Raw genomic sequence first — 57,671 nt, 5'->3', positions numbered from 1 at the left:
ATCGGTACAGGCGATTTTGATCCCGCCCAGCCACAACTCGGTAATTTATTCCCTCGCGGCAGGCGGAACGGTCTCTATCGCGACGCTGTTTATCGCGGGGGTGCTGCCAGGGCTGCTGCTCGGCGTAAGCCTGATGGCAATGTGTCTGGGCTTTGCCCGCAAACGTGGCTACCCGAAAGGGGAAAAAATTCCCTTTAAGCAGGCGCTGAAAATCACGCTGGACGCGCTGTGGGGGCTGATGACTGTAGTGATTATTCTCGGCGGGATACTGTCCGGGATATTTACCGCAACGGAATCCGCTGCTGTGGCCTGTCTGTGGGCGTTCTTTGTCACCATGTTTATCTACCGGGACTACAAGTGGAACGAGCTGCCGAAGCTGATGTGCAGGACGGTGAAAACCGTCACCATCGTGATGATACTGATTGGCTTTGCGGCGGCGTTTGGCGCGGTGATGACCTACATGCAGCTCCCGAGCCGTATCACCGAGTTCTTCACCTCGCTCTCCGATAACAAGTACGTGATCCTGATGTATCTCAACATCATGCTGCTGCTGATCGGCACGTTAATGGACATGGCACCGATCATCCTGATCCTGACGCCTGTGCTGTTGCCGGTGACCAATTCGCTGGGCATCGATCCGGTGCATTTTGGGATGATCATGATGGTGAACCTGGGGATCGGGCTGATTACGCCGCCGGTCGGTTCGGTGCTGTTTGTGGCGAGCGCGGTAAGTAAACAGAAAATCGAGCATGTGGTGCGCGCGATGCTGCCGTTTTACGGCATGCTGCTGGTGGTGCTGGCGATGGTGACGTACATCCCAGCCATCTCGCTGTGGCTGCCGCGCGTGTTAGGGATGCAGTAACGCCGTTTTCCGCCCTCTCCCGGTGGGAGAGGGCATCTTGTGTTATTGTCGACGTAATAAGCGGAGCGCGTTCGCCGTCACCAGTACCGTTGCGCCGGTATCCGCCAGCACCGCCAGCCACAGGCCGGTTATACCGAGCAGCGTGGTGACCAGGAAAATCCCCTTCAGGCCCAGCGCAATCCCGATGTTCTGACGGATATTGGCCCGCGTGGCGCGCGCCAGAGCAATCATCTGCGCCAGCCCGGTCAGGCGGTTGTGGGTGAGCGCCGCGTCGGCGGTTTCCAGCGCCACGTCGGTGCCGCTGCCCATTGCAATGCCAATGGTGGCGGCTTTCATCGCCGGGGCATCGTTGATGCCGTCACCCACCATTGCCAGCGGTGCATGGTTGCTCAGTTCCGTTACGGCGCGCACTTTATCCGCAGGCAATAACCCGGCTTTAAACGCCAGCCCCAGCTCACCGGCAATCGCTGCCGCGGCTCGCGGGTTATCCCCGGTGAGGATCACCCCCTGCACGCCCAGTTGATGCAGCGCGGCGACGGCGTCTTTTGCATCGTCACGCAGGGTGTCACGCAGTGCCAGCATCCCTATCGCCACGCCGTTTTGCACCACCATCACCACGGTTTGCCCGGCCTGTTCCAGCGCCTGGACTGGCTGGCTCAGCCCGGCCGCCGGAAACGTATTCGCGGCAACGATCAGGACGTTATTCCCTTCAACGTCGGCTTCAATCCCGGACCCGACCAGCGCCCGCTGTGCGGTGGCGGCAGGGATGTCCAGCCCACGCGACTGCGCTTCGCGGACTATTGCCTGTGCCAGCGGGTGGGTGGAGCCTTGTTCGACGGCAGCGGCCAGGGTGAGCAGCGTGTTTTCACTGACCTCCTGAGGATAAATGCCCGTGACCTGCGGTTTACCCACCGTCAGCGTACCGGTTTTATCGAAGGCGATATGTTGCACCTGGCTCAGCTGCTCCAGCGCCGCACCGCCTTTAATCAGCGCTCCACGACGCGCCGCGGCCGCCAGGCCGGAGGTAATGGCTGCCGGCGTGGAGATCACCAGCGCGCACGGGCAACCAATCAGCAGCAACGTCAGACCTTTATAAACCCAGCCTTCCCAGGCTGCGCCCAGGAACAGCGGTGGAATAATTGTCACCAGCAGGGCGACCAGCATGATGGCGGGGGTGTAGATCCGGCTGAAGCGATCGATAAAGCGCTCAACGGGTGCGCGACGCTCCTCGGCCTCTTCAATCAGCTTCAGGATACGGTCGATGGCGCTCTCACCCGGCCCGGAGAGGACCGTGAGTTGCACCAGACGATCGACGCTGGTGGCGCCTGCAGGCACTTTCTCGCCCGCTGAGCGTTCAACCGGAATCGACTCGCCGGTGAGGGCACTTTCATCGAAACTCGCCGTGGCGGTAAGCAGTTCACCGTCCGCAGGCAGACGCCCGCCGGCGGCGACCTCAATCACATCACCCGGGCGCAGCGTGTTAATAGCCACCGTCTGGCGTTCGCTGCCCGTCACCCGCGTTGCGGTTTCCGGTTTCAGCGCCATCAGCGCGCTGACCCCTTTCCGTGCCCGACTCGCCGCCCAGCCCTCAAGGCGCTCGCCAATTAAGAACAGCAGCAGCACCATGGCCGCTTCCGCCGTCGCGCCAATAAACAACGCGCCGATCGCCGCCACGCTCATCAGCGTTTCGATGGCGAACCAGCTTCCGCTTTTCATCAGCCGCACGGCCTGACGGGCAATCGGGAACAGTCCGACAAGCGTTGTGGCGATGAACGCCAGGTTACCGAACGGGTGGTTAAATTGCTCCAGACCCCAGCTCAGGGCCATCATGATGACAAGGGTGATAATGGGCAGGTTTTCTCGCAGGGCTGACGTCTTTTCGACAGGTGCGGTTTCGCTGCGCAGGCTGTAACCGGCCTTACTGACGGCGGCTTCAACCAGCGTGCTGATGTCATTATCGGCGCTGACCAGCAGCTTCTCGGTGGCGAAGAGCACCTGGACGTGGCTGACGCCGGGGACCTGTTTTACCGCGTTTTCGACTTTACGGGCGCAGGCCGCGCAGTCCATACCGTTGACCACCCAGCTGTAGCGGTTTGCGCTTTCCGGGAGCGGCAGCGTGTTTTGCGTTTCGCATGCGCCGTCGCAGCAGCAGTCGTCCTTCGCGGGAACGGGGCTGAGCTTAAGTGCCGAGAATTGTGGAACTTTTTTAGGTGTTTCTGGAGTCGACATGGCAGTCTCCGGTAATGATAATTTTCTCATTAACCGCAGCATACACTCTGGAGTCGACTCCAGAGTCAAGGCTTATTTAGATATACAGCGAACGCACAATCAGGAAGTGCCCGGCAAAGTAGCAGGCGGCGGCAATCGCGTTATCCGCACGGAAGCGGCGACGATAGTGGCTGCCCAGCCAGACGATATTCCCGAGTAACAGCAGCGTGGCACCAAAGAACGCGGACATTGCCGGTGCCGTCGGACGGAAGAACCACAGTTCACCCGCCAGCCATACCATCACCAGCGTCATGGCGATAAACGTGCAGACAGGCAAGCGCATCTCTTCCAGACGCGTCCAGATCACCGCGATCAGCAGCGCGCCAATGACCAGCAGCACCAGCGGCAGCGGCCAGAAGAAGGAGAGCGTCATCTGGCTGGCGAAGTAAATGGTATAAAGCAGATGCGACAGGAAAAATGCCCCAACGGCATACAGCAGGCGCTGTCGCGGCAGCAGGGTTAAGGCATCACCAATCAGGGACGCACACAGACCGGCAAGAACCAGATAGCTGACGGCGTTAAACATGGGCGCTTGCCAGGCAAGCAGCAGGAGTAACAACAGCGTGACGGGTTTAAACAACCATCGCTGCCAGGCAGGGCCGCGATAGGATGCATCGACGTAAAGCCATGCGGAAAAACAGACAGCGATAAATGACCAAAGCATATTAACTCCCTGTAACTGTTGAGTCTGAATAATCAGTTTCTTATTCAGTGTAGTGATGGGGGCAGGCGTTTGGCAATGCCGGGGAAGGCAAGGTATCCTGAATTCCGTATAATCTGATGGGATTTTTGAATGAGCAAGATGCCGCTTTTTTTCGTTATTGTGGTGGCGATTATCGTCATTGCCGCCTCCTTTCGTTTCGTGCAGCAGCGCCGTGAGAAGGCGGACAACGATGCCGCGCCGTTGATGCAAAAACGCGTGGTGGTAAGCAATAAACGCGAGAAAGCCCTCAATGACCGACGCTCGCGCCAGCAGCAGGTTACGCCGGCGGGAGCCACCATGCGCTATGAAGCGAGCTTTAAGCCGGAAACCGGCGGGCTGGAGATGACCTACCGTCTGGAGGCGCAGCAGTACCATCAACTGACGGTGGGAGAAAAAGGGATTCTGAGTTACAAAGGGTCGCGGTTTGAAGGGTTTACGCCAGATCGGTAATGTTCCCTCTCCCGCAGGGAGAGGGGTCAGCTGAGGCTTGAGGCGCCTTACTTCTTCGCCTGGGCCTTAAATTTCTTCATCCACACCAGCAGTTCAAATACGCCAAAAATAAACACGCGCAGCTGCTGCCAGCCGGTCATCTGCGGACCGTCTTTTGGCAGGCCGTTTTTCAGCATCACCATCTGCAGGGCGTGCATGAAGGTGGTAAAGATAAAGGCCACGTTCACAAAGATGTTCATCGGGCGCGGGAACGGGTGCACCAGATTGAGGAGCAGAAATGCCCAGACGCCCAGCATCAACAAACGTCCCACATTAATCAGTACTGGCATTGGATTCTCCTTGTGCCTGACGGTGATACAGACGATAAGCGACCTGACCTGCCACTTTTTCTCGGTGCAGATCCCAGTGTACCGGGACCGGCGGTAAACCATTTTCGACTTCGCTTTCGACGTAGATTAACGCGTCATCCGCCAGCCAGCCGTTGTTTTCCAGCAGGGATAACGTCTCCTCCAGCAGCCCCTTGCGGAACGGCGGGTCGACAAACACCACGTTGTGCGGCGTGCCCTTTTGCGCGAGGAAGCTCAGTGTGTTGGTATTCACTACTTTGGCGTTGGTCGCTTTCAGCGTTGCCAGATTTTGCTGCAACGTCTGCGCAACGCCGCGCTCCATTTCCAGCAGCGTGGCGCTGGCGGCATAGCGCGAAAGCGCCTCCAGACCCAGCGCGCCGCTGCCCGCGAAGCAGTCCAGGCAGTGGGCATCCACCATTGAGGGGGCCAGCCAGTTAAACAGCGTTTCGCGTACGCGGTCCGTGGTTGGGCGTAGTCCGGGGCTATCCGGCACCGGTAATTTCCGGCCTCGCCACTGGCCGCCGATAATACGAATTTGACCGGCTGGGGCGCGGTTGGTTTTCTTCATCTCTGGAAAGCTCTGTTAACAATTGGCCTGCGATTGCGGGCGGTGATGTCAATTAAGTAAAGTGTTAGACTATTTCATCATTTTTTTAGCTTCCATGTATATAGCGCCGCGAGGAGTGTAGTCGCAGATGGCAAAACAAAAAAAACGTGGCTTCTTTTCCTGGCTGGGCTTCGGTGAAAAAGAGCAAGAAACAGAGCAGAAAACCGAAGAACAACAAGCCGTTGAAGAGCAGTCTCAGCCTGAAACGCCGGTAGAAACTGCCGCCGTTGTCGACGCGGAAGAGCACGCGCACAGCAAAGAAGAGACCGAAGCCTTTGCTGAAGAGGTGGTGGAAGTTACCGAACAGGTTCAGGAAAGCGAGAAGCCAGAACCCGTTGTGGTAGAAGACGTTATCGATACGCCGCAGGCGATTATCGAGCATGAAACGTTGCCGCTGCCGGAAGAGGTGAAAGCCGAAGAGGTTTCAGCGCAGGAGTGGCAGGCCGAGGCAGAAACCGTCGAAATTGTTGAGGCGGTGGAAGAAGAAGCACAAGACGAGCCAGCGCTTACCGACGAAGAGCTGGAAGCCCAGGCGCTGGCGGCAGACGCGGCGGAAGAAGCGGTTATCGTCGTGCCGGTGGAAGCGCAACCAGAGCAGGGTGAAGAGGTTGCTCAGGAGCAGGAAAAACCCACCAAAGAAGGTTTCTTCGCCCGCCTGAAGCGTAGCCTGCTCAAAACCAAAGAAAACTTAGGTTCCGGATTTATCAGTCTGTTCCGCGGCAAGAAGATCGACGACGATCTCTTTGAAGAGCTGGAAGAGCAACTGCTGATCGCCGACGTTGGGGTGGAAACAACCCGTAAGATCATCGCCAGTCTGACCGAAGGGGCGAGCCGCAAGGCGCTGCGTGACGCCGAAGCGCTGTACGGTCTGCTGAAAGACGAGATGGGCGAAATCCTCGCAAAAGTTGACGAACCGCTTAATATTGAAGGCAAAACGCCATTTGTTATTCTGATGGTTGGCGTGAACGGTGTGGGGAAAACCACCACCATCGGCAAGCTGGCGCGACAGTTTGAGCAGCAGGGCAAATCGGTAATGCTGGCGGCAGGTGATACCTTCCGTGCGGCGGCGGTTGAGCAGCTGCAGGTCTGGGGCCAGCGTAACAACATCCCGGTGATTGCGCAGCATACCGGTGCGGATTCCGCCTCCGTTATCTTTGACGCTATTCAGGCGGCGAAGTCGCGTAACGTGGATGTGCTGATTGCCGATACCGCAGGGCGTTTGCAGAACAAAGCGCACCTGATGGAAGAGTTGAAGAAAATCGTCCGCGTCATGAAGAAGCTGGACGAAGAGGCACCGCATGAAATTATGCTGACCATTGATGCCAGCACCGGACAGAACGCCATCAGCCAGGCGAAGCTGTTCCATGAAGCGGTAGGGCTGACCGGGATCACGCTGACCAAACTGGACGGCACCGCGAAAGGCGGGGTGATCTTCTCCGTGGCCGATCAGTTCAATATTCCTATCCGTTACATCGGTGTGGGCGAGCGTATTGAGGATTTACGTCCGTTTAAAGCGGACGACTTTATTGAGGCACTATTTGCCCGAGAGGACTAACAATGATTCGCTTTGAACACGTCAGCAAGGCCTATCTCGGTGGGAGACAAGCGCTGCAGGGGGTGACATTCCACCTGCAGCCAGGCGAGATGGCATTCCTGACCGGCCATTCCGGCGCGGGGAAAAGTACCCTGCTCAAGCTTATCTGTGGGATCGAGCGGCCGAGCGCCGGGAAAATCTGGTTCAGCGGCCATGATATTAGCCGTCTGAAAAACCGTGAGGTGCCGTTCCTGCGTCGTCAGATTGGCATGATTTTCCAGGACCACCACCTGCTGATGGATCGCACCGTTTTCGATAACGTGGCCATTCCGCTGATTATTGCCGGTGCCAGCTATGATGATATCCGTCGTCGCGTCTCTGCGGCGCTGGATAAAGTCGGGCTGCTGGACAAAGCGAAGAACTTCCCGATCCAGCTGTCTGGCGGTGAACAGCAGCGTGTGGGGATTGCCCGTGCGGTGGTGAACAAACCTGCGGTACTGCTGGCGGATGAACCGACCGGTAACCTGGACGACGCCCTGTCAGAAGGGATTTTGCGTCTGTTTGAGGAATTTAACCGCGTTGGGGTGACGGTATTGATGGCGACGCACGACATCGGGCTGATTTCCCGTCGTTCGTACCGCATGCTGACCCTGAGCGACGGTCATTTGCACGGAGGCCTCGGTGAATAAGCGTGATGCAATAAACCAGATTCGGCAGTTCGGAAACCGGTTTGACCGCTTCCGTAAGCCGCAGGGCGGCGGTGACGGCAATCGTAATGCGCCAAAGCGTGCGAAAGCGGCGCCTAAGCCGAACTCCCGCAAAACCAACGTGTTCAACGAGCAGGTGCGTTATGCCTTCCACGGTGCGCTGCAGGACCTGAAAAGCAAACCGCTGGCGACGTTCCTGACGGTGATGGTGATTGCCATCTCCCTGACGCTGCCAAGCGTCTGCTACATGGTCTATAAAAACGTTAACCAGGCGGCGTCGCAGTACTATCCTTCTCCGCAGATCACGGTCTATCTGGATAAGGCGCTCGACGATAACGCGGCGGCGCAGGTTGTGGGGCAAATCCAGGCCGAACAGGGCGTAGAGAAAGTGAATTATCTCTCTCGTGAAGAAGCCCTGGGTGAGTTCCGTAACTGGTCAGGCTTTGGCGGTGCGCTGGACATGCTTGAAGAGAACCCCCTCCCGGCCGTGGCGGTGGTGATCCCGAAACTCGATTTCCAGGGGACCGATTCGCTCAACACCCTGCGTGACCGCATCACCCGTATCAACGGGATTGATGAAGTGCGCATGGATGACAGCTGGTTTGCGCGTCTTGCTGCGCTGACCGGGCTGGTAGGGCGCGTGGCGGCGATGATTGGTGTGCTGATGGTGGCGGCGGTCTTCCTCGTCATCGGTAACAGCGTGCGCCTGAGCATTTTCGCGCGTCGCGACACCATCAACGTGCAGAAACTGATTGGTGCGACGGATGGCTTCATCCTGCGTCCGTTCCTGTACGGCGGCGCATTGCTCGGTTTTTCCGGCGCATTTCTTTCACTGATATTGTCAGAAATTTTGGTGATGCGGCTGTCCTCTGCCGTAACCGAGGTGGCGCAGGTTTTCGGAACGAAGTTTGATATCAGCGGCTTAGGGTTCGATGAGTGCCTGTTACTGCTGCTGGTGTGCTCGATGATCGGCTGGGTGGCAGCATGGCTGGCAACCGTGCAACATTTACGTCACTTTACTCCCGACTAATAAAAGCGTGATATAATCTTTCCCTGCACCGAGATGTTCGCTCTGCAGGGAAAGCGTCCCTGTTGTCTCTTCCCCTGTTATCATCTCCATGTCACAATTTGTGCGTAATTTATTCACCGTTGCACCTGGAACTTGTGGATAAAATCACTGTCTGATAAAAGAGTGAATGCTAATCTCGTGGCTCAAACGCTTTGGCATGGTTGTTGCCTGATGGGGACAGCCTGGACCAGAAGAAACATTGAGAGGAATGAATGACCAAAGAAATGCAAACTTTAGCTTTAGCCCCTGTTGGTAACCTGGAATCTTATATCCGGGCTGCGAACACCTGGCCGATGTTAACGGCCGAGGAAGAAAAGGAGCTTGCTGAAAAGCTGCATTACCAGGGCGATCTGGAAGCAGCGAAAAAGCTGATCCTGTCTCACCTGCGCTTTGTTGTTCACATTGCTCGTAATTATGCGGGCTATGGCCTGCCGCAGGCGGACTTGATTCAGGAAGGTAACATCGGTCTGATGAAGGCTGTACGTCGCTTCAACCCGGAAGTGGGTGTGCGACTGGTCTCCTTCGCCGTGCACTGGATCAAAGCAGAAATTCATGAATACGTGCTGCGCAACTGGCGTATCGTGAAAGTCGCCACGACAAAAGCGCAACGTAAACTGTTCTTCAACCTGCGTAAAACCAAGCAGCGTCTGGGCTGGTTCAATCAGGATGAAGTTGAAATGGTGGCGCGCGAGCTGGGCGTATCCAGCAAAGACGTGCGTGAGATGGAATCCCGTATGGCCGCGCAGGACATGACCTTCGATATGTCCTCCGACGACGACGGCTCTGACAGCCAGCCAATGGCACCGGTTCTGTATCTGCAGGATAAAACCTCTAACTTTGCTGACGGCATTGAAGAGGATAACTGGGAAGATCAGGCCGCGAACAAGCTGACTTCAGCAATGGAAGGCCTCGACGAACGTAGCCAGGATATTATCCGCGCCCGCTGGCTGGACGAAGACAACAAGTCCACGCTGCAGGAGCTGGCCGACCGCTACGGCGTCTCCGCTGAACGTGTGCGTCAGCTTGAAAAGAACGCCATGAAAAAACTTCGCGCCGCTATCGAAGCGTAATTTCCGCGATGTCCCCGATAACCCTCGAATGCAAATTCGGGGGTTTTGTTTTTTTATCTCCCGCTCTGGCGAATTCCCTCCCCCTGGCAAACACTTACAGATGCGCTAAGCAGGTGACTTTCTCAGGGGGACAGGGTGAAAAACAGTGAACTGAATGACCGGCGTTTGCAGGCGACGCCGCGCGGTATCGGCGTGATGTGTAACTTCTACGCCGATAAAGCCGAAAATGCCACGGTGTGGGACGTCGAGGGTAACGAGTATATCGACTTCGCCGCCGGGATTGCGGTGCTGAATACCGGCCATCGGCATCCAAAAGTTATTGCCGCCATCGAAAAACAACTCCACGCATTTACCCATACGGCATATCAGATTGTCCCGTACGAAGGCTATGTGGCGCTTGCCGAGCGTATCAACCAACGTGTACCCGTTGATGGGCCTGCCAAAACGGCTTTCTTCTCTACGGGAGCAGAGGCGGTCGAAAACGCGGTAAAAATTGCCCGCGCGTATACCCGTCGTCCTGGCCTGATCGCCTTTGGCGGTGCCTTCCACGGCCGTACCTTTATGACGATGGCGTTGACGGGGAAAGTGGCGCCGTACAAACTCGGTTTCGGTCCGTTTCCAGGATCGGTTTATCACGCACACTATCCAAATGATCTGTACGGCGTCAGCACGGCAGAAGCGTTAAAAAGCCTCGAACGCATCTTCAAAGCCGACATTGCGCCGGACCAGGTGGCGGCCATTATCCTGGAACCGGTTCAGGGGGAGGGGGGATTCAACATTGCCCCCGCCGATTTTATGCAGGCCCTGCGCGAACTGTGCGATACGCACGGAATTTTGCTGATTGCTGACGAAGTGCAAAGTGGCTTTGCGCGAACCGGCAAGCTGTTCTCGATGGAACACCATTGCGTGAAGCCGGATTTGATCACCATGGCGAAAAGCCTGGCCGGCGGGATGCCGCTCTCGGCGGTCTCTGGCCGGGCGGAAGTGATGGATGCCCCCGCTCCTGGCGGGCTGGGCGGGACTTACGCCGGCAACCCGCTGGCGATTGCCGCAGCCCATGCCGTGCTGGATGTGATTGATGAAGAGGATCTCTGCACGCGCGCGGCGCATCTTGGCCATCATCTGGTGGAAGTGCTGAACAAAGCGAAGGGCGACTGTCCGTTTATCGCTGATATTCGTGCCCAGGGCTCAATGGTGGCGGTGGAGTTTAACGACCCGCAAACCGGGCTGCCGTCGCCGGAATTCACGCGTCAGGTCCAGGAGCGTGCGTTACAGGAAGGTCTATTGCTGCTGAGCTGCGGCGTGTACGGCAACGTTATCCGTTTCCTCTATCCGCTTACCATCCCCGAAGTTCAGTTCCGTAAAGCGCTGGATATTATCTCCGCGTCGCTGACACGTTAAAGCCCTGGCCCGGCGGTGATCCCTGCCGGGCTTATCATATATTCATTTCAAATTAGCTATTCCAAAATCATAAAAATGGGGTATGTTTTAGCAGAGTATGCTGAAAAAGCGCGACTGTCATACCTATAACTGAAATAAAGCGCTACACAACAACATCACGACAATCGTAATAACCATAATAATGGGGAATCTCAGGATGAATATGAAGGGTAAAGCGTTACTGGCAGGATGTATCGCGTTGGCATTCAGCACGATGGCACAGGCCGATATTAAAGTGGCTGTCGTGGGCGCGATGTCCGGTCCGGTAGCACAGTACGGCGACCAGGAATTTACCGGCGCAGAACAGGCGGTTGCAGACATTAATGCTAAGGGCGGCATCAAGGGCGAAAAACTGCAGATCGTAAAATATGATGATGCCTGTGACCCGAAACAAGCGGTTGCCGTGGCGAACAAAGTGGTGAACGACGGAATCAAATACGTTATCGGTCACCTGTGCTCCTCTTCCACGCAGCCCGCGTCTGATATCTACGAAGACGAAGGCATTCTGATGATCACCCCGGCTGCAACGGCGCCGGAGCTGACCGCACGTGGCTATAAGCTGACCCTGCGTACCACCGGTCTGGATTCAGACCAGGGCCCAACCGCGGCAAAATACATTCTGGACAACGTGAAGCCGAAGCGTATCGCGATTGTTCACGACAAACAGCAGTACGGTGAAGGTCTGGCGCGTGCCGTGCAGGATGGTCTGAAGAAAGGCAATGCCAATGTGGTCTTCTTCGACGGTATCACCGCCGGTGAGAAAGACTTCTCCACTCTGGTGGCGCGTCTGAAGAAAGAGAATATTGATTTCGTTTACTACGGTGGCTATCACCCTGAAATGGGCCAGATCCTGCGTCAGGCACGTGCGGCCGGTCTGAAAACCCAGTTTATGGGTCCGGAAGGGGTTGCGAACGTTTCCCTGTCTAACATCGCCGGTGAGTCTGCTGAAGGCCTGCTGGTGACCAAACCGAAGAACTACGACCAGGTGCCTGCGAACAAACCGATCGTAGATGCCATCAAGGCGAAGAAACAGGATCCAAGCGGCGCGTTCGTCTGGACCACCTACGCTGCGCTGCAGTCTCTGCAGGCGGGTCTGAACCAGTCAGCCGATCCGGCTGAGATTGCCACCTGGCTGAAAGCCAACTCTGTCGATACCGTGATGGGTCCGCTTTCCTGGGATGCGAAGGGCGATCTGAAAGGCTTCGAGTTCGGCGTGTTTGACTGGCATGCTAACGGAACGGCGACCGACGCCAAATAAAAGCAAACGGCAACCTTTCGGTTGCCGTTTTAGTATTTGCACCCTCTCCTGTGGGAGAGGGGCGGGGTGAGGGCATCAGGCGGCATTCAGCAAACCTGACGTTTCTCCCACCCGTTTTCCTGCGCCGTAAACCCTAACGCCTGCATAAACGCCGCCATCACGCCGCGGTCTTCCACGCCCACGTCGGCCATCCACCAGGAGGTGACGTTCGGGTTTTCACGGATTATCTCTTCAATTAAATACTGCCCCACACCGCGACGACGGGTCACGTCACGTACGCGCAGTGAGTCCAGCGCCCCTTCGGTGCCGCTCAGCGTCACGCGAACCGCGGCGAGCAGACGCTCGTTAAAGCGCGCGGCGTAGATGCGGTGTGTCTCATCGACACGGAGCGACGAAGGGGAATATTCCGGCCAGATCTTGCCCAGGTCGATATGATCCTGGTCGCTAAAGGTCACCAGACGCACGATAGTCAGTTTCATTAGCTGCTTGTCCAAATCAAATTGAGTAGGGGCAGTGTACTCAATTTGTTCCCTCAGCGGCTTCCTCTTTTTATCCCGGCTCACCAGGTGATTAGTTTTTTGGCAGCGCGAAGGGCAGTTTGAAAACACATGGATCGAAAAATAAGCAGAATTTTAACCTGAATGGCAGTGAATTATTCGGCGCTTTGTACCGTTATTTTATGCTGCAAACTGCAATTTTATTTGTTTATCTCTGCCTTGTTTCAGAATATTATCTTTGCTTAATCGCCTGAAAAATAGAGATTTTAGTCTGGTTTTTATGAAAAAACTGCGCTAAACCATTAAAGGCGCTGGTAAAAATAGCGTTGTGCATTAAAAGTACAGAATGCTTTTTAACCATAATAAAACAAAATATATACACGACATCACGAATGGGGATTCAGAGATGAAAAGGAACGCGAAGACGTTAATCGCGGGGATGGTTGCATTGGCGATTTCGCATGCAGCCATGGCGGAAGATATTAAGGTTGCTGTAGTGGGTGCGATGTCCGGTCCTGTTGCCCAGTGGGGGGACATGGAGTTCAACGGTGCTCGCCAGGCAATCAAAGACATCAACGCCAAAGGCGGCATCAAAGGCGACAAGCTGGTTGGCGTGGAATATGACGACGCCTGCGATCCCAAACAGGCCGTCGCGGTCGCTAACAAAATCGTGAACGATGGCATCCAGTACGTGATTGGCCACCTGTGCTCGTCGTCCACCCAGCCTGCGTCGGACATCTACGAAGACGAAGGCATTCTGATGATTACCCCGGGCGCAACCAACCCTGAACTGACTCAGCGCGGTTATCAGCACATCATGCGTACTGCCGGTCTGGACTCGTCTCAGGGACCAACCGCCGCCCGATACATCCTCGACACCGTCAAGCCGACGCGCATCGCCATTATTCATGACAAACAGCAGTACGGCGAAGGCCTGGCGCGCTCCGTTCAGGACGGGCTGAAAAAAGGCGGCGCGAATATCGTCTTCTTTGATGGCATCACCGCTGGCGAGAAAGATTTCTCCGCGCTGATCGCCCGTCTGCAAAAAGAGAATATCGATTTTGTTTACTACGGCGGCTACTACCCGGAAATGGGTCAGATGCTGCGTCAGGCGCGTTCGGTCGGGCTGAAAACCCAGTTTATGGGGCCAGAAGGCGTCGGTAACGCCTCCCTGTCGAACATCGCCGGGGACGCAGGCGAAGGCATGCTGGTGACGATGCCAAAACGCTATGACCAGGATCCTGCGAACAAGGCTATCGTAGACGCGCTCAAGGCGCAGAAGAAAGATCCAAGTGGTCCGTACGTCTGGATCACCTACGCGGCGGTGCAGTCTCTGGCAACCGCGCTGGATCGCACCGGCAGCAAAGAACCGCTGGATCTGGTGAAAGATTTAAAAGCACACGGGGCGAACACCGTGATTGGGCCGCTGAACTGGGATGAGAAAGGCGATCTGAAGGGATTTGAGTTTGGTGTCTTTAAGTGGCACGCCGACGGTTCGTCCTCGGTCGCCAAATAATTATCCCACCGCCCGGACCGCCGGGCGGGTATAAAAAGGTTTGCATATGTCCGAGCAGTTTCTCTATTTCCTGCAGCAGATGTTTAACGGCGTCACGCTGGGAAGCACCTACGCGCTGATCGCCATCGGCTACACGATGGTTTACGGCATTATCGGCATGATTAACTTCGCCCACGGCGAGGTCTACATGATCGGTAGCTATGTCTCCTTTATGATTATCGCCGCCCTGATGATGATGGGTATCGACAGCAGCTGGCTGCTGGTCGCCGCCGGGTTTGTCGGCGCGATTGTGATTGCCAGCGCCTATGGCTGGAGCATTGAACGCGTGGCGTACCGGCCGGTGCGTAGCTCCAAACGCCTGATTGCGCTGATCTCCGCCATCGGGATGTCGATCTTCCTGCAAAACTACGTCAGCCTGACGGAAGGCTCGCGCGACGTGGCGCTGCCAAGCCTGTTCAACGGTCAGTGGGTGGTCGGTGCCAGCGAGAACTTCTCTGCCTCTATCACCACCATGCAGCTGGTGATCTGGGTGGTGACCTTCGTTGCAATGCTCGCCCTGACGGTCTTTATCCGCTACTCGCGTATGGGACGCGCCTGCCGTGCCTGCGCAGAAGATCTGAAGATGGCGAGCCTGCTTGGCATCAACACCGACCGCGTTATCGCCCTGACCTTTGTGATTGGGGCAGCGATGGCGGCGGTCGCGGGTGTCCTGCTGGGGCAGTTCTACGGCGTTATCAACCCGTACATCGGCTTTATGGCCGGGATGAAAGCTTTCACCGCGGCGGTCCTGGGCGGTATCGGCAGTATTCCAGGCGCGATGATTGGCGGCCTGATCCTGGGCGTGGCCGAAGCGCTCTCCTCCGCGTATCTGAGTACGGAATATAAAGATGTGGTGTCATTTGCCCTGCTGATTCTGGTTCTGCTGGTAATGCCTACCGGTATTCTGGGTCGTCCGGAGGTAGAGAAAGTATGAAACCGATGCATTTCGCAATGGCGCTCCTCTCTGCCGCCATGTTCTTCGTGCTGGCAGGCGTCTTTATGGGCGTCCAGTTAGAGCTGGACGGCACAAAACTGGTGGTGGATACCGCCGCCGACATTCGCTGGCAGTGGATATTCATTGGCACCGCGGTCGTGTTTCTGTTCCAGATGCTGCGTCCTGTGTTCCAGAAGACGCTGAAAAGTGTCTCCGGTCCGAAATTCGTTCTGCCGGCTCTCGACGGCTCAACCGTTAAGCAGAAGCTGTTCTTCGTGGCGCTGCTGGTGGCTGCGGTGGCGTGGCCGTTTGTGGTCTCTCGCGGTACGGTCGATATCGCGACCCTGACCATGATCTACGTGATCCTCGGTCTGGGCCTGAACGTGGTGGTGGGGCTGTCTGGCCTGCTGGTGCTGGGCTACGGTGGTTTCTACGCCATCGGGGCCTATACCTTCGCGCTGCTGAACCACTATTACGGTCTCGGCTTCTGGACCTGTCTGCCGCTGGCGGGCCTGGTCTCCGCCGCGGCGGGCTTCCTGCTGGGCTTCCCGGTCTTACGCCTGCGCGGTGACTATCTGGCGATTGTGACCTTAGGCTTCGGCGAAATCGTGCGTATCCTGCTGCTCAATAACACCGAAGTGACTGGCGGCCCGAACGGGATCAGCCAGATCCCGAAACCGACCTTCTTTGGTCTGGAATTCAGCCGTACGGCTCGCGAAGGGGGCTGGGATACCTTCAGCAACTTCTTCGGCGTGAAGTACGATCCGTCCGACCGGGTGATTTGGCTCTACCTGGTGGCGCTGCTGCTGGTGGTGCTTACCCTGTTCGTGATTAACCGTCTGCTGCGTATGCCGCTGGGCCGTGCGTGGGAAGCGCTGCGTGAAGATGAAATCGCCTGCCGTTCACTGGGCCTCAACCCGACCCGCATCAAGCTGACCGCGTTTACCATCAGCGCCGCGTTTGCCGGTTTTGCCGGTACGCTGTTTGCCGCGCGTCAGGGCTTTGTCAGCCCCGAATCGTTTACCTTTGCTGAATCTGCCTTTGTACTGGCGATTGTGGTGCTCGGCGGTATGGGCTCGCAGTTTGCCGTTATCCTGGCGGCCATTCTGCTGGTGGTCTCCCGTGAGCTGATGCGCGACTTTAACGAATACAGCATGCTGATGCTGGGTGGTTTGATGGTGCTGATGATGATCTGGCGTCCGCAGGGCTTGCTGCCGATGACCCGTCCACAGCTGAAGCTGAAAAACGGGCAAGCGAAAGGAGAGCAGGCATGAGCCAGCCATTATTATCCGTTAACGGCCTGATGATGCGTTTTGGCGGCCTGCTGGCCGTCAACAACGTGAATCTGGATCTGCACAAGAAAGAGATTGTCTCCCTGATTGGCCCTAACGGCGCGGGGAAAACCACGGTCTTTAACTGCCTGACCGGTTTCTACAAGCCGACGGGTGGCACCATCAAGCTGCGCGATCAGCATCTGGAAGGGCTTCCGGGCCAGCAGATTGCCCGCATGGGGGTGGTGCGTACCTTCCAGCACGTGCGTCTGTTCCGCGAGATGACGGTGATAGAGAACCTGCTGGTGGCGCAACACCTGCAGCTCAAAACCGGTCTTTTCTCTGGCCTACTGAAAACCCCGGCCTTCCGCCGTGCTCAGGATGAAGCGCTCGACCGCGCCGCCACCTGGCTCGACCGTATCGGCCTGCTGCAGCATGCGAACCGTCAGGCCAGCAACCTGGCCTACGGTGACCAGCGTCGTCTGGAGATCGTGCGCTGCATGGTGACGCAGCCAGAAATCCTGATGCTCGATGAACCGGCGGCAGGGCTTAACCCGAAAGAGACCAAAGAGCTGGACGAGTTGATTGCCGAACTGCGCGATCATCACGACACCACCATCCTGCTGATTGAGCATGATATGAAGCTGGTGATGGGCATTTCTGACCGTATCTACGTGGTGAACCAGGGCACGCCGCTGGCAAACGGGACGCCGGAAGAGATCCGCAACAACCCGGACGTGATCCGTGCATACCTGGGTGAGGCATAAGATGGAAAAAGCGATGTTAACGTTCGACAAGGTTAATGCTCACTACGGCAAGATACAGGCGCTGCACGACGTCAGCCTGCATATCAATCAGGGCGAAATCGTCACCCTGATTGGCGCGAACGGTGCGGGTAAAACCACGCTGCTCGGCACCCTGTGCGGCGACCCGCGCGCCACCAGCGGGCGGATTGTCTTTGATGGCAAAGATATTACCGACTGGCAAACCGCCAGAATCATGCGTGAAGCGGTAGCGATTGTCCCGGAAGGGCGTCGCGTCTTCTCACGAATGACGGTGGAAGAGAACCTTGCGATGGGCGGCTTCTTTGCTGACCGCGACCAGTACCAGTCCCGCATCAAATGGGTCTATGAGCTGTTTCCACGTTTGTGGGAGCGCCGTATTCAGCGGGCCGGCACGATGTCTGGTGGTGAACAGCAGATGCTGGCGATTGGCCGCGCGCTGATGAGCCAGCCGCGTTTGCTGCTGCTGGATGAACCGTCGCTCGGTCTTGCGCCGATCATCATTCAGCAGATCTTCGACACCATCGAACAGCTGCGTAAAGAGGGGATGACCATCTTCCTCGTCGAGCAGAACGCCAACCAGGCGCTGAAGCTCGCCGACCGCGGCTACGTGCTGGAAAACGGCCACGTGGTGCTCTCCGATACTGGTGACGCGCTGCTGGCGAACGAAGCGGTGCGAAGCGCCTATCTCGGCGGCTAGATAAAAGCAAAAGTAAAAAGGCAACGTCAGTTGCCTTTTTTCATGCAGGGCACCAGACCGTACCGAACTTACCCCAACCGCCTTCACACAACCATCATCCGCCTGACGTTTTGTTGTCATCTCACTGTAAAGAAACAGTTATTTTTCTGTCATTCGAGCATGTCATGTTACCTCGCGAGCATAAAAACGCGTGATATCGCGCATTCGGCACAATAAGAGAGATGACAATGACATCGTTACGACACACAGCTTTGGGTCTGGCAATGGGGCTGACTTTTGCGGCGAACGCAATGGCTGTCACCACCATTCCGTTCTGGCATTCCATGGAAGGGGAGTTGGGTAAAGAAGTTGACTCCCTGGCGCAGCGTTTCAACGACACCCATCCGGATTACAAAATTGTGCCGGTGTACAAAGGTAACTACGAGCAGAGCCTGAGCGCGGGCATTGCCGCTTTCCGTACCGGTAATGCACCTGCGCTGCTTCAGGTTTACGAAGTCGGTACTGCGACCATGATGGCCTCTAAAGCCATTAAACCGGTCTACGAAGTGTTTAAAGACGCAGGTATCAACTTCGACGAATCGCAGTTCGTGCCGACCGTGGCGGGTTACTACACCGATTCCAAAACCGGTCATCTGCTGTCTCAGCCGTTTAACAGCTCCACGCCGGTGCTGTACTACAACAAAGACGCCTTCAAGAAAGCCGGTTTAGATCCGGAACAACCGCCAAAAACCTGGCAGGATCTGGCGGCGTACACCGCTAAGCTGAAAGCGGCGGGGATGAAGTGCGGCTACGCCAGCGGCTGGCAGGGCTGGATCCAGATTGAAAACTTCAGCGCCTGGCACGGCCTGCCGGTGGCCACCAAAAACAACGGCTTCGACGGCACCGACGCGGTACTGGAGTTCAACAAGCCAGAGCAGGTGAAGCACATCGCTCTGCTTGCCGATCTCAACAAGAAGGGCGATTTCAGCTACTTCGGGCGTAAAGACGAATCCACCGAGAAGTTCTACAACGGTGACTGCGCGATTACGACCGCCTCTTCCGGCTCTCTGGCGGATATCCGTCATTACGCAAAATTCAACTACGGCGTAGGCATGATGCCTTACGACGCTGACGTGAAAGGCGCACCGCAGAACGCCATCATCGGTGGGGCGAGCCTGTGGGTCATGCAGGGCAAAGACAAGGGCACCTACAAGGGCGTGGCCGAGTTCCTCGACTTCCTGGCGAAGCCAGAGAATGCCGCCGAATGGCATCAGAAAACCGGCTACCTGCCTATCACCACGGCCGCGTATGACCTGACCCGCGAGCAGGGCTTCTACAGCAAAAACCCGGGCGCGGATATCGCGACGCGTCAGATGCTCAACAAGCCGCCATTGCCGTTCACCAAAGGCCTGCGTCTGGGGAATATGCCGCAGATCCGTACCATCGTAGATGAAGAGCTGGAAAGCGTGTGGACCGGGAAGAAAACCCCACAGCAGGCCCTGGATACTGCGGTAGAGCGCGGTAATCAGCTGCTGCGCCGCTTTGAGCAATCAACAAAGTCTTAATCATTTTACCCTCATCCTGTCCCTCTCCCTGCGGGAAGGGCTGGGGTGAGGGCTACCTACGCTGAGCTAAACTATGTCCTCATCCCGTCCGGTGTTCCGTTCGCGCTGGCTGCCGTATTTGCTGGTCGCGCCGCAGCTGGTCATCACCGTTATCTTCTTTATCTGGCCTGCGGGCGAGGCGCTCTGGTACTCGGTACAAAGCGTCGATCCGTTTGGGCTTTCCAGCCAGTTTGTCGGGCTGGATAACTTTACCGCGCTGTTCCATGACAGCTATTACCTCGACGCCTTCTGGACGACCATGAAGTTCAGCGCGCTGGTCACTGTCAGCGGCCTTGTCGCATCGCTCTTTTTCGCGGCGCTGGTGGATTACGTGGTGCGCGGCAGCCGTCTGTATCAGACGCTGATGCTGCTACCTTACGCCGTGGCGCCTGCCGTCGCCGCCGTGCTGTGGATCTTCCTGTTTAACCCAGGGCGCGGGCTGATTACCCATTTTCTGGCGGAGTTCGGCTACGACTGGAACCACGCCCAGAACAGCGGTCAGGCGATGTTCCTGGTGGTCTTTGCGTCGGTGTGGAAACAGATCAGCTACAACTTCCTGTTCTTCTTTGCTGCGCTGCAGTCTATTCCGCGCTCGCTGGTTGAAGCCGCGGCAATTGATGGTGCAGGGCCGGTCCGTCGTTTCTTTAGGCTGTCGCTGCCGCTGATTGCCCCGGTGAGTTTCTTCCTGCTGGTGGTCAACCTGGTTTACGCCTTCTTCGACACCTTCCCGGTGATCGACGCCGCCACGGCCGGTGGCCCGGTGCAGGCCACGACGACGCTTATCTATAAGATCTATCGCGAAGGCTTTGCCGGTCTGGATCTCTCGGCATCCGCCGCCCAGTCGGTCGTGTTGATGTTCCTCGTCATCCTTCTCACGGTAGTGCAGTTCCGTTATGTCGAAAGTAAGGTGCGCTACCAATGATCGAGAACCGTCGCGGGCTGACGATGTTCAGCCACACCATGCTGATTTTGGGCATCATCGTCATTCTGTTCCCGCTGTACGTGGCCTTCGTTGCCGCCACGCTGGACACCAAAGCGGTGTTTGATACGCCGATGACGCTGATCCCAGGCGGGCATCTTTTCGAAAACATGAAAATCATCTGGACCCAGGGCGTGGGCGCTAACAGCGCGCCATTCTGGCTGATGATGCTGAACAGCTTCATCATGGCGTTCGGTATTACGGTGGGCAAAATCACGGTGTCGATGCTCTCGGCCTTCGCCATCGTCTGGTTCCGCTTTCCCCTGCGTAACCTGTTCTTCTGGATGATCTTCATCACCCTGATGCTGCCGGTAGAAGTGCGTATCTTCCCGACGGTGGAAGTGATCGCCAACCTGAAGATGCTGGACAGCTACGCAGGTTTAACCCTGCCGCTGATGGCCTCGGCCACCGCCACCTTCCTGTTCCGCCAGTTCTTTATGACCCTGCCGGACGAGCTGATTGAGGCCGCGCGTATTGACGGAGCCTCGCCGATGCGCTTCTTCCGTGACATCGTGCTGCCGCTGTCGAAAACCAACCTTGCGGCGCTGTTTGTCATCACCTTTATCTACGGCTGGAACCAGTATCTGTGGCCGCTGCTGATTATTCAGGACGTCAATCTTGGCACCGCCGTGGCGGGCATCAAAGGTATGATCGCCACCGGTGAAGGCACCACGCTCTGGAATCAGGTGATGGCGGCGATGCTGCTCACCCTTATCCCCCCGGTCGTTATCGTTTTAGCCATGCAGCGTGCGTTCGTGCGTGGTTTAGTGGACAGTGAGAAATAACATGGCAGGTTTAAAATTACAGGCAGTGACCAAAAGCTGGGACAACAAAACCCAGGTCATTCAGCCGTTAACGCTCGACGTGGCGGACGGGGAATTTATCGTGATGGTTGGCCCGTCAGGCTGCGGCAAATCAACGCTGCTGCGCATGGTTGCCGGGCTTGAACGTGTGACCAGCGGCGATATCTGGATCGATCGCCAGCGCGTGACCGAGATGGAGCCGAAGGACCGGGGCATCGCGATGGTGTTTCAGAACTACGCCCTTTACCCGCACATGAGCGTGGAAGAGAACATGGCATGGGGGCTGAAAATCCGCGGGATGGGCAAAAGCCATATCGATGAGCGCGTGAAAGAGGCGGCGCGTATTCTGGAACTGGATGGCCTGCTCAAGCGACGTCCGCGTGAACTGTCCGGCGGACAGCGCCAGCGCGTGGCGATGGGGCGCGCCATTGTGCGTGACCCTGCGGTGTTCCTGTTCGACGAGCCGCTCTCAAACCTTGATGCCAAGCTGCGCGTGCAGATGCGCCTTGAGCTGCAGCAGCTGCACCGTCGTCTGAAAACCACCTCCCTGTATGTGACGCACGATCAGGTGGAAGCGATGACCCTCGCCCAGCGCGTGATGGTGATGAACAAAGGCGTCGCCGAACAGATTGGCACCCCGGTGGAGGTATACGAGAAACCGGCCTCCCGCTTTGTGGCGAGCTTTATTGGCAGCCCGGCGATGAACCTGCTGGAAGGGCGGATCAGCAGTGCCGGTACGCACTTTGAGCTGGAAAGTGGGATGGCGCTGCCCGTAAACGGGTACTATCGTGGCTATGCCGGGCGTAAGATGACGCTCGGTATCCGCCCGGAACATATTGGGTTAACCTCACAGGCGGAAGGCGGCGTGCCGCTGGTCATGGACACGCTGGAGATGCTGGGGGCTGACAACCTGGCGCACGGACGTTGGGGTGAACAAAAAATGGTGGTGCGTCTGGCCCATCAGGAGCGCCCTAAAGCAGGCAGCACACTGTGGCTGCATCTGCCGGAAAATCACCTGCACGTATTCGACGGTGAAACAGGACAACGTATATGAGTAACTGGCCTTATCCCCACATCGTCGCCCACCGGGGCGGCGGTAAACTGGCGCCGGAAAACACGCTGGCGGCTATCGATATGGGCGCGCATTACGGTCACACGATGATCGAGTTCGACGCCAAGCTATCGAAAGACGGCGAGATTTTCCTTCTGCATGATGACAACCTCGAACGTACCAGCAATGGCTGGGGCGTGGCGGGAGACCTGCCGTGGCGCGATCTGCTGAACGTCGACGCCGGAAGCTGGTACAGCAGCGAGTTCAAAGGCGAGCCGCTGCCGCTGCTGGCGGAAGTGGCCGACCGCTGTCGCCTGCACGGCATGATGGCCAATATCGAAATCAAACCAACCACCGGCACCGGGCCGCTCACAGGTAAAGTCATTGCGCTGGCCGCGCGTGAGCTGTGGGAGGGCATGACGCCACCCCTGCTGTCGTCGTTTGACATTGATGCCCTGGAGGCGGCGCAGGCGTCCGTCCCGGCGTTGCCGCGCGGACTGTTGCTTGATACGTGGCGTGATGACTGGCGTGAGCTGACCAGCCGTTTAGGGTGTGTGTCGATTCACCTGAACCACGCGCTGCTGGATGAGGCGCGGGTAAAAATGTTGAAAGAGGCGGGGCTGCATATCCTGGTCTATACCGTCAACAAACCCCAGCGCGCGGCGGAGCTGCTGCGCTGGGGGGTGGACAGTATCTGTACCGATGCGATTGACGTGATCGGCCCGAACTTTAGTTCTGCGAAGAATTAAGCATCCCGCCATTCGACGGTGACTGGGACGGCAGCATATGCTGCTGTCCGCTGCCCGACGAGGTCATTCCGCCCAGCATCCCGCCGTTTGGGTTAGGCAGCGGCTGCTCACGCACCTGACCCTGCTGTATGCGCTGGGTGTTGGTGTTCATCTGGTTTTGCAGGCTTTGCTGCTGCATCTGGGTCTGCGTTTTCAACTGCTGGTTTAGCATCCCTTTCTGCTGTTGCTGCTGGCTCATCATCTCCGTTTGCATACGCTGCTGGCTTGGAATGACGTAGCCCTGCTGGTTCGGGTTGTTCATCGTATTGAGTGGCTGTGCGAGCGCGGCAAACGGAAGCAGCGCCGTAAGAATCAGTAAGCGTTTCATTGTCATCTCCCTTCTTTTGAGGCTTCTCTTAAGTTTACCCTGATTTCACCATGACGATGATTTTTTAGGAGTTGTGAACCAGGCTTAAGCGGGGAATATGGCCCTCTTCACCTGGAGAACAATAATGATGAAACCAACGTTTTTGCGCTGGATAGCGATCGCCGCGCTGATGGCAGGCGGCACATTTAGCGTGGCGGCCAACCCGCCAGCGGCTCCGCCAGTCTCGTACGGCGTGGAGGAAGATGTTTTTCATCCCGTGCGGGCAACGCAGGGTATGGTGGCGTCGGTGGATGCGCTGGCAACGAAAGTGGGCGTCGATATTCTCCGTCAGGGCGGTAATGCGGTGGATGCGGCAGTCGCGGTGGGCTATGCGCTGGCGGTGACGCATCCGCAGGCGGGGAACCTGGGCGGCGGCGGCTTTATGATGCTGCGGACCAAAGACGGCAAAACCACCGCCATCGACTTCCGTGAGATGGCCCCAGGACAGGCTTCCCGCGATATGTTCCTTGACGATCAAGGCAACCCGGACAGCAAAAAATCCCTGACCTCGCATCTCGCCTCCGGTACGCCGGGCACCGTCGCAGGCTTCTCCCTGGCGCTGGAAAAATATGGCACCCTGCCGCTCAACAAAGTGGTACAGCCTGCGATTAAGCTCGCCCGCGAAGGTTTTGTGGTGAATGACGCCCTGGCTGACGATCTTAAAACCTATGGCAGCGAAGTGATTCCGAATCACGAAAACAGCAAGGCTATCTTCTGGAAAGACGGCGAACCGCTGAAGAAGGGCGATAAGCTGGTGCAAAAGAACCTGGCGAAAAGTCTGGAGCTGATCGCGGAGCACGGCCCGGATGCGTTCTACAAAGGGGCGATTGCCGACCAGATTGCCGAAGAGATGCAAAAGAACGGTGGGCTTATCACCAAAGCGGATCTCGCGGAGTACAAGGCCGTCGAGCGTGAGCCGATTCACGGAAGCTATCGCGGCTATGACGTTTTCTCGATGCCGCCGCCGTCTTCCGGCGGCATTCACATCGTGCAGATCCTCAACATTCTTGAAAACTTCGATATGCACAAGTTCGGCTTCGGCAGTGCGGATGCCATGCAGGTGATGGCAGAGGCGGAAAAACGCGCCTACGCCGACCGTTCAGAATACCTGGGCGACCCGGACTTCGTGAAGGTGCCGTGGCAGGCGCTGACCAATAAAGCCTATGCTAAATCGATTGCTGATGAGATTGACATCAACAAGGCCAAACCGTCGAGCGAGATCCGCCCGGGCAAGCTGGCACCGTATGAGAGCAACCAGACCACCCACTTCTCGGTGGTGGATAAAGACGGTAACGCGGTGGCGGTGACCTATACCCTCAACACCACCTTTGGTACAGGCATCGTGGCAGGCAACAGCGGGATTCTGCTCAATAACGAGATGGATGACTTCTCGGCCAAACCGGGCGTGCCGAACGTCTACGGACTGGTAGGCGGGGATGCGAATGCGGTCGGGCCGAAGAAGCGTCCGCTGTCGTCCATGTCGCCTACCATCGTGGTCAAAGACGGTAAAACCTGGCTGGTGACAGGCAGCCCTGGCGGCAGCCGTATTATCACCACGGTGCTGCAGATGGTGGTGAACAGCATTGACTTTGGAATGAATGTCGCCGAAGCGACGAACGCACCGCGTTTCCACCATCAGTGGCTGCCGGACGAGCTGCGTGTTGAGAAGGGCTTTAGTCCGGATACCATCAAGCTGCTGGAGCAGCGCGGACAGAAGGTGGCGCTGAAAGAGGCAATGGGCAGCACCCAGAGCATTATGGTCGGCCCGGACGGCACGCTGTTTGGGGCCTCGGATCCGCGTTCGGTGGATGATTTGACGGCGGGGTTCTGATTTTATTGCCCGGTAAGCGTCGCGTTACCGGGCAATTTATCACTTCAGCCGCGCCATGTAATACGCGTCCACATAGTCGCCGTTACGCAGGGCGAAGTTCCTGCCGGTCCCTTCGATTTCAAACCCAAACTTCTTATACAGCGCCAGTGCCGCTGGGTTATCCGCAAAAACCGTGAGCTCAATGCGTTCAATGCGCAACCAGTTGTCGCAGAGATTGACCATTTCGCGCATGAGCGCACGACCCACACCGCGTCCCTGTACATCAGCGGCCACGCTAATGCCGAACGTTGCAACGTGGCTGCGGCGGGGATTTTCCATCACATCGAGTGCCATATGGCCAACCACTCGCTGGTCAAGACAGGCGACGAGATGCCGTCTTCCCGGTTTCGTCGCGACCCGGTCATGCCACATATCCATTGAGGGATGGGGAAGTTGTAGCGTGTCGTGATACACCCCAGGATGCGACATAATGTCACGTAACGCTTCTGCATCGCGGGCTTCGATATGGCGTATCACAATCTCACTCATTCCTTCATCCTCAGTCAGTTAAACGTCCATTCCAACATCAGTGAGATTAAAATTTGAGTCAACTGCTAATTTTTGCAAAAAAGATTGGACAAGTGCGAATGAGAATGATTATTATTGCTCTGCGTTCAGGAAGACCCCTACGGGAACCTGAAAGCACGACATTGCTCACATTGCTTCCAGTATTACTTTAGCCAGCTTTTCGCTGGCTTTTTTTTGTCTTTTTTCGCCCGCTCCCCGTGGAAGAGAGCTGGGGTGAGGGCAAAACTTGCGCTATGGTTGCACTCAGTAACCTTAAAAAGGACTGAGCCATGACATTACATTGCGCATTTATTGGATTTGGCAAAAGCACCACGCGTTACCACCTTCCGTATGTTCTCAACCGCAAAGACAGCTGGCACGTTGCCCATATCTACCGGCGTCGCGCGAAGCCGGAAGAGCAGTCTCCCCAGTACTCCCATATTCATTTCACCAGCGATCTTGATGAGGTCCTCAACGATCCGCAGGTCAAACTGGTGATTGTCTGTACCCACGCTGACAGCCATTTCGAGTACGCAAAACGCGCGCTGGAGGCGGGCAAAAACGTGCTGGTGGAAAAGCCGTTTACCCCGACAATGACAGAGGCGAAAACGTTGTTTGACCTGGCGAAGCGCAAAGGGCTGACCGTCACGCCGTACCAAAACCGCCGCTTTGACAGCTGCTTCCTGACGGCAAAAAAAGTGATTGAGAGCGGTAAACTGGGTGACATCGTCGAGATTGAAAGCCACTTTGATTACTACCGTCCGGTAGTGGAAACGCATCCCGGCCTGCCGCAGGACGGCTCGTTCTATGGTCTCGGCGTGCACACCATGGACCAGGTAATCTCCCTGTTTGGCCGACCGGACCACGTGGCGTATGACATTCGCAGCCTGCGGAATAAAGCCAACCCGGACGATACCTTCGAAGCCCAGCTGTTTTACGGCGACCTGAAAGCCATCGTCAAAACCAGCCATCTGGTGAAAATTGACTATCCGAAATTTATTGTGCATGGCACCAGAGGCTCGTTTATTAAGTACGGTATCGACCAGCAGGAGACCAGCCTGAAGGCGAACATTATGCCCGGCGACCTGGGGTTTGCGGCGGATGACTCCGTGGGCGTGCTGGAGTACGTCAACGCAGAGGGCATCACCGTTAAAGAGGACGTGAAACCCGAAGCGGGTGACTATGGCCGCGTTTACGATGCGCTGTATGAGACCCTGACTAACGGTGCGCCCAATTACGTCAAGGAATCTGAAGTTATGACCAATCTCGAACTCCTTGAACGGGCCTTCGAACAGGCCTCTCCTGCCACGATAACCCTCGCCAGATAAGAAATTATGACTCCTCTTTGCTTGTTCTAAATTTTTGAACAGAGGAGTCAATTTTCACCCTCTATGATCCCAGGCCGTTTGCGTCCACACTTACTCCATCGAAACGAACTGAGGGTGAAACAATGATCTACTTACGCAAAGCAAACGAACGTGGTCACGCGAATCATGGCTGGCTGGACTCATGGCATTCATTCTCGTTTGCTGACTACTACGACCCGAACTTTATGGGCTTCTCCGCACTGCGCGTCATTAACGATGACGTGATTGATGCAGGCCAGGGCTTCGGTACCCACCCGCACAAAGACATGGAAATCCTGACGTATGTGCTGGAAGGGGCGGTTGAGCACCAGGACAGCATGGGCAACAAAGAGCAGGTTCCGGCGGGCGAGTTCCAGATTATGAGTGCGGGTACCGGGGTGCGTCACTCTGAATACAACCCAAGCAAAACGGAAAAACTGCACCTGTATCAAATCTGGATCATTCCGGAAGAAACCGGCATCACCCCGCGCTACGAACAGCGCCGCTTTGATGCTAAACAGGGCAAACAGCTGGTGCTCTCTCCGGATGCGCGTGACGGTTCGCTGAAAGTGCACCAGGATATGGAACTGTACCGCTGGGCGCTGGCAAAAGACGAACAGTCTGTCCATCAGATTGCCGCTAACCGCCGCGTCTGGATCCAGGTGGTGAAAGGCGAGGTGTCTATTAACGGCACGAAAGCCACCACGGCGGATGGTCTGGCAATCTGGGATGAGCAGGCACTGTCCGTGCATGCCGACAGTGAAAGCGAAATTCTGCTGTTTGATCTGCCACCGGTGTAATAAATCATAAATAAATGCCCATCCTTCCCTTTGACAGGGGAAGGATGGGCTTTGTCCGTGATAAACTGAGCAAATCTATCACTTACGATTTCTCAGGACGATGAAAAAGAAACGCCCCGTACTTCAGGATGTAGCCGATCGCGTCGGTGTGACCAAAATGACGGTCAGCCGGTTTTTACGTAACCCGGAACAGGTTTCCGTGGCGTTGCGTGGCAAGATTGCCGCTGCCCTCGATGAACTGGGGTATATCCCTAACCGCGCCCCCGATATTCTTTCGAATGCGACCAGCCGCGCGGTTGGCGTCCTCCTGCCTTCCTTAACCAACCAGGTTTTTGCCGAAGTGTTGCGCGGCATTGAAAGCGTGACCGATGCCTTTGGCTATCAGACCATGCTCGCTCACTATGGGTACAAGCCGGAACTGGAAGAAGAACGTCTTGAGTCCATGCTCTCCTGGAACATCGACGGCCTGATTTTAACCGAACGTACTCACACCCCCCGTACGCTAAAAATGATTGAAGTGGCAGGCATTCCGGTGGTGGAGCTGATGGACAGCCAGTCGCCGTGTCTCGATATTGCGGTGGGCTTTGATAACTTCGAAGCGGCGCGCCAGATGACGGCGGCCATCATTGCCCGCGGCCATCGCCATATTGCCTACCTGGGTGCACGTCTGGATGAACGTACTATCATCAAACAGAAGGGATACGAGCAGGCAATGCTCGACGCCGGTTTAACACCGTACAGCGTGATGGTTGAGCAGTCTTCATCCTATACGTCGGGTATTGAGCTGATGCGTCAGGCACGACGCGAGTATCCGCAACTGGACGGTATTTTCTGTACCAACGATGACCTTGCGGTCGGTGCAGCGTTCGAATGCCAGCGTCTGGGGCTGAAGATCCCCGAAGATATGGCGATTGCCGGTTTCCACGGCCACGACATCGGCCAGGTGATGGAACCCCGTCTGGCGAGCGTCCTGACACCGCGTGAACGTATGGGCCGTATTGGCGCAGAACGCCTGCTGGCGCGCATACGTGGCGAGACGGTGACGCCGAAAATGTTAGATTTAGGTTTCACCTTGTCACCGGGTGGATCTATTTAAGCTGACAAATTTGAAGTGGGTCACACTTATTCACTTCGCGCACGTTTGGATATTGCTTCTCTTTTGCCCCAGCAGGACAATGTTACCGATAACTGTTACCCGTAACAATTGACTGAGGGACACCCTTTGAGCACGACTAATCATGATCACCACGTTTACGTCCTGATGGGCGTTTCCGGTAGCGGTAAATCTGCCGTGGCCAGCGAAGTGGCGCATCAACTTCATGCGGCGTTTCTTGATGGCGACTTCCTCCATCCGCGCAGCAATATCATGAAAATGGCCTCCGGCGAGCCGCTGAACGATGACGACCGCAAACCGTGGTTGCAGGCGCTGAATGACGCCGCGTTCGCGATGCAGCGTACCAACAAGGTCTCCCTGATCGTCTGCTCCGCGCTGAAAAAAACCTACCGCGACCTGCTGCGTGACGGCAACCCGAACCTCTCTTTCATCTACCTGAAAGGCGATTTCGAGGTGATTGAGAGCCGTCTGAAGGCGCGTAAAGGCCACTTCTTCAAAACCCAGATGCTGGTGACGCAGTTCGAAGCGTTGCAGGAGCCGGGCGACGATGAGAAAGACGTCTTAGTGGTTGATATCGATCAGTCACTGGAGGGTGTTGTTGCCAGCACCATCGAGGTCATTAATAAAAGGCAGTAAGTTTTGAGTACATTAACGCTAGTTTTAACAGCAGTTGGTTCCGTATTGCTGCTGCTGTTTTTAGTGATGAAAGCGCGTATGCATGCTTTCGTTGCCTTAATGGTGGTGTCTATTGGTGCAGGTCTCTTTTCCGGTATGCCGCTCGATAAGATCGCAGCGACGATGGAAAAAGGGATGGGAGGCACGCTGGGTTTCCTGGCCATTGTGGTCGCGCTGGGCGCGATGTTTGGCAAGATCCTGCATGAGACGGGCGCAGTCGACCAGATTGCCGTCAAAATGCTCAAATCCTTCGGACACAGCCGTGCGCACTACGCGATTGGCCTCGCCGGTCTGATTTGTGCGCTGCCGCTGTTCTTCGAAGTGGCCGTGGTGCTGCTGATTAGCGTGGCGTTCTCGATGGCTCGCCATACCGGCACTAACCTCGTGAAGCTGGTGATTCCGCTGTTTGCGGGCGTGGCGGCTGCGGCGGCGTTCCTGCTGCCTGGGCCTGCGCCGATGCTGCTGGCTTCTCAGATGCACGCCGATTTTGGCTGGATGATCCTGATTGGTCTGTGTGCAGCGATCCCGGGAATGATTATTGCCGGCCCGCTGTGGGGCAACTTCATCAGTCGTTACGTTGAGCTTCACATTCCGGATGACGTCACCGAGCCGCACCTTGGCGAAGGCAAAATGCCGTCCTTCGGCTTCAGCCTGGCGCTGATCCTGCTGCCGCTGGTGCTGGTGGGGCTGAAAACCATCGCCGCGCGTTTCGTGCCGGTGGGGTCTACTGCGTACGAATGGTTTGAGTTTATCGGCCACCCGTTCACCGCGATCCTGGTGGCGTGTCTGGTGGCGATGTACGGCCTGGCGATGCGTCAGGGCATGCCGAAAGACAAAGTGATGGAAATCTGCGGCCATGCGCTGCAGCCTGCGGGTATCATTCTGCTGGTGATCGGTGCCGGTGGCGTGTTCAAACAGGTGCTGGTGGATTCCGGCGTGGGTCCGGCGCTGGGCGAAGCCCTGACCGGCATGGGGCTGCCCATTGCGGTGACCTGTTTCGTACTGGCTGCGGCGGTGCGTATCATCCAGGGCTCTGCGACGGTGGCATGTTTAACCGCCGTGGGTCTGGTGATGCCGGTGATTGAACAGCTTAACTACTCCGGTGCCCAGATGGCCGCGCTCTCAATCTGCATTGCGGGCGGTTCGATTGTGGTGTCACACGTCAACGACGCCGGCTTCTGGCTGTTCGGTAAATTTACCGGTGCGACCGAAGCGCAAACCCTGAAAACCTGGACGCTGATGGAAACCATCCTCGGCACGACGGGTGCCATTGTCGGGATGATTGCGTTTACGCTGCTGAGTTAAACCCGGCTAAAAGCAAAAGGACAACGTGAGTTGTCCTTTTTTGTTTTTACCTAGCCCTTCATCCACGCGCGGATCCCGTCCAGGAACATCTGCGTCGCCATCATCACCAGAATCAACCCCATCAGGCGCTCCAGCGCGTTTACGCCTTTCTCACCCAGCAGGCGCAGGAACAACGACGACTGCAGCAGAATGATAAACGTCCCGCCCCAGGCAATCAGCAAGGCAATCACCAGATGGCTCATCTGATTGGGGTACTGATGCGACAGCAGCATCAGCGTTGCCAGAATCGTCGGTCCGGCGACAAGGGGAATCGCCAGCGGCACAATAAACGGCTCTTCCCCCGCGGGCAGGCCGCTGCTGCTGCCTTCAGCGCTCGGGAAAATCATCTTAATCGCTATCAGGAACAGGATAATCCCACCGGAAATCGAAACCGTTTCGGCACGCAGATTCAGGAAGGCGAGGATTTTCTCACCGGCAAACAGGAAGATGAACATCACCAGCAGCGCGATAAGCAGCTCGCGGATCATGATCGCCCGACGGCGTTTGGGTTCGGTGTGCTTCAGCACCGACATGAAGATAGGCAGGTTGCCCAGAGGATCCATTATCAGGATCAATAAAACCGCCGCGGATATGATTTCACTCATTAAAATTATCCCTGAAACTCTCTATGGTTATTATGATGATTAGCGCTATTTCTGATTGGCGGGCCATCATCGATTAATTTCGCTTGCGACTTTGGCAGCATTTTGTAATGTGAAGCATATCCCAGTTGAATACTGGTTTGCACAATCAGCACACACCCTCTGCAGGAAAAAAATGCTATGAAAAACGTTGGTTTTATCGGCTGGCGCGGTATGGTCGGCTCTGTTCTCATGCAACGCATGGTTGAAGAGCGCGATTTTGACGCCATCCGCCCGGTCTTCTTCTCCACTTCCCAGCTCGGCCAGGCTGCACCTTCTTTTGGCGGCAGCACCGGTACGTTGCAGGATGCTTTCGATCTGGAAGCGCTGAAGGCACTCGACATTATTGTCACTTGCCAGGGCGGCGATTATACCAACGAAATTTATCCAAAGCTGCGTGAAAGCGGCTGGCAGGGCTACTGGATTGATGCGGCGTCTTCACTGCGCATGAAAGACGATGCCATCATCATTCTCGACCCGGTCAACCAGGACGTCATCACCGACGGCCTGAACAACGGCGTAAAAACCTTTGTCGGCGGTAACTGCACCGTCAGCCTGATGCTGATGTCCCTCGGCGGCCTGTTCGCGCAGGACCTGGTGGAGTGGGTCTCCGTGGCGACTTACCAGGCCGCGTCCGGCGGCGGTGCGCGCCATATGCGCGAGCTGCTGACGCAGATGGGCCAGTTGCACCACAGCGTTGCGACCGAGCTGGCAAACCCGGCCTCCGCTATTCTCGATATCGAGCGTAAAGTCACCGAGCTGACCCGCAGCGGCGAGCTGCCGGTGGATAATTTTGGTGTACCGCTGGCCGGTGGTCTGATCCCGTGGATCGACAAACAGCTGGATAACGGCCAGACCCGCGAAGAGTGGAAAGGTCAGGCTGAGACCAACAAAATACTCAATACCGCGAACACCATTCCAGTTGACGGTCTGTGCGTACGTATCGGCGCGCTGCGCTGCCACAGCCAGGCCTTCACGATTAAACTGAAAAAAGATGTGTCGATTCCGACCGTGGAAGAGCTGCTGGCTGCACACAACCCGTGGGCGAAAGTGGTTCCAAACGATCGCGACATCACCATGCGTGAATTGACCCCGGCTGCCGTCACCGGCACGCTGACCACCCCGGTGGGTCGTCTGCGTAAGCTGAACATGGGGCCGGAGTTCCTTTCTGCATTCACCGTCGGCGACCAGCTTCTGTGGGGCGCAGCCGAGCCGCTGCGTCGCATGCTGCGCCAGCTGGCGTAATAATTTGTTAAACCCCGGGGGGTGATTTTCACCCCCTTTTCCGCGTACTACATGGAGTAAAACGCATATGTCTTATTTTTTATCAGGAGTCATTTAGAGCGTTGGCTATGCTTTAAGGAAGAGTTATTTCTTACCTGAGGTTAGGACGGGGCTGAGAGGATGCCCGTTCAGGTCACATTAAAGTCGTCCCAGGCGCTAAAAAAGGACGACATAAAAAACAGGATGAATACCATGTCCGATCGTGTGGATAGAGACGTGATTAATGCGCTTATTGCGGGTCATTTTGCCGACCCCTTTTCCGTACTGGGGATGCACCGTACCGAGGCCGGGCTGGAAGTCCGGGCACTGTTACCGGATGCCACAGAAGTGTGGGTTATCGAACCCAAAACCGGCCGCAAGGTCGGCAATCTGGAATGCCTCGATTCTCGTGGCTTCTTTTCGGGCGTAATGCCCCGTCGTAAAAACCCTTTTCGTTATCAGCTTGCCGTTATCTGGCATGGTCAGCAAAATCTCATCGATGATCCCTACAGTTTTGGGCCTCTTTTACAGGAGATGGACGCGTGGCTGCTGTCTGAAGGTACCCACCTGCGACCTTATGAAACGCTGGGTGCCCATGCCGATACGATGGATGGCATCACCGGCACGCGGTTTGCCGTGTGGGCGCCTAACGCCCAGCGAGTCTCCGTTGTCGGCCAGTTCAACTACTGGGATGGCCGTCGTCACCCGATGCGTCTGCGCCGTGAAAGCGGTATCTGGGAGCTGTTTATCCCCGGCGCGCACAACGGCCAGCTGTATAAATTCGAGATGATCGATGCGCACGGCAAGCTGCGTATTAAGTCCGACCCGTACGCCTTCGAAGCGCAAATGCGTCCGGAAACCGCGTCAATGATTTGCGGCCTGCCGGAAAAAGTTGTCCAGAGTGAAGAACGCAAGCAGGCCAACCGCTTTGATGCGCCAATTTCCGTCTACGAAGTGCATCTCGGTTCCTGGCGTCGCCATACCGATAATAACTTCTGGCTCAGCTACCGGGAGCTTGCCGACCAGCTGGTTCCGTACGCGAAATGGATGGGCTTTACCCATCTTGAGTTGCTGCCAATTAATGAACACCCGTTCGACGGAAGCTGGGGTTATCAGCCGACCGGGATGTATGCCCCGACGCGTCGCTTCGGCACGCGCGATGACTTCCGCTATTTTATCAATGCCGCGCACGCCGCCGGGTTAAACGTGATCCTCGACTGGGTGCCGGGCCATTTCCCGTCCGATGATTTTAGTCTTTCAGAGTTTGACGGCACTAAGCTGTACGAGCACAGCGACCCGCGCGAAGGCTATCACCAGGACTGGAACACGCTGATCTACAACTACGGTCGTCGTGAAGTGGCAAACTACCTCGTGGGCAATGCGCTGTACTGGATTGAGCGCTTTGGCATTGATGCCCTGCGCGTTGATGCCGTGGCGTCGATGATCTACCGCGACTACAGCCGCAAAGAAGGCGAGTGGATCCCGAACGAGTATGGCGGCCGTGAAAACCTGGAAGCGATTGAGTTTCTGCGCAACACCAACCGTATTATCGGCGAGCAGGTAGACGGTGCGGTGACGATGGCGGAAGAGTCCACCGACTTCCCTGGCGTCTCCCGTCCACCGTCAACCGGCGGACTGGGGTTCTGGTACAAATGGAACCTGGGGTGGATGCACGACACGCTCGACTACATGAAGCTGGATCCCGTCTACCGCCAGTATCACCATGACAAGCTCACCTTCGGGCTGCTCTACAACTACACCGAGAACTTCATGCTGCCGCTGTCGCATGACGAAGTGGTGCATGGCAAAAAATCCATTCTCGACCGCATGCCGGGCGATGCATGGCAGAAGTTCGCCAACCTGCGCGCCTACTACGGCTGGATGTTCGCCTTCCCGGGTAAAAAACTGCTGTTTATGGGCAATGAGTTCGCCCAGGGGCGCGAGTGGAACCACGACACCAGCCTCGACTGGCATCTGCTGGAAGGGGGCGACAACTGGCACCACGGCGTACAGCGTCTGGTGCGGGACCTTAACCTGACCTACCGTCACCACAAAGCCCTGCATGAGCTTGATTTTGACCCGTACGGTTTCGAGTGGCTGGTGGTGGATGACCATGAGCGCTCGGTGTTTGTCTTTGTGCGGCGGGATAAAGCCGGCAACGAAATTATCGTCGCCAGCAACTTTACCCCTGTACCGCGCCATCATTATCGCTTCGGGATTAACCAGGCCGGCAAGTGGCGTGAAATCCTGAATACCGATTCCACGCACTACCACGGCAGCAATGCCGGTAACGGTGGTCTGGTGCAAAGCGATGCCATTGAAAGCCACGGGCGACCGAATTCCCTGAGCCTTACGCTACCGCCGCTCAGTACCATCTGGCTGATCCGGGAGGGGGAATGACCCAGCTTACGGCAGGTAAACCCGAACCGCTCGGGGCACATTTTGATGGAAAGGGGGTGAATTTCACGCTCTTTTCTGCCCATGCGGAGCGGGTTGAACTGTGCGTATTTGACGGCGAGGGTAATGAACATCGTTACGACCTGCCGTCTCGCACAGGAGATACCTGGCACGGCTACCTGGCCGGGGGACGGCCAGGAATGCACTACGGCTATCGCGTACACGGCCCGTGGGCACCTGCGCAGGGGCACTGGTTTAACCCGGCGAAGCTGCTGATCGATCCGTGTGCGCACCGCGTGGATGGCGAGTTTAAAGACGACCCTATTTTCCATGTCGGCTACGGTGAACCCGACCACCGCGACAGCGCCCCCGTGGCGCCTAAAAGCGTGGTGGTGAACGATCTCTACGACTGGGAAGACGATGCCCCACCGCGCACGCCGTGGGGCAACACCGTTATCTACGAGGCGCATGTTAAAGGGCTGACGTATCTGCATCCGTCAATCCCGAAAGAGATGCGCGGCACCTACCAGGCGCTCGGTCATCCGACCATGATTGCCTACCTCAAGCACCTCGGGATCACGGCCCTGGAGCTGTTGCCCGTCGCGCATTTTGCCAGTGAACCTCGTCTGCAGCGGCTGGGGCTCAGTAACTACTGGGGCTACAACCCGCTGGCGATGTTTGCGCTCGAACCCCGCTATGCCACTCATCCGGACAAGGCGCGGGACGAGTTTCGTGATGCGGTAAAGGCGCTTCATGCGGCAGGCATTGAGGTCATTCTGGACGTGGTACTGAACCACAGTGCGGAAAGCGATCTCGATGGACCGACGCTCTCCATGCGCGGAATTGATAACCGTAGCTATTATTGGATCAGGGACGATGGCGATTACTTCAACTGGACCGGTTGCGGTAACACGCTCAATCTCAGCCACCCGGCGGTCATGCATTTCGCGTATGAATGCCTGAAGTACTGGGTGGACACGTTCCACGTCGACGGTTTTCGTTTTGATCTGGCACCTGTTATGGGGCGTACGCCGGCCTTCAGTCAGCAGGCGCCGCTGTTTGAAGCGATCAAAAATTGTCCGGTGCTGTCACAGGTGAAGCTCATTGCCGAGCCGTGGGACATCGGTGAAGGGGGTTATCAGGTCGGGAATTTCCCGCCCCTGTTTGCCGAGTGGAACGATCACTATCGCGATGCCGCGCGCCGCTTCTGGCTGGAACGGAATCTGTCGCTGGGGGAGTTCGCCGGACGCTTTGCCGGGTCCAGCGATCTTTTTAAGCGCGATGGCAAACGACCGTCTGCGACGATCAACCTGCTGACGGCGCACGACGGTTTTACGCTCCGGGACTGCGTTTGTTTCAATCAGAAACACAATGAAGCGAACGGCGAGGAGAATCGCGATGGCACTAACAATAACCATAGCTTCAATCATGGTATAGAAGGGTTAGGCGGAAGCCTTGATGTTATCGAGCGGCGACGCGCCAGCGTGCATGCGCTGCTGACAACGCTGTTATTGTCGCAGGGCACGCCGATGCTGCTGGCAGGCGATGAACATGGTCACAGTCAGCATGGTAACAACAATGCGTATTGCCAGGACAACACGTTGACCTGGCTCGACTGGGGTGAAGCGAACAGCGGGTTGATTCACTTTACCGCTGCGCTGATCCATCTTCGCCAGCAAATTCCCGCGCTCACCGCCGATCGCTGGTGGGAAGAGGGCGACGGTAATGTCCGCTGGCTGAATCAAGACGCGCAACCCTTAAGCGCGCAAGAGTGGCAACACGGCGTACCACGCCTGCAAATCCTGCTTTCGGAGAGGTGGCTGGTCACGCTGAACGCGACGGATGACGTCGCTGAGATTGTTTTACCTGACGGGGAATGGCGCGCTGTTCCCCCATTTGCCGGAGCGGATAATCCGGTAGTAATGGCTGTCTGGCACGGGCCTGCGCACGGAGTGTGCGTATTCCAAAGATGATAAAAAAGGAGTTAGTCATGGTTAGATTAGAGAAGAACGATCCCTTAATGTTGGCACGCCAGCTACCATTAAAAACTGTTGCCCTGATACTCGCAGGCGGGCGTGGTACTCGTCTGAAAGATTTGACCATCAAACGCGCCAAACCTGCCGTCCACTTTGGTGGTAAGTTCCGTATTATCGACTTTGCGCTCTCCAACTGCCTGAACTCAGGCATTCGCCGCATTGGCGTCATTACGCAGTATCAGTCGCATACTCTGGTGCAGCACATCCAGCGCGGCTGGTCATTCTTCAGTGAAGAGATGAATGAGTTTGTCGATCTTCTGCCTGCCCAGCAGCGCGTTCACGGTGAGAACTGGTATCGCGGGACGGCGGATGCGGTGACGCAAAACCTCGACATTATTCGCCGTTATAACGCGGAATACATCGTGATCCTCGCGGGCGATCATATCTACAAGCAAGACTACTCCCACATGCTGATCGACCACGTCGAAAAAGGGGCGCGTTGCACCGTGGCATGCCTGCCCGTGCCTGTTGCTGAGGCGACGGCATTTGGGGTGATGCACGTCGACGCCGACGACAAGATTATCGATTTTGTCGAAAAACCGGCGAACCCACCGACAATGCCTGGGGACGATACCAAATCGCTCGCCAGCATGGGGATCTATGTCTTTGATGCCGATTATCTTTACGCGCTGCTGGAAGAAGACGACAAAGACGAAAACTCCAGCCACGACTTCGGCAAAGACATCATTCCGAAAATTACCAAAGCTGGCATGGCGTATGCACATCCCTTCCCGTTGTCCTGCGTGCAGTCTGATCCGAATGCTGAACCTTACTGGCGCGACGTCGGAACACTGGAGGCCTACTGGAAGGCAAACCTCGATCTCGCGTCGGTGACGCCTGAACTGGATATGTACGACCAGAACTGGCCAATCCGTACCCACATGGAATCGCTGCCGCCGGCGAAATTCGTTCAGGACCGCTCCGGCAGTCACGGCATGACGCTGAACTCGCTGGTGTCCGGCGGATGCATTATCTCGGGGTCGGTGGTGGTGCAGTCGGTGCTGTTCCCCCGCGTGCGCGTGAACTCATTCTGTAATATCGATTCGGCGGTGCTGCTGCCGGATGTCTGGGTCGGACGCTCATGCCGTCTGCGCCGTTGCGTTATCGACCGTGCCTGCGTCATACCTGAAGGCATGGTGATTGGTGAAAATGCGGAAGAAGACGCGCGTCGTTTCTACCGTTCGGAAGAGGGGATCGTGTTAGTAACACGGGAAATGTTGCGGAAGCTGCAGGTCAAACAGGAGCGATAATGCAGGTTTTACATGTATGTTCTGAGATGTTCCCGTTGTTAAAAACGGGCGGTCTGGCGGATGTTCTTGGCGCATTGCCTGCGGCGCAAATCGCCGGGGGTGTAGATACCCGAGTTCTGTTGCCCGCTTTTCCGGATATCCGGCGTGGTATTCCAGATGCAAAGGTGGTCACTCGTCGTGAAACCTTCGCCGGACGCATCACCCTGCTGTTTGGACATTACAATGGCGTAGGCATTTACCTGATTGATGCGCCGCATTTATACGATCGACCGGGTAGCCCGTATCACGATACGAACCTGTTCGCCTATACCGACAACGTGCTGCGTTTCGCACTGCTCGGCTGGGTCGGTGCTGAAATGGCAACCGGGCTGGATCCGTTCTGGCGCCCGAATGTGGTACACGCTCACGACTGGCACGCCGGGCTTGCACCGGCGTATCTGGCGGCGCGCGGCCACCCGGCGAAATCGGTCTTTACCGTTCACAACCTGGCGTATCAGGGCATGTACTATGCCCATCACATGAATGACATCGATCTGCCATGGTCGTTCTATAACATGCACGGGCTGGAGTTTAACGGGCAGATTTCGTTCCTGAAAGCCGGCATCTACTACGCCGATCACATTACGGCCGTGAGCCCGACCTACGCCCGGGAAATTACCCAGCCGGAGTTTGGTAACGGTCTGGAAGGGCTGCTGCGACAGCGCCATCGTGAGGGCCGCCTGTCGGGGATCCTCAACGGCGTTGATGAGCAGATCTGGAATCCGGAGACCGATCTTCTGCTGGCGGCACGCTATGGCCGCGATTCCGTGGAAGACAAAGCGGAAAACAAACGCCAGCTGCAGATTGCGATGGGGCTGAAGGTGAACGATAAAGTGCCGCTGTTCGCCGTCGTCAGCCGTCTGACCAGCCAGAAAGGGCTGGATTTAGTGCTGGAGGCGCTGCCGGGCTTACTGGAGCAGGGGGGGCAACTGGCGCTGCTCGGTGCCGGCGACCCGGTGCTGCAGGAAGGTTTCCTTGCGGCAGCGGCGGAGCACCCCGGGCAGGTAGGGGTGCAGATTGGCTATCACGAAGCGTTTTCGCACCGGATTATGGGCGGTGCTGACGTCATTCTGGTGCCGAGTCGTTTCGAACCGTGTGGCCTGACGCAGCTCTATGGCCTGAAATACGGCACGCTGCCGCTGGTACGTCGTACCGGCGGGCTGGCGGATACCGTATCGGACAGTTCTCTGGAAAACCTTGCGGACGGTATCGCCAGCGGGTTTGTCTTTGAGGACAGTAATGCCTGGTCGCTGCTGCGGGCGATTCGGCGTGCTTTCGTCTTGTGGTCCCGTCCATCTCTGTGGCGTTACGTTCAGCGTCAGGCGATGTCTCTGGACTTTGGCTGGCACGTTGCGGCGCAGTCATACCGCGACCTTTATCAACGCTTGATGTAACGAGGCGAAGTTACTGATATGAATGCTCCTTTTAGCTATTCTTCACCCACGCTCAGCGTTGAGGCGTTAAAGCACTCTATCGCCTATAAGCTGATGTTCACCATCGGGAAAGACCCGGTCATCGCCAACAAACACGAGTGGCTGAACGCCACGCTGTTTGCCGTGCGTGACCGCTTAGTGGAACGCTGGCTGCGCTCTAACCGCGCCCAGCTTTCGCAGGAAACGCGGCAGGTTTATTACCTGTCGATGGAATTTTTGATTGGCCGCACGCTGTCCAATGCGTTGTTGTCGCTCGGTATCTATGACGACGTCAAAACCGCACTGGAAGAGATGGGGTTAGATTTAGAAGAGCTCATTGACGAAGAGAACGACCCGGGCCTCGGTAACGGTGGCCTGGGGCGCCTGGCCGCCTGTTTCCTGGACTCGCTGGCGACGCTGGCCCTGCCGGGCCGCGGCTACGGGATTCGCTACGACTACGGCATGTTCAAGCAGAACATTGTGGAAGGCCGACAGAAAGAGTCTCCGGACTACTGGCTTGAGTACGGCAACCCGTGGGAATTCAAACGACACAACACGCGCTACAAAGTGCGCTTTGGTGGCCGTATTCAGCAGGAAGGAAAAAAATCCCGCTGGGTTGAGACGGAAGAGATCCTGGCCGTGGCCTATGACCAGATTATCCCCGGCTACGACACCGATGCCACCAACACCCTGCGCCTGTGGAGCGCCCAGGCCAGTAGCGAAATCAACCTCGGTAAATTCAACCAGGGCGACTATTTTGCGGCGGTGGAAGATAAAAACCACTCTGAAAACGTCTCCCGCGTGCTTTATCCGGACGACTCGACCTATTCCGGACGCGAACTGCGACTGCGTCAGGAGTATTTCCTTGTGTCCGCGACGATTCAGGACATCCTGAGCCGTCACTATCAGCTGCACAAAACCTACAGTAACCTGGCGGAAAAAACCGCCATTCACCTCAACGACACCCACCCGGTACTTTCGATCCCCGAGCTCATGCGTCTGCTGATCGACGAGCACAAATTCAGCTGGGATGATGCGTTTGAAGTGACCTGCCAGGTCTTCTCGTACACCAACCACACCCTGATGAGCGAAGCGCTGGAAACCTGGCCGGTCGACATGCTCGGTAAAATTTTGCCGCGCCATCTGCAGATTATCTTTGAGATTAACGACTACTTCCTGAAGACGCTGCAGGAGCAGTATCCGAACGATACTGGCCTGCTGAGCCGGGCTTCAATCATTGATGAATCCAACGGTCGCCGCGTGCGTATGGCCTGGCTGGCGGTGGTGATCAGCCACAAGGTGAACGGGGTTTCCGGACTGCACTCGAACCTGATGGTGCAGTCGCTGTTTGCTGATTTCGCGAAGATCTTCCCGACGCGTTTTTGCAACGTGACGAACGGTGTTACCCCGCGTCGCTGGCTGGCGCTGGCTAACCAGCCGCTCTCCGACGTCCTGGACGAACATATTGGCCGCACCTGGCGTACCGATTTGAGTCAGCTGGGCGAGCTTGAACAGCACCTGGATTTCCCGGCGGTGAACAAAGCCGTGCGTGAAGCCAAGCTTCTGAACAAGAAGCGGCTGTCGGTGTATCTTGCGCTGCACCTGAACGTGGTGGCCAACCCGAAAGCGTTGTTTGATGTGCAAATCAAGCGTATCCATGAGTACAAGCGACAGCTTATGAACGTGCTGCACGTCATCACGCACTACAATCGCATCAAAGCCGACCCAACGGCCGACTGGGTGCCACGGGTGAAAATCTTTGCCGGTAAGGCGGCGTCGGCATACTACATGGCGAAGCACATTATTCATCTCATCAATGATGTGGCGAAGGTGGTCAACAACGATCCGGATATCGGTGACAAGCTGAAGGTGGTCTTTGTCCCGAACTACAGTGTGAGTCTGGCGCAGTTGATCATTCCGGCGGCGGACCTGTCTGAGCAGATTTCCACGGCCGGTACGGAAGCCTCCGGCACCAGTAATATGAAGTTTGCCCTGAATGGCGCACTGACCATCGGTACGCTGGATGGCGCGAACGTTGAGATGCTGGAACATGTCGGGGCAGAAAATATCTTTATCTTCGGTAACACGACGGAGGAGGTGGAGGCGCTTCGCAGGAAGGGCTACTCGCCGCGCGAGTACTACGAAGAAGATGAAGAGCTGCGCCAGGTGTTGACGCAAATCGCCACCGGCGTGTTTAACCCTGAAGAGCCGAGCCGCTATCGCGATCTGGTCGATTCACTGATTAACTTTGGTGACCACTATCAGGTTCTGGCGGATTACCGCAGCTATGTCGACTGCCAGGACAACGTGGACGAGTTGTACCGTCAGCAGGAGAAGTGGACCAGCGCCGCGATGCATAACATCGCCAATATGGGGTATTTCTCATCAGACCGTACTATCAAAGAATATGCTGAAACTATCTGGCATATCGATCCCGTACGGTTATAAAAAAACAGAGCCGGGTGGCGGCTTCGCCTGACCCGGCTTATGCAATCTGCAGGCCCGGGAAGCGTAACGCCACCGGGCTTTTTTACATCACGATGCTAATGACAGCTCACGCTTTCCCGCGTTCTGCGCCAGCCACTGCGCCACGCGCGACTGCTGCTCGGCATCCAGCCACATCCCTTCTTTGGTACGACGCCAGATGGCATCATCCAGGCGGCGCACCCACTCGTTCTCAACCAGATAGCGCAGTTCGGCTTCGTAGAGTTCGTGACCGAAATGTTCACCCAGGTCGGCAAGCGTTTTGGCTTCACCCAGGATCCATTCCGTATTACTGCCGTAGGTACGGGCGTAGTGACGCGCCATCCCTTCGGTGATGAACGGGTAACGACGGCGCAGTTTCGCGGCATAATCATCGCGGTTATCCCCAATATCGCCGCCAGGCAATACGGCACCTTTAGTCCAGGCCGGGCCAATGCCCTTGTAGTACGGCACCAGTTTTTCCAGTGCGTGTTCGGCCAGCTTACGATAGGTAGTGAGCTTGCCGCCAAAGACCGACAGCAGCGGTGCCTGGCCGTCCACGTCATGAATATCCAGCGTATAGTCGCGGGTGATGGCCTGCGGTGAGTCCGATTCGTCATCACACAGCGGACGCACGCCGGAGTAAGTCCAGACCACGTCATCGCGTGCCAGCTGTTTTTTGAAGTGCGCGTTATACACTTTCAGCAGGTAGCTGACTTCACTTTCGTCGATCTCGACATTTTTTGGATCGCCTTTGTACTCCACGTCGGTGGTGCCGATGATGGAGAACTCGTCCATCCACGGGATCACAAACACGATACGTTTATCTTCGTTTTGCAGGATATAGGCCTGCTTCTGGGTATGCACGCGTGGCACGACAATGTGGCTGCCTTTGATCAGGCGGATGCCGTACGGCGAAGGCAGGTGCATTCCCTCATCAAAGAACTGTTTCACCCACGGCCCGGTGGCGTTCACCAGGCCGCGCGCTTTCCAGCTGAACTTCTCGCCGGTATCCACGTCTTCCGCTTCAACAATCCACAGGCCGTTTTCACGACGGGCAGCCGTGGCGCGGGTGCGGGTTTTCACCTCGCCGCCTTTTTTCACCACCATCTGCGCATTGGCAAGGACCAGACGCGCATCGTCTACCCAGCAGTCGGAATATTCGAATCCGCGCACGATTTCAGGTTTAAGGACCGATTCTGAGCCAAAACGCAAACCGGTCGATCCTGGCAGGCTGGTACGTTTGCCCAGATGATCGTACATAAACAGACCGATTCGAATCATCCACGCCGGACGCAGATGCGGGCGGTGGGGCAGGCGAAAGCGCATCGGAATCGCCAGATGCGGGGCCATTTTCAGCAGCACTTCACGTTCGGCCAGGGCTTCGCTGACCAGGCGGAATTCGTAGTGTTCCAGGTAGCGCAGGCCACCGTGGATCAGTTTGGAGCTGGCGGACGAGGTCGCGCAGGCGAGATCGTTAGCTTCCAGCATCAGCACGGATAAACCGCGTCCTGCAGCATCGGCCGCAATCCCGGCACCGTTGATGCCACCGCCTATCACAATCAGATCTTTGGTTTCCATAACACCCTCACGCACTTTCGTTAAAGCTCAGAAATGTTCGATATCGCTCATAATAGCAAAGGAACGCGCTTTTGGTAACATCAAAAAAACAATTTAGAGTGATATGGATAACATAATGGCGTTTACCCGCCGCCAGGACGTACACTACGGGGTAAAATAGTGCCGCTTGATGCCCTCGCCCAACCTTCTCACTTCAGGAGAGAGTGGGGGTGAGAGGAAGCGCACCACACCTGAATATAAGATGAGAGCACCATGGATCAGTTTGAATGTATTAACGTAGAAGAAGCCCATCAGAAAATGCACCAGGGAACGGCTGTGCTGGTGGACATCCGCGATCCACAGAGCTTTGCGATGGGCCACACGCCAGGCGCGTTCCACCTGACCAACGACTCCCTGGGCGCGTTTATGCGCGATAACGATTTCGACACGCCGGTGATGGTCATGTGCTACCACGGCAACAGCAGTAAAGGTGCAGCGCAGTACCTGCTTCAGCAGGGCTACGATGCGGTTTACAGCGTTGATGGCGGCTTCGATGCCTGGCATCGTCATTTCCCGGCAGAAGTTGAATACGCGTTTGAGCGCTGATACCGCTATACTGTCCCCTTTTGTGTGGAAATAAGCGACGGCTGCCCATGTTGATGATCACCTCTTTTACCAACCCGCGCGTCGCCCAGGCGTTTGTCGACTATATGGCGACGCAGGGCGTTATTCTGACCATCCAGCAACATCATCAGACCGATGTGTGGCTGGCCGACGAGAGCCAGGCCGCGAGGGTAAATGAGGAGCTGGCGCGATTCCTTGAGAACCCCGGCGACCCGCGCTATCTGGCCGCAAGCTGGCAATCAGGCCAGACGGACAGCGGGCTGCACTATCGCCGTTTTCCCTTCTTTGCCACCGTGCGCGAACGCGCGGGTCCGTTTACGCTGCTGCTGATGGCGGCCTGCATTATCGTGTTCATTATGATGAACGTGGTCGGCGACCAGAGCGTCATGATCGCCCTGGCATGGCCCTATGACCCTTCACTGGACGTTGACGTCTGGCGCTATTTTACCCACGCGCTGATGCACTTCTCGGTGATGCATATTCTCTTTAACCTGCTGTGGTGGTGGTACCTTGGTGGTGCCGTCGAGAAGCGTCTGGGCAGCGGGAAGCTGATTGTGATCACCGTCATCAGTGCCCTGTTGAGTGGCTATGTGCAGCACAAATTCAGCGGCCCGTGGTTTGGCGGATTATCAGGTGTTGTTTATGCCCTGATGGGCTACGTCTGGCTCAGAGGTGAGCGCGATCCTGAAAGTGGCATCTATCTGCAACGCGGGTTAATAACCTTTGCGTTAATATGGCTAATTGCCGGATGGTTTGATCTGTTTGGTATGTCTATCGCCAATGGTGCACACGTCACCGGGCTGGCCGTTGGGCTGGCGATGGCGTTTGCCGACACGCTCCATGCGCGAAAACGAACATAATTCTCAGGGATAATTGATGAAACAAACACAACGTCATGACGCCATTATCGAACTGGTTAAAAAACAGGGATATGTCAGCACCGAAGAGCTGGTCGAGCAGTTTGCCGTCAGCCCGCAGACCATTCGTCGTGACCTGAACGACCTTGCCGATCAAAACCGTATTCTGCGCCACCACGGCGGGGCGGCGTTGCCGTCCAGCTCGGTCAACACCTCATGGCATGACCGTAAAGCCACGCAAACGGCGGAGAAAGAGCGCATTGCGCGGAAAGTCGCCAGCCAGATCCCTAACGGGGCGACGCTGTTTATTGATATCGGCACCACGCCGGAAGCGGTCGCCCATGCGCTGCTGGATCATGAAAACCTGCGCGTCGTGACCAATAACCTGAATGTCGCGAATACCCTGATGCAGAAAGACGATTTCCGCATCATTCTTGCGGGCGGCGAGTTGCGCAGCCGCGACGGCGGCATCATCGGTGAAGCGACGCTCGACTTTATCTCTCAGTTCCGTCTCGATTTCGGCATTCTCGGGATCAGCGGTATCGACAGCGATGGCTCCCTGCTGGAGTTTGATTATCATGAAGTCCGCACCAAGCGCGCGATTATTGAGAATTCACGCCACGTTATGCTCGTGGTGGACCACTCCAAGTTTGGCCGTAACGCGATGGTGAATATGGGCAGCATCAGCATGGTTGATGCGGTTTATACCGACGTGATGCCGCCGGCAGGCGTGATGCAGGTGATTAAGGATAATAATCTGCAGCTGGAACTGTGCTGACGTAAAAGCAAAACGGCAACCGAAGGTTGCCGTTTTTAGTTTCTGCAAAACAGGCCCGGGTGAGGGCACCCACGCGCACCAGAATTACACGCCGTACCCCATCATCTTCAGCAGCTGCTGTGCATGCTGCACCGCATCCTGACGATGGGCGACGCCCAGCTTCTGATAGAGATTGCGGATATGGGTTTTGATGGTGGTCGCCGCCACCGCCAGTTCACCGGCGATCTGCTCGTTGCTGTAGCCTGAGTAGATCAGCCCCAGCACCTGCCATTCGCGCTGAGTGAGCGGGCTGGTGCGGATCAGTTCCGGTACTTCCGGATGGTTCAGCAGACGTTCAACGAAGTTCTCATCAAAGTGCGCAAACTTATGGCGATGGTGTTGGTTAATCTCGCGCAGAATACGCTGGGCACGATGCTGATCCAGCTCTGGCAGCGTATTGAGTTGAATCAACTGTCGCAGCTGCTGGGCCATCACTTCACCTTCAATGACAAAGTGGCTGATAAACCCGGTGCGGTTCGCCAGCTGCAGCGCTTCCAGCAGGACGCGCTGGGCATCGTTTTTGCGGCCCGCCTGCCAGTAAAGCTGGTTCAGCAGAAGCAGATTGCGGTTGAGATCGCTCATCAGACGCAGGCTGCGGGCGTTTTCATTAAGCTCTTCCAGCACGATTTCGGCAGGTTCTAATTCACCGAGCAGGATCTGGACGCGGGCAATGTTGCGCCACTGGCTCTGCAGGAAGTGGTTGTTGGCAAATTCCGGTTTAGGGGTCTGACGTAACCAGTTGGCGGCGGATTTTTTGTCGCCGGTCATCTGCCAGTAAATCACCCGCACCTTATCGGCGTTGGACACCCAGTCGCTGTGGTACTGACCGTTACCGAGCAGGTTTTCCAGACGGTTAAGGTGGTTGCGGGCGTTATCGAGATCGCCACGCGCCAGCGAGCACTGAACCAGCAGCGCCAGACACTGCAATTGCTGCTGTGGCTGGAAGCTGGAGAGAACGTCCACACCCTGACGGGCGCAGCTTTCCGCTTCATCCAGACGCGACCATGCCCAAAGGAGCTGTGCACGAATGCGCAGCAGGAACTCGTGCATCGGCAGCTGTTCCAGATGCTGCTCACGAATCAGCTGGAAGGCCTTTTCCTGATTTTCCCAGGCGGCCTGCAGGAACCCCTGCGCAAACAAAATTTCACTTTGCTGGATCAGGCTCCACAGCGCGTAATGCCAGACATCGTGGCGGCGGGCCATCTGTTCAGTTTGTTGCATGAGCGAAAGGGAGCGCGTCAGCTCGCCTTTGCAGTGCAGAACTTCACCGTGTACCGAGGTGGCAACAATACGGCTGTAGAAATTGGCCAGCGGCAGTTCATCCAGCGCAACCATCGCCAGGCGCTCCGCCTCTTCCGGGTCACCGTCGTTAATCGCCACCTGCGCTCGCAGGGCGTTGAATTCGCCGTGCAGGGTGGCATCCATATCGCTTTCCATCTCCTGCTCGGCACGTGCCAGCAGGGTATTTACTTCACTGTAGCGATGCTGGCTCTGCATCAGCCAGGCCTGCAGCAGCACCAGGCGCGGATTCTCCAGCAGGCTCTCCCACGGCAGGGCTTTCAGTGACTCTTCAAGCAGCGTTAGCTCGCTGTGGTTAAACAAGCCCCATGCGTGGTTAAGGAGGATATCGCGCAGCATGCCGGCATCACCGGCGGCAAGCGCGTGGTGAATCGCCTCGCTCGGGAAACCTTGCGCCATCCAGCTTTCGGCGGCGGCGCGATGGATTTCCGGCAGTTCCGTCGCAAGCTCCCACTGACAGCGCTGGCGCAGGAAGCTGCCGAACAGTGGGTGATAGCTGAACCACTCGCCGGGATCGTCCATTCGGGTCAGGAACAGGCCCTGGCGCTCAATCTCTTCCAGCTGCAGCTGACCGTTTTCACAGCCGGTCACGCGCACGATCAGCGCGTCGTTCATGGAACGCAGCAGAGAACTTTTGAGCAGGAAATTTCGGGTCGACGGATCAACGCTGTTCAACACCTCGTCGACGAGATAATCAGAAAGATGGCTCGCGTTAATCCCCGCCAGGCGACGCGCAGACTGGTGCGTCGGGCTGTTATTTTGCCGGGCAGAGAGGGCAATCAGCTGCAGCGCCGTCGCCCAGCCGGCGACATCATCACACAGGCGGCTGCTTTCGGAGGCCTCAATTGGCGAGTTCAGTCGACAGTCAAAGAACTGTTTGGCTTCCTGATGGGTAAAGGCCAGCTGCTGGCTGCCGACTTCCAGCAGCTGATCGCGCACGCGCAGGTTGGCGATGCCCAGTTGCGGCAGGTTACGCGACAGCACGACCAGGGTCAGATTTTCCGGCTGATGACGCAGGAAGAAACGCATCGATTCATGGATAACCGGGTTAGTGATGAGATGATAATCATCAATCACCACGTACAGCGGGCGATGCCATTCGGCCAGTTCGATAAACAGCTGCGAGAAAAGGGAAGACAGGCTGGCGTACTGGCGCTTTTGCACCATGACCTCACTGGCGACGCAGTGTCCGTTGGTTGCCTGCTGAATGGCGGCAATCAGATAGCTGGCAAAACGCTCTTGCTGGTTATCGCCCTCATCAAGGGAGTACCAGCCAAGGTCGCTCTTACCTGCGGCCCATTGCGAAATGAGCGTTGTTTTTCCATAACCTGCAGGGCTCGTAACCAGCGCCAGTCGGAAATTATGCGCGCCGGAAAGTTTAGCCAGCAGACGCTCGCGGACCACTGTATGGTCAAGACGAACCGGGCGACTTAATTTAGACGGAATCAACATAGTTTTCACTTCACTGTGGGGAACGAGAGAATTTATTTTTTTTGCGCTTCGTAATTAATAGCTATAAGGTCGGCCAGAAAGAGAACTATTGCAAGTTATGTCTGGGTTTTGTGGCTCTGAATTTGCACTCTGTCACAAAACATTCAGGCGAGTACCGGAACTTTTCCAGAATGGCTTTAACACCGCGTCAGCGCTGGCTTGTCCCAGTGTCACACGGTTACGCTGAAACTGGTTTCAGAAAGGTATAGTGACGTCAAATTTAATAAAGTTCGGGTAAAGTTGAGTGAGATTAATAATCCCCTTAGGTAAGGCCCCATTGCAGAAATATTATTCTGCGTAAGTAATCATTTCGGCGCGGATTAATTTCATCCGAAACTGTATTTCATTTTTTTGACATTCTCCCCGGTTATCTTTTTTTCTTCCTGGCACACTCACACTATGCTCTCAGAGTGGCCTTGATCACACTTTTATGCTCATCCCCGCTACTCCTCCCTGCCTAATCCCCTGCGGGATGAGGAAGAGGCGAAATGAGCCTGGCACACTAGCGCCAACATGTGTTTTCTCTCTACAGGATGCCAATTCCCTATGTCACAGCCTACCTTTAACAAAGCTCAATTCCAGGCTGCCCTGACGCGTCAGTGGCAGCGTTTTGGCCTTCACGCTGCAAACGAGATGACGCCTCACCAGTGGTGGCAGGCAGTGAGCGGTGCGCTCGCGGAGCAGCTGGATGCTCAACCGTTGGCAAAACCGGCGAAAGACCAGCGCCACGTTAACTACATCTCAATGGAGTTCCTGATTGGCCGTCTGACAGGTAACAACCTGCTGAACCTCGGCTGGTATCAGGAGGTGGGTGATGTGCTGAAAGAGCATGACATTAACCTGACTGACCTGCTGGAAGAAGAGATTGACCCGGCGCTGGGTAACGGTGGTCTGGGACGTCTGGCGGCCTGTTTCCTTGACTCGATGGCCACCGTCGGTCAGTCGGCCATTGGCTACGGTCTGAACTACCAGTACGGCCTGTTCCGTCAGTCGTTTGCTGATGGTCATCAGATGGAAGCGCCGGATGACTGGCACCGCAATACTTACCCCTGGTTCCGCCACAATGCACAGCTTGATGTGCAGGTGGGCATTGGTGGTAAAGTCACGAAGCAGGGGCTGTGGGAGCCTGCGTTTACCCTGACCGGCGAAGCCTGGGATCTGCCGGTGCTGGGCTACCGTAACGGCGTGGCGCAACCGCTGCGTCTGTGGCAGGCAAAGCATGCTCATCCCTTCAACCTGACCAAATTCAACGACGGCGATTTCCTGCGTGCCGAGCAGCAGGGGATCGACGCTGAGAAACTGACCAAAGTCCTTTACCCGAACGACAACCATCTGGCGGGCAAGAAACTGCGTCTGATGCAGCAGTACTTCCAGTGTGCCTGTTCCATTGCGGATATTCTGCGTCGTCATCACCTGGCGGGCCGCAAGCTGGCGCAGCTGCCGGACTTCGAAGTGATCCAGCTTAACGATACGCACCCGACGATTGCGATTCCTGAACTGTTGCGCGTGCTGATTGACGAGCACCAACTGAGCTGGGATGACGCGTGGGCGATCACCAGCCGTACGTTTGCCTATACCAACCACACCCTGATGCCTGAAGCGCTGGAGTGCTGGGATGAGAAGCTGGTGAAAGCCCTGCTGCCGCGTCATATGCAGATCATCAACAAGATTAACGACGCGTTTAAAAAGCAAGTGGATAAAACCTGGCCGGGCGACAAAGCGGTGTGGGCGAAGCTGGCTGTGGTACATGACAAACAGGTGCGCATGGCGAACATGTGCGTGGTGAGCGGTTTTGCGGTGAACGGTGTGGCGGCGCTGCACTCGGATCTGGTGGTGAAAGACCTGTTCCCGGAATACCACCAGCTGTGGCCGACCAAATTCCATAACGTGACCAACGGCATCACGCCGCGTCGCTGGATTAAGCAGTGCAACCCGCTGCTGGCTGGCCTGCTGGACAAAACCCTGAAGAAAGAGTGGGCCAACGATCTGGACCAGCTTATCAATCTGGAAAAGTATGCCGACGACGCGGCATTCCGCGAGCAGTACCGCGCCATTAAGCTCGAAAACAAAGTGCGTCTGGCGCATTTTGTCAAAGCGCGTACCGGCATTGAGATCAACCCGAACGCCATTTTCGATATTCAGATCAAACGTCTGCATGAGTACAAACGCCAGCATCTGAACCTGCTGCACATTCTGGCGCTGTATAAAGAGATCCGCGAGAACCCGCAGGCTGACCGCGTACCGCGCGTGTTCCTGTTTGGGGCGAAAGCCGCACCGGGCTACTACCTGGCGAAAAACATTATCCTCGCCATTAATAAAGTGGCCGCGGCCATCAATAACGATCCGAAAGTGGGTGACAAGCTGAAGGTGGTGTTCCTGCCGGACTACTGCGTCTCTGCAGCTGAGATGCTGATCCCGGCGGCGGATATCTCCGAGCAGATCTCCACGGCAGGGAAAGAAGCTTCCGGTACCGGCAACATGAAGCTGGCGCTGAACGGTGCGCTGACCGTCGGTACGCTCGACGGCGCGAACGTCGAGATCGCCGAAAAGGTGGGGGAAGAGAACATCTTTATCTTCGGCCATACCGTCGAAGAAGTGAAAGCCCTCAAGGCCAAAGGTTACGACCCGGTGAAATGGCGTAAGAAAGACAAAGTTCTTGATGCGGTTCTGAAAGAGCTGGAAAGCGGTAAGTACAGCGATGGCGATAAACATGCCTTTGACCAGATGCTGCACAGCATGGACAAACACGGCGGTGACCCGTATCTGGTCATGGCGGACTTTACGGCCTATGTGGACGCGCAAAAACAGGTCGATGTGCTGTATCGCGACCAGGAAGCGTGGACCCGGGCGTGCATTCTGAACACCGCCCGCTGCGGGATGTTCAGTTCTGACCGCTCAATCCGTGATTATCAGGCTCGTATCTGGCAGGCAAAACGCTAAGGAAGCGCGATGGAGAGTAAACGTCTGGACAGTGCCGCGCAGGCGGCGGGGATCAGCCTCAGTTACATTAATGCTCACGGCAAACCACAGTCTATTGGCGCCGACACCAAAAGACGTTTGCTGGATGCCATGCACAAGACCGACGCGAAAGCGTCGGTTGCTCCGGTGCCGAACGTGAAGGTGTTTACCGCCGGTAAAAAGATGCCGCTTACGGTAAACGGGCGCGGCGAATTTAGCTGGCTGCTCACGACCGAAGAGGGGCAACAGCACAAAGGCCACGCCACCGGTGGCAAAGCGCTTAACCTTCCGGCAAAACTGCCGGAGGGCTATCACACGTTAACCCTCACGCAGGACGACCAGCGTTTTCATTGTCGGGTGATTGTTGCGCCAAAACGCTGCTATGAGCCGCAGGCGTTGCTCGAGGGTAAAAAGCTGTGGGGGGCCTGCGTGCAGCTCTACACGCTGCGCTCTGACAGCAACTGGGGTATCGGCGATTTTGGCGACCTGAAAAAGATGCTGGCGGATGTGGGCGAGCGTGGCGGTGCGTTTATCGGCCTCAACCCCATTCATGCGCTCTATCCGGCGAACCCGGAAAGTGCCAGTCCGTACAGCCCGTCATCCCGTCGCTGGCTGAACGTGATTTACATTGACGTGAATGCCTTAGACGATTTCAAAAGCAGCAAAGAGGCGCAGGCGTGGTGGAACCTCACGACCACTCAGCAGGCGCTGAAGCAGGCGCGCGAGACGGACTGGGTAGACTATGCCACCGTCACCGCACTGAAAATGGCCGCGTTACGTCTGGCGTGGAAAGGTTTTTCGCAGCGTGATGACGAGCAGATGTCGGCTTTCCGCCAGTTTGTGGCCCAGGAAGGCGAGAGCCTTTACTGGCAGGCGGCGTTCGATGCATTGCACGCTTATCAGGTAAAAGAGGACGAAATGCGCTGGGGCTGGCCGGTATGGCCGGAAGCGTATCAATCTGTCGATACGCCCGAAGTGCAGGCGTTCTGCAAAAAGTATGCTGACGAGGTGGACTTCTTCCTCTGGCTGCAGTGGCTGGCTTACAGCCAGTTTGCCGCCTGCTGGCAGGTGAGCCAGGGCTATAAAATGCCGATCGGCCTGTACCGCGATCTGGCCGTTGGCGTGGCGGAAGGCGGGGCGGAAACCTGGTGTGACCGCGAGCTTTATTGCCTGAAGGCCTCCGTGGGCGCACCGCCGGATATTCTTGGCCCGCTCGGCCAGAACTGGGGTTTGCCGCCGATGGATCCGCACGTCATGGCTGCGCGGGCTTACGAGCCGTTTATCGACCTGCTGCGCGCCAACATGCAAAACTGCGGCGCGCTGCGAATTGACCACGTGATGTCCGTCCTGCGTCTGTGGTGGATCCCTTATGGTGAAACGGCTGACCACGGCGCGTATGTACAGTATCCGGTTGACGATCTGCTCTCGATCCTGGCGCTGGAGAGTAAACGTCATCAGTGCATGGTGATCGGCGAAGATCTCGGTACCGTGCCGGTTGAGATTGTCAGTAAGCTCCGCGACAGCGGTGTTTACTCCTATAAAGTGCTCTATTTTGAAAACGACCATGAGAAAACCTTCCGCGCGCCGAAAGCGTACCCTGAACAGTCAATGGCAGTCGCGACGACGCATGACCTTCCTACGCTTCGTGGCTATTGGGAAAGCGGCGATCTGACACTCGGTAAAACGCTGGGTCTGTATCCGGATGAAGAGGTCCTACGTGGGCTGTATCAGGATCGCGAGCTGGCGAAGCAAGGGTTGCTTGATGCGTTACACAAGCATGGCTGCCTGCCGAAACGCGCCGGGCATAAGGCATCACTGATGTCGATGACGCCTACACTCAACCGCGGATTGCAGCGCTATATTGCCGACAGCAACAGTGCCCTGCTGGGTCTGCAGCCGGAAGACTGGATTGATATGGCGGAGCCGGTGAACATTCCGGGTACCAGCTATCAGTACAAGAACTGGCGTCGCAAATTGTCCATCACGCTTGAGAAGATGTTTGCCGATGACGGGGTGAACAGGCTGATTAAGGATTTGGATAAGCGCAGAAAAGCGGTGGGTAAAACGCGGTAGTCTCACAGAGAGAAGAAAGCCGGGTAAGCGCAAGCTACCCGGCTTTTTGATATCAGATAACCATGTTCAACAGCAGAACCCCGACCAGACCACACACCGAAATAATGGTTTCCAGTGCAGACCAGGACTTGATGGTTTCACCGATAGTCAGGTTGAAATATTCCTTGAACAGCCAGAAGCCCGGATCGTTCACGTGAGAGAAAATCACGCTACCGGAACCTACCGCGATAACCATCAGCTCAGGGCTCACGCCCGTCGTCGCAATCAGCGGCGCAACGATACCACCGGCGGTGATTGCCGCAACGGTTGCAGAGCCGAGCGCGATACGCAGCACCGCAGCGATAGACCACGCCATCAGCAGCGGTGACACATTGGTTTCATGCATCATGGCCGCGATGTATTTATCCACGCCGCTGTCGACCAACACCTGCTTGAACGCACCGCCACCACCGATAATCAGCAGCATCATGGCAATGATTTTGATGGAAGAAGTCAGCGTGTCGTTAATCTGATCCATTGAACGACCACGGTTCAGGCCGAAGGTGAACATCGCAATCAGCACCGCAATCAGCGTCGCCATCACCGGGTCGCCCAGGAACTCGGCAACGGACAGGAACGGGTGGCCTTTTGGCAAGATCATTTCCGCCACGGCACGCATCGCCATCAGGATAACCGGCACCAGAGAGGTCCAGACGCTGACGCCAAAACCAGGCATCTCTTCTTCCGTGAAGGTTTTCGCGCTGTACAGACCTTCCGGGATAGGCTTATCAATCCCTTTCAGGAAGCGGGCATAAACCGGGCCGGCCAGGATCACCGTCGGGATTGCCAGAATCGTACCGAACAGCAGGGTTTTACCCATATCGGCATGGAAGATGGTGGCGATCGCGGTTGGACCCGGGTGTGGTGGCAGGAAACCGTGCGTAACGGACAGCGCGGCGGCCATCGGTACACCGACATACAGCAGTGGAATGTTCGCTGCCGCTGCGATGGTGAACACCAGTGGCAGCATCAGCACGAAGCCCACTTCATAGAACAGTGCGAAACCGACGGTAAACCCGGTTAACACAACCGCCCACTGAATATTCTTCTTACCAAATTTGGCAATCAGCGTGGTGGCAATACGCTGGGCGCCCCCACAGTCCGCCAGCATTTTGCCGAGCATAGCGCCAAAGCCCATGATCAGTGCCAGGCTACCGAGCGTGCCGCCGACACCGGCTTTAATGGAGCTGATGACTTTCACCAGCGGCATCCCTTGCATCAGACCGACTGCAAGTGCCACCAGAACCAGAGCGATAAACCCGTTCATTTTGAAACGGATCATCAAGAGCAGTAATAACACAACACCGATAGCAACGATGACTAATGGCATGATTTACCTGGCCTTTGAATTGTTATGGGTAACGTCATTGTTTCAACGACAAATTCCGATTGTCCCAACTGGGAACAGAGTGTTAACGGCACTAATACTGTTGCCTTGGAAACTATTAAGTTTAGTCGGCTGTTATGAAGGTGCTTAGTGCCCACGAGAATGATACGGGTAACATGTCGTGGTTGAGAATCACCCTGGGGGGCTAAATTTGAATTATGAGACGCAGGTCAACATATGGGGAGGCAAGGCAGGGAGGGGAAAGCAGGCCCGATAAGCATAGCGCCACCGGGCAAAAGCAGGCGGACACTTAGTAGTAAGAGTGCTCGCCGCGCTGGTGTTCGGTCAGATCGCGCACACCTTTCAGTTCCGGGAATTCGTTCAGCAGCTGCTTCTCGATCCCTTCTTTCAGCGTGACATCAACCATTGAACAACCGTTACAACCGCCGCCGAACTGCAGGATCGCCAGGCCGTCTTCAGTGATTTCCATCAGGGAAACACGACCGCCGTGCCCCGCCAGCTGCGGGTTGATCTGAGACTGCAGCAGGTACTCGACGCGCTCCATCAGGGGGGCATCGTCAGACACTTTACGCATTTTGGCGTTTGGCGCTTTCAGGGTCAGCTGAGAACCCAGCTGATCGGTGACGAAGTCGATCTCCGCATCTTCAAGATACGGTGCGCTCAGCTCATCAACGTAAGCCGTGAGCTGTTCAAATTTAAGGGCAGTGTCAGTCGCTTCCACTGCGTCCGGAGGACAATAAGAGACACCACATTCTGCATTCGGAGTGCCTGGATTGATCACAAACACGCGGATCTGCGTCCCTTCTTCCTGATTTGCCAGCAGTTTGGCAAAGTGCGCTTGTGCAGAATCGGAAATACGGATCATAGCTTTGGCCTAATAGTTGACTAAATTACCTGGGTATAATCATACGCCCATTGAAGAAGGGCTACAAGGTACGGCACAGACACCATACCTGAACCGACGCGGCGCCGCTTTGCAAAAGCAGTCGGGAAAGTTCAGCAACGGTACTGCCTGTGGTGACAACATCATCCACAATCGCGATATGGAGGCCTTTGACCGGGAATTCAAGACGAAAGGCATTTTTGAGGTTCCTTTTGCGAAGCCGGGCCGTGAGCTGATGCTGGATGGCCGTATTATGGACGCGTTTGAGCGCACGGGCGTCGTACCGGCAACCGAGCCATCGGGCGAGCGGGCGGCAGAGCAGGTCACTTTGGTTATAGCCGCGTCGCCAGTGTCGGCGACGGTATAAAGGCACGTTAACCACCATGTCGATGTTCGGCAGGCCGCGGGTGCGTCGCGCCTGTAAAACGGCCAGCAGTAACAGGCGGGCGAGGGGACGCGCCAGCACACTCTGGCCGGCAAACTTCAGCGCATGAATAAGGCCGCTTAACGGCGCAACATAATCATCCACAGCCACCAGGGCACACCACGGCGGCGCTTTTTTCAGGCAGCGGCCGCAGGGAACGTCTCGCCCGGTGGCATTTAGCCCACACTGCGGACACGTCATCGCCTGCCTTTTCAGCGAGCGGGTGCAAACGGAGCAGACGCCCCATGCGCTGAGGGCAAGCGGCATCCGGCATAGCCAGCACAAGCCAGGCACTGTTAACATGTGCAACCTCCATGTGAAAAAAGAGAACAGTAACTGATGAAGACGCTGTGGTGGCAGACCGTAGGGACGGGAAATTGCCATCTTGTGCTGCTGCACGGATGGGGCCTGAATGCCGAAGTATGGAATTGCATAACCGGGGAACTCGCCTCGCAATTTACCCTGCATCTGGTGGATTTACCGGGCTTTGGCCGCAGCCGCGGCTTTGGGGCAATG

Annotated in this window: 49 protein-coding genes (2 of these 49 only partly in view); 36 read left to right on the top strand and 13 right to left on the bottom strand. The window is 56.4% G+C overall.

Going from position 1 to position 57,671, the window contains the following annotated elements:
- A protein-coding gene (locus tag AM379_RS06485) for a TRAP transporter large permease (protein ID WP_014172020.1) crosses the window boundary here: on the top strand, positions 1-862 show its 3' portion. It extends 425 nt beyond the left edge of the window; the window shows 862 of its 1,287 coding nt (coding positions 426-1,287); the start codon falls outside the window, past its left edge; the stop codon is at positions 860-862.
- A gap of 42 nt (positions 863-904) precedes the next feature.
- Here AM379_RS06485 and zntA read toward each other — a convergent pair whose 3' ends face one another.
- Together zntA and AM379_RS06475 are read right to left on the bottom strand one after the other, a co-directional pair.
- The gene (zntA, locus tag AM379_RS06480) at positions 905-3,091 is read right to left on the bottom strand and encodes a Zn(II)/Cd(II)/Pb(II) translocating P-type ATPase ZntA (protein WP_106503545.1); all 2,187 of its coding nucleotides are present in this window, start codon (positions 3,089-3,091) and stop codon (positions 905-907) included.
- A 76-nt stretch (positions 3,092-3,167) separates the two neighbouring features.
- Complete coding sequence (locus AM379_RS06475) at positions 3,168-3,794, bottom strand: lysoplasmalogenase (protein ID WP_014172018.1); 627 nt, start codon at positions 3,792-3,794, stop codon at positions 3,168-3,170.
- A 129-nt stretch (positions 3,795-3,923) separates the two neighbouring features.
- Between AM379_RS06475 and AM379_RS06470 the strand changes: the two genes are divergently transcribed.
- Entirely contained in the window at positions 3,924-4,283 is a 360-nt protein-coding gene (locus tag AM379_RS06470; protein WP_032679142.1) for a DUF2500 domain-containing protein, read from the top strand.
- A gap of 47 nt (positions 4,284-4,330) precedes the next feature.
- Here AM379_RS06470 and AM379_RS06465 read toward each other — a convergent pair whose 3' ends face one another.
- Together AM379_RS06465 and rsmD are read right to left on the bottom strand one after the other, a co-directional pair.
- Entirely contained in the window at positions 4,331-4,612 is a 282-nt protein-coding gene (locus AM379_RS06465) for a DUF1145 family protein (protein ID WP_014172016.1), read from the bottom strand.
- Entirely contained in the window at positions 4,596-5,198 is a 603-nt protein-coding gene (gene rsmD, locus AM379_RS06460; RefSeq protein WP_032679141.1) for a 16S rRNA (guanine(966)-N(2))-methyltransferase, read from the bottom strand. Before rsmD ends, AM379_RS06465 begins: the two co-directional genes overlap by 17 nt.
- A gap of 127 nt (positions 5,199-5,325) precedes the next feature.
- Between rsmD and ftsY the strand changes: the two genes are divergently transcribed.
- The 6 genes from ftsY (at position 5,326) to livJ (ending at position 12,315) form a co-directional block, all read left to right on the top strand.
- Complete coding sequence (gene ftsY, locus AM379_RS06455) at positions 5,326-6,792, top strand: signal recognition particle-docking protein FtsY (protein ID WP_044857784.1); 1,467 nt, start codon at positions 5,326-5,328, stop codon at positions 6,790-6,792.
- A gap of 2 nt (positions 6,793-6,794) precedes the next feature.
- Positions 6,795-7,460, top strand: a complete 666-nt coding sequence (ftsE, locus tag AM379_RS06450; RefSeq protein ID WP_014172013.1) for a cell division ATP-binding protein FtsE — start codon at positions 6,795-6,797, stop codon at positions 7,458-7,460.
- Complete coding sequence (ftsX, locus tag AM379_RS06445; RefSeq protein ID WP_014172012.1) at positions 7,453-8,508, top strand: permease-like cell division protein FtsX; 1,056 nt, start codon at positions 7,453-7,455, stop codon at positions 8,506-8,508. Before ftsE ends, ftsX begins: the two co-directional genes overlap by 8 nt.
- Before the next feature lie 251 nt (positions 8,509-8,759).
- Positions 8,760-9,617: an RNA polymerase sigma factor RpoH gene (gene rpoH, locus AM379_RS06440; RefSeq protein ID WP_014172011.1), complete on the top strand. Its 858-nt coding sequence runs from the start codon at positions 8,760-8,762 to the stop codon at positions 9,615-9,617.
- Between the two features lie 135 nt (positions 9,618-9,752).
- Positions 9,753-11,018: a 4-aminobutyrate--2-oxoglutarate transaminase gene (locus tag AM379_RS06435; protein ID WP_032679136.1), complete on the top strand. Its 1,266-nt coding sequence runs from the start codon at positions 9,753-9,755 to the stop codon at positions 11,016-11,018.
- 196 nt (positions 11,019-11,214) lie between these two features.
- A complete protein-coding gene (gene livJ / locus AM379_RS06430) occupies positions 11,215-12,315 on the top strand; it encodes a branched chain amino acid ABC transporter substrate-binding protein LivJ (protein ID WP_072126534.1) in 1,101 nt (366 codons plus the stop codon).
- Between the two features lie 86 nt (positions 12,316-12,401).
- Here livJ and panM read toward each other — a convergent pair whose 3' ends face one another.
- Positions 12,402-12,794 (bottom strand): aspartate 1-decarboxylase autocleavage activator PanM, encoded by a 393-nt coding sequence (gene panM, locus AM379_RS06425; RefSeq protein ID WP_020884545.1) that lies wholly within the window; start codon positions 12,792-12,794, stop codon positions 12,402-12,404.
- Between the two features lie 424 nt (positions 12,795-13,218).
- On the opposite strand from panM, the gene livK reads away from it, so the two are divergent.
- The 10 genes from livK to ugpQ all read left to right on the top strand — a co-directional run bounded on the left by livK (position 13,219) and on the right by ugpQ (position 23,219).
- Positions 13,219-14,328: a high-affinity branched-chain amino acid ABC transporter substrate-binding protein LivK gene (gene livK / locus AM379_RS06420; protein WP_020884546.1), complete on the top strand. Its 1,110-nt coding sequence runs from the start codon at positions 13,219-13,221 to the stop codon at positions 14,326-14,328.
- 46 nt (positions 14,329-14,374) lie between these two features.
- Positions 14,375-15,301 carry a high-affinity branched-chain amino acid ABC transporter permease LivH gene (livH, locus tag AM379_RS06415; RefSeq protein ID WP_020884547.1) on the top strand — a complete coding sequence of 309 codons (927 nt, stop codon included), beginning with the start codon at positions 14,375-14,377 and terminating at the stop codon, positions 15,299-15,301.
- The gene (gene livM, locus AM379_RS06410) at positions 15,298-16,575 is read left to right on the top strand and encodes a branched chain amino acid ABC transporter permease LivM (protein WP_014172003.1); all 1,278 of its coding nucleotides are present in this window, start codon (positions 15,298-15,300) and stop codon (positions 16,573-16,575) included. The genes livH and livM overlap by 4 nt, the downstream gene beginning before the upstream one ends.
- Positions 16,572-17,339 carry a high-affinity branched-chain amino acid ABC transporter ATP-binding protein LivG gene (gene livG, locus AM379_RS06405; RefSeq protein WP_014172002.1) on the top strand — a complete coding sequence of 256 codons (768 nt, stop codon included), beginning with the start codon at positions 16,572-16,574 and terminating at the stop codon, positions 17,337-17,339. Before livM ends, livG begins: the two co-directional genes overlap by 4 nt.
- 1 nt (position 17,340) lies before the next feature.
- Positions 17,341-18,054: a high-affinity branched-chain amino acid ABC transporter ATP-binding protein LivF gene (livF, locus tag AM379_RS06400; protein ID WP_020884549.1), complete on the top strand. Its 714-nt coding sequence runs from the start codon at positions 17,341-17,343 to the stop codon at positions 18,052-18,054.
- A gap of 227 nt (positions 18,055-18,281) precedes the next feature.
- A complete protein-coding gene (gene ugpB / locus AM379_RS06395) occupies positions 18,282-19,598 on the top strand; it encodes a sn-glycerol-3-phosphate ABC transporter substrate-binding protein UgpB (RefSeq protein ID WP_106503544.1) in 1,317 nt (438 codons plus the stop codon).
- A gap of 73 nt (positions 19,599-19,671) precedes the next feature.
- A complete protein-coding gene (ugpA, locus tag AM379_RS06390) occupies positions 19,672-20,559 on the top strand; it encodes a sn-glycerol-3-phosphate ABC transporter permease UgpA (RefSeq protein WP_014171998.1) in 888 nt (295 codons plus the stop codon).
- Positions 20,556-21,401, top strand: coding sequence for a sn-glycerol-3-phosphate ABC transporter permease UgpE (gene ugpE, locus AM379_RS06385; RefSeq protein WP_106503543.1), 846 nt, complete (start codon positions 20,556-20,558; stop codon positions 21,399-21,401). Before ugpA ends, ugpE begins: the two co-directional genes overlap by 4 nt.
- Before the next feature lies 1 nt (position 21,402).
- Entirely contained in the window at positions 21,403-22,473 is a 1,071-nt protein-coding gene (locus AM379_RS06380; protein ID WP_020884551.1) for a sn-glycerol-3-phosphate import ATP-binding protein UgpC, read from the top strand.
- Positions 22,470-23,219: a glycerophosphodiester phosphodiesterase gene (gene ugpQ, locus AM379_RS06375; protein ID WP_059305699.1), complete on the top strand. Its 750-nt coding sequence runs from the start codon at positions 22,470-22,472 to the stop codon at positions 23,217-23,219. The genes AM379_RS06380 and ugpQ overlap by 4 nt, the downstream gene beginning before the upstream one ends.
- Here the strand turns inward: ugpQ and AM379_RS06370 are convergent.
- Positions 23,200-23,586, bottom strand: coding sequence for a DUF2756 family protein (locus tag AM379_RS06370; RefSeq protein WP_020884553.1), 387 nt, complete (start codon positions 23,584-23,586; stop codon positions 23,200-23,202). The genes ugpQ and AM379_RS06370 overlap by 20 nt on opposite strands.
- A 127-nt stretch (positions 23,587-23,713) precedes the next feature.
- Here AM379_RS06370 and ggt point away from each other — a divergent pair, with 127 nt between their 5' ends.
- Positions 23,714-25,456, top strand: coding sequence for a gamma-glutamyltransferase (gene ggt, locus AM379_RS06365; protein WP_032679738.1), 1,743 nt, complete (start codon positions 23,714-23,716; stop codon positions 25,454-25,456).
- A gap of 39 nt (positions 25,457-25,495) precedes the next feature.
- On the opposite strand, the gene yhhY is transcribed toward ggt, so the two are convergent.
- A complete protein-coding gene (gene yhhY / locus AM379_RS06360; protein ID WP_014171992.1) occupies positions 25,496-25,984 on the bottom strand; it encodes an N-acetyltransferase in 489 nt (162 codons plus the stop codon).
- Between the two features lie 308 nt (positions 25,985-26,292).
- On the opposite strand from yhhY, the gene AM379_RS06355 reads away from it, so the two are divergent.
- The 5 genes from AM379_RS06355 (at position 26,293) to gntU (ending at position 31,242) form a co-directional block, all read left to right on the top strand.
- Complete coding sequence (locus AM379_RS06355; RefSeq protein WP_106503542.1) at positions 26,293-27,330, top strand: oxidoreductase; 1,038 nt, start codon at positions 26,293-26,295, stop codon at positions 27,328-27,330.
- A gap of 122 nt (positions 27,331-27,452) precedes the next feature.
- Positions 27,453-28,148 (top strand): pirin family protein, encoded by a 696-nt coding sequence (locus AM379_RS06350; RefSeq protein WP_014171990.1) that lies wholly within the window; start codon positions 27,453-27,455, stop codon positions 28,146-28,148.
- Between the two features lie 100 nt (positions 28,149-28,248).
- Entirely contained in the window at positions 28,249-29,244 is a 996-nt protein-coding gene (gene gntR, locus AM379_RS06345; protein WP_014171989.1) for a gluconate operon transcriptional repressor GntR, read from the top strand.
- 126 nt (positions 29,245-29,370) lie between these two features.
- Positions 29,371-29,898, top strand: coding sequence for a gluconokinase (gene gntK, locus AM379_RS06340; protein WP_020884556.1), 528 nt, complete (start codon positions 29,371-29,373; stop codon positions 29,896-29,898).
- Between the two features lie 3 nt (positions 29,899-29,901).
- A complete protein-coding gene (gene gntU, locus AM379_RS06335) occupies positions 29,902-31,242 on the top strand; it encodes a gluconate transporter (protein ID WP_014171987.1) in 1,341 nt (446 codons plus the stop codon).
- 50 nt (positions 31,243-31,292) lie between these two features.
- On the opposite strand, the gene yhgN is transcribed toward gntU, so the two are convergent.
- On the bottom strand, positions 31,293-31,886 hold the full coding sequence (gene yhgN / locus AM379_RS06330; protein WP_003861574.1) for an NAAT family transporter YhgN: 594 nt from the start codon (positions 31,884-31,886) through the stop codon (positions 31,293-31,295).
- 177 nt (positions 31,887-32,063) lie between these two features.
- Between yhgN and asd the strand changes: the two genes are divergently transcribed.
- The 6 genes from asd (at position 32,064) to glgP (ending at position 42,767) form a co-directional block, all read left to right on the top strand.
- Positions 32,064-33,167, top strand: coding sequence for an aspartate-semialdehyde dehydrogenase (gene asd, locus AM379_RS06325; RefSeq protein WP_014171986.1), 1,104 nt, complete (start codon positions 32,064-32,066; stop codon positions 33,165-33,167).
- 231 nt (positions 33,168-33,398) lie between these two features.
- The gene (gene glgB / locus AM379_RS06320; protein ID WP_047954779.1) at positions 33,399-35,585 is read left to right on the top strand and encodes a 1,4-alpha-glucan branching enzyme; all 2,187 of its coding nucleotides are present in this window, start codon (positions 33,399-33,401) and stop codon (positions 35,583-35,585) included.
- The gene (gene glgX, locus AM379_RS06315) at positions 35,582-37,555 is read left to right on the top strand and encodes a glycogen debranching protein GlgX (RefSeq protein WP_106503541.1); all 1,974 of its coding nucleotides are present in this window, start codon (positions 35,582-35,584) and stop codon (positions 37,553-37,555) included. The genes glgB and glgX overlap by 4 nt, the downstream gene beginning before the upstream one ends.
- A gap of 17 nt (positions 37,556-37,572) precedes the next feature.
- On the top strand, positions 37,573-38,868 hold the full coding sequence (glgC, locus tag AM379_RS06310; protein WP_020884559.1) for a glucose-1-phosphate adenylyltransferase: 1,296 nt from the start codon (positions 37,573-37,575) through the stop codon (positions 38,866-38,868).
- Positions 38,868-40,301: a glycogen synthase GlgA gene (gene glgA, locus AM379_RS06305; RefSeq protein ID WP_014171982.1), complete on the top strand. Its 1,434-nt coding sequence runs from the start codon at positions 38,868-38,870 to the stop codon at positions 40,299-40,301. The genes glgC and glgA overlap by 1 nt, the downstream gene beginning before the upstream one ends.
- Positions 40,302-40,319: 18 nt before the next feature.
- Positions 40,320-42,767, top strand: coding sequence for a glycogen phosphorylase (gene glgP, locus AM379_RS06300; RefSeq protein ID WP_014171981.1), 2,448 nt, complete (start codon positions 40,320-40,322; stop codon positions 42,765-42,767).
- Between the two features lie 87 nt (positions 42,768-42,854).
- Here glgP and glpD read toward each other — a convergent pair whose 3' ends face one another.
- The gene (gene glpD, locus AM379_RS06295) at positions 42,855-44,363 is read right to left on the bottom strand and encodes a glycerol-3-phosphate dehydrogenase (protein WP_025202849.1); all 1,509 of its coding nucleotides are present in this window, start codon (positions 44,361-44,363) and stop codon (positions 42,855-42,857) included.
- A 252-nt stretch (positions 44,364-44,615) separates the two neighbouring features.
- Between glpD and glpE the strand changes: the two genes are divergently transcribed.
- From glpE to AM379_RS06280, 3 genes are read left to right on the top strand one after another with little or no spacing between them, the layout of a single operon-like run.
- Positions 44,616-44,948, top strand: a complete 333-nt coding sequence (glpE, locus tag AM379_RS06290) for a thiosulfate sulfurtransferase GlpE (protein ID WP_020884562.1) — start codon at positions 44,616-44,618, stop codon at positions 44,946-44,948.
- A gap of 47 nt (positions 44,949-44,995) precedes the next feature.
- The gene (glpG, locus tag AM379_RS06285) at positions 44,996-45,826 is read left to right on the top strand and encodes a rhomboid family intramembrane serine protease GlpG (RefSeq protein ID WP_106503540.1); all 831 of its coding nucleotides are present in this window, start codon (positions 44,996-44,998) and stop codon (positions 45,824-45,826) included.
- Positions 45,827-45,842: 16 nt separating this feature from the next.
- Positions 45,843-46,601 (top strand): DeoR/GlpR family transcriptional regulator, encoded by a 759-nt coding sequence (locus tag AM379_RS06280; protein WP_008503060.1) that lies wholly within the window; start codon positions 45,843-45,845, stop codon positions 46,599-46,601.
- An 84-nt stretch (positions 46,602-46,685) separates the two neighbouring features.
- Here AM379_RS06280 and malT read toward each other — a convergent pair whose 3' ends face one another.
- The gene (gene malT, locus AM379_RS06275) at positions 46,686-49,391 is read right to left on the bottom strand and encodes an HTH-type transcriptional regulator MalT (protein WP_020884564.1); all 2,706 of its coding nucleotides are present in this window, start codon (positions 49,389-49,391) and stop codon (positions 46,686-46,688) included.
- A 585-nt stretch (positions 49,392-49,976) separates the two neighbouring features.
- On the opposite strand from malT, the gene malP reads away from it, so the two are divergent.
- Positions 49,977-52,370 carry a maltodextrin phosphorylase gene (gene malP, locus AM379_RS06270; protein WP_025202851.1) on the top strand — a complete coding sequence of 798 codons (2,394 nt, stop codon included), beginning with the start codon at positions 49,977-49,979 and terminating at the stop codon, positions 52,368-52,370.
- 9 nt (positions 52,371-52,379) lie between these two features.
- On the top strand, positions 52,380-54,461 hold the full coding sequence (malQ, locus tag AM379_RS06265) for a 4-alpha-glucanotransferase (RefSeq protein ID WP_025202852.1): 2,082 nt from the start codon (positions 52,380-52,382) through the stop codon (positions 54,459-54,461).
- A gap of 52 nt (positions 54,462-54,513) precedes the next feature.
- Here the strand turns inward: malQ and gntT are convergent, their stop codons facing one another.
- The 3 genes from gntT to gntX all read right to left on the bottom strand — a co-directional run bounded on the left by gntT (position 54,514) and on the right by gntX (position 57,458).
- Positions 54,514-55,830: a gluconate transporter gene (gntT, locus tag AM379_RS06260; RefSeq protein WP_014171973.1), complete on the bottom strand. Its 1,317-nt coding sequence runs from the start codon at positions 55,828-55,830 to the stop codon at positions 54,514-54,516.
- A 307-nt stretch (positions 55,831-56,137) separates the two neighbouring features.
- Positions 56,138-56,713, bottom strand: coding sequence for a Fe-S biogenesis protein NfuA (gene nfuA, locus AM379_RS06255; protein ID WP_003861601.1), 576 nt, complete (start codon positions 56,711-56,713; stop codon positions 56,138-56,140).
- Positions 56,714-56,774: 61 nt separating this feature from the next.
- Positions 56,775-57,458, bottom strand: coding sequence for a DNA utilization protein GntX (gene gntX, locus AM379_RS06250; protein WP_020884567.1), 684 nt, complete (start codon positions 57,456-57,458; stop codon positions 56,775-56,777).
- A 36-nt stretch (positions 57,459-57,494) separates the two neighbouring features.
- On the opposite strand from gntX, the gene bioH reads away from it, so the two are divergent.
- Positions 57,495-57,671 carry the 5' portion of a pimeloyl-ACP methyl ester esterase BioH gene (bioH, locus tag AM379_RS06245; RefSeq protein WP_020884568.1) on the top strand. The gene runs 597 nt beyond the window's last position, so 177 of the gene's 774 nt are visible here — the first part of the coding sequence; the start codon lies at positions 57,495-57,497; its stop codon lies beyond the right edge, outside the window.

This window comes from Enterobacter cloacae complex sp. FDA-CDC-AR_0132 (genome assembly GCF_003010695.1).
Taxonomy (GTDB): domain Bacteria; phylum Pseudomonadota; class Gammaproteobacteria; order Enterobacterales; family Enterobacteriaceae; genus Enterobacter; species Enterobacter ludwigii.
Note: the sequence above shows the minus strand (reverse complement) of the source record. Positions and strands in the feature narration are given on the sequence as shown.

Bases quoted from the DNA above. Each gene is read 5' to 3' on its own strand.
- zntA (WP_106503545.1), bottom strand. From the start codon at position 3,091: ATGTCGACTCCAGAAACACCTAAAAAAGTTCCACAATTCTCGGCACTT.
- AM379_RS06475 (WP_014172018.1), bottom strand. From the start codon at position 3,794: ATGCTTTGGTCATTTATCGCTGTCTGTTTTTCCGCATGGCTTTACGTC.
- AM379_RS06470 (WP_032679142.1), top strand. From the start codon at position 3,924: ATGAGCAAGATGCCGCTTTTTTTCGTTATTGTGGTGGCGATTATCGTC.
- AM379_RS06465 (WP_014172016.1), bottom strand. From the start codon at position 4,612: ATGCCAGTACTGATTAATGTGGGACGTTTGTTGATGCTGGGCGTCTGG.
- rsmD (WP_032679141.1), bottom strand. From the start codon at position 5,198: ATGAAGAAAACCAACCGCGCCCCAGCCGGTCAAATTCGTATTATCGGC.
- ftsY (WP_044857784.1), top strand. From the start codon at position 5,326: ATGGCAAAACAAAAAAAACGTGGCTTCTTTTCCTGGCTGGGCTTCGGT.
- ftsE (WP_014172013.1), top strand. From the start codon at position 6,795: ATGATTCGCTTTGAACACGTCAGCAAGGCCTATCTCGGTGGGAGACAA.
- rpoH (WP_014172011.1), top strand. From the start codon at position 8,760: ATGACCAAAGAAATGCAAACTTTAGCTTTAGCCCCTGTTGGTAACCTG.
- livJ (WP_072126534.1), top strand. From the start codon at position 11,215: ATGAATATGAAGGGTAAAGCGTTACTGGCAGGATGTATCGCGTTGGCA.
- panM (WP_020884545.1), bottom strand. From the start codon at position 12,794: ATGAAACTGACTATCGTGCGTCTGGTGACCTTTAGCGACCAGGATCAT.
- livK (WP_020884546.1), top strand. From the start codon at position 13,219: ATGAAAAGGAACGCGAAGACGTTAATCGCGGGGATGGTTGCATTGGCG.
- livH (WP_020884547.1), top strand. From the start codon at position 14,375: ATGTCCGAGCAGTTTCTCTATTTCCTGCAGCAGATGTTTAACGGCGTC.
- livM (WP_014172003.1), top strand. From the start codon at position 15,298: ATGAAACCGATGCATTTCGCAATGGCGCTCCTCTCTGCCGCCATGTTC.
- livG (WP_014172002.1), top strand. From the start codon at position 16,572: ATGAGCCAGCCATTATTATCCGTTAACGGCCTGATGATGCGTTTTGGC.
- livF (WP_020884549.1), top strand. From the start codon at position 17,341: ATGGAAAAAGCGATGTTAACGTTCGACAAGGTTAATGCTCACTACGGC.
- ugpB (WP_106503544.1), top strand. From the start codon at position 18,282: ATGACATCGTTACGACACACAGCTTTGGGTCTGGCAATGGGGCTGACT.
- ugpA (WP_014171998.1), top strand. From the start codon at position 19,672: ATGTCCTCATCCCGTCCGGTGTTCCGTTCGCGCTGGCTGCCGTATTTG.
- ugpE (WP_106503543.1), top strand. From the start codon at position 20,556: ATGATCGAGAACCGTCGCGGGCTGACGATGTTCAGCCACACCATGCTG.
- AM379_RS06380 (WP_020884551.1), top strand. From the start codon at position 21,403: ATGGCAGGTTTAAAATTACAGGCAGTGACCAAAAGCTGGGACAACAAA.
- ugpQ (WP_059305699.1), top strand. From the start codon at position 22,470: ATGAGTAACTGGCCTTATCCCCACATCGTCGCCCACCGGGGCGGCGGT.
- AM379_RS06370 (WP_020884553.1), bottom strand. From the start codon at position 23,586: ATGAAACGCTTACTGATTCTTACGGCGCTGCTTCCGTTTGCCGCGCTC.
- ggt (WP_032679738.1), top strand. From the start codon at position 23,714: ATGAAACCAACGTTTTTGCGCTGGATAGCGATCGCCGCGCTGATGGCA.
- yhhY (WP_014171992.1), bottom strand. From the start codon at position 25,984: ATGAGTGAGATTGTGATACGCCATATCGAAGCCCGCGATGCAGAAGCG.
- AM379_RS06355 (WP_106503542.1), top strand. From the start codon at position 26,293: ATGACATTACATTGCGCATTTATTGGATTTGGCAAAAGCACCACGCGT.
- AM379_RS06350 (WP_014171990.1), top strand. From the start codon at position 27,453: ATGATCTACTTACGCAAAGCAAACGAACGTGGTCACGCGAATCATGGC.
- gntR (WP_014171989.1), top strand. From the start codon at position 28,249: ATGAAAAAGAAACGCCCCGTACTTCAGGATGTAGCCGATCGCGTCGGT.
- yhgN (WP_003861574.1), bottom strand. From the start codon at position 31,886: ATGAGTGAAATCATATCCGCGGCGGTTTTATTGATCCTGATAATGGAT.
- asd (WP_014171986.1), top strand. From the start codon at position 32,064: ATGAAAAACGTTGGTTTTATCGGCTGGCGCGGTATGGTCGGCTCTGTT.
- glgB (WP_047954779.1), top strand. From the start codon at position 33,399: ATGTCCGATCGTGTGGATAGAGACGTGATTAATGCGCTTATTGCGGGT.
- glgX (WP_106503541.1), top strand. From the start codon at position 35,582: ATGACCCAGCTTACGGCAGGTAAACCCGAACCGCTCGGGGCACATTTT.
- glgC (WP_020884559.1), top strand. From the start codon at position 37,573: ATGGTTAGATTAGAGAAGAACGATCCCTTAATGTTGGCACGCCAGCTA.
- glgA (WP_014171982.1), top strand. From the start codon at position 38,868: ATGCAGGTTTTACATGTATGTTCTGAGATGTTCCCGTTGTTAAAAACG.
- glgP (WP_014171981.1), top strand. From the start codon at position 40,320: ATGAATGCTCCTTTTAGCTATTCTTCACCCACGCTCAGCGTTGAGGCG.
- glpD (WP_025202849.1), bottom strand. From the start codon at position 44,363: ATGGAAACCAAAGATCTGATTGTGATAGGCGGTGGCATCAACGGTGCC.
- glpE (WP_020884562.1), top strand. From the start codon at position 44,616: ATGGATCAGTTTGAATGTATTAACGTAGAAGAAGCCCATCAGAAAATG.
- glpG (WP_106503540.1), top strand. From the start codon at position 44,996: ATGTTGATGATCACCTCTTTTACCAACCCGCGCGTCGCCCAGGCGTTT.
- AM379_RS06280 (WP_008503060.1), top strand. From the start codon at position 45,843: ATGAAACAAACACAACGTCATGACGCCATTATCGAACTGGTTAAAAAA.
- malT (WP_020884564.1), bottom strand. From the start codon at position 49,391: ATGTTGATTCCGTCTAAATTAAGTCGCCCGGTTCGTCTTGACCATACA.
- malP (WP_025202851.1), top strand. From the start codon at position 49,977: ATGTCACAGCCTACCTTTAACAAAGCTCAATTCCAGGCTGCCCTGACG.
- malQ (WP_025202852.1), top strand. From the start codon at position 52,380: ATGGAGAGTAAACGTCTGGACAGTGCCGCGCAGGCGGCGGGGATCAGC.
- gntT (WP_014171973.1), bottom strand. From the start codon at position 55,830: ATGCCATTAGTCATCGTTGCTATCGGTGTTGTGTTATTACTGCTCTTG.
- nfuA (WP_003861601.1), bottom strand. From the start codon at position 56,713: ATGATCCGTATTTCCGATTCTGCACAAGCGCACTTTGCCAAACTGCTG.
- gntX (WP_020884567.1), bottom strand. From the start codon at position 57,458: ATGTTAACAGTGCCTGGCTTGTGCTGGCTATGCCGGATGCCGCTTGCC.